Origin of the sequence: Corynebacterium appendicis CIP 107643 (assembly GCF_030408415.1) — a bacterium.
GTDB lineage: Bacteria > Actinomycetota > Actinomycetes > Mycobacteriales > Mycobacteriaceae > Corynebacterium > Corynebacterium appendicis.
The window spans coordinates 167,714-224,004 of the sequence record NZ_CP046976.1; the positions used below are offsets into that span (position 1 = coordinate 167,714).

The window sequence follows — 56,291 nt, forward strand, 5'->3', positions numbered from 1 at the left end:
ATCGTCGGCCGGACGGGGCGGGCCAGTTGCGTCATCTTGTTGCGGCCGCGCAGCTCGATCGACTTCATCACGGTCCAGCGGGCCTGCTCGATCTCGTTGGCACCCTTGAGCGTCGACAGATTGGTGAGGACGCGGCCGGGGGAGTCCTTTGCCAGCTCAGTCAGGCGCGCGGCGGTGTTCACGGCGTCGCCGATGACGGTGTATTCGAACCGGTCTTGGCCGCCGATGTGCCCGGCGACGACGTGGCCGGAGGCGACACCGATGCCGGCTTCGAGCTCCAAGCCATCAAGCTCCTGGCGCAACTCGCGCGCGGCCGCGAGCGCGTGCGAGGAGGAGTCGTTGACGGCCAGCGGCGCGCCGAACACGGCGAGCGCGGCGTCGCCCTCGAATTTATTGATCACGCCCTTGTTGCGGTGCACGACATCCACGACGATCTCGAAGAACTCGTTGAGTGCGTCGACGACCTCCTCCGGCGTGTGGTTCACCGCGAAATTGGTCGACCCGATGACGTCGACGAACACGACAGCCACCTTGCGGTCCTCGCCGCCGAGTTCGGGTTTCTCCTCGAGCGCTTTCTGGGCGACTTCGCTGCCGACGTACTGGCCGAAGATGTCTCGGACGCGCTGGCGCTCATTGAGGCCGCGAATCATTTCGTTGAAACCGGCTTGGAGGACACCGATTTCAGAAGCGTCGTAAATATCCACCTGGGTGTCGGTCTCGCCGCGGCGGACCCGGTTGATGGCCTCTTGAAGTTCCTTGATGGGGTCGACGACGCTCATCGTGGCAAAGGCGGTACCGGCCATTCCGGTGACGACCGCTGTGACGGCGAGAGCGGACACCGACGGCATGAGCTCGCCGGGGGTGTCGCCGAAGAAGCCGTTGCTCTGCGCGGCCAGCAGAAACAGAATGCCGATGAGCGGCACGCCCGAGGTCATGAACCACGTCATGTACAAACGCTGCTTGATGGGCGGCTCGAGAGTGGTGTCCGCGAAGCGCCGCGCCAGGGTGTTCGCGGCGATGGGACGCACGAGGCGCTCGGCCTGCACGTAGGTGAGAACGCAGGTGACAAGGCCCGCCATCAGCGTAGACACGGCCACCACGAGCGCGAGGCTCCCGGTCGTCTGTGACGCCGCGGCGGTGGCGATGATGATGCCGATGAACCAGATGATGCCCACCACAAGCGTCTGCAGCACTGGGATGCGCAGCACGAGATTGCGGACGACGTACGGGTCGAAGTCGTCGGGGCGCCGCTGGTACAACAGCACCGGCCGGAAGAGCCAGTAGGACACGAGCCCGCCGACGATCACCGCGAAGATGAGGTACAGGATGCCCACGGGCGCGAACCCCGCGGCCACCTCGCCGAGCTGCCGGGCCTCCGGCATCGGGATGAGGTAGCGAACGAAGGCCATGATCGCTATCGCGGCGGCGACGTTTGTGAAGAGCAGGACAGACGCGTACAGCGGCCATGGGGTGCCCATGAGCCAGCGGAAACCACGCCAAAACTTGTTCACGTCCACACACTTTACGTGGCACTGTGTCGCCGTAGTCCTAATACCGCCAAGCATCGCCGCAGAAGCCGCCGAAGTAGGCTAGTGTGCGTGACTGCCTCGACGACTTCGACTTCTCTGCCGGCGCCGCGCAGCGTGTCCGAGCGGCTCGCCGATATCCCGACGGTCCGCGACACCATCATGTCCGCGGCCGCTGCCGCACGCGGTGTGGACGGGTCGGATGCGCACGCGATGACGCACTCGTGGCTGTTCACTGGGCCGCCGGGTGCAGGACGCTCGACGTCGGCGCTTGCCTTCGCCGCGGCGCTCATGTGCACCGACCCTGACGAGATCGGATGCGGGCGCTGCGAGGCATGCCGCGATGCGCTGTCGGGTTCCCACACCGACGTCGTCCACATCGTTCCGCAGGAGCTGGGCATCAAGGTAGACACGGTGCGCGGGATCATTCAGCAAGCTGCGCGGTTGCCGTCGGTGGGCAAGTGGCGGGTCGTGGTCATCGACGACGCAGACCGCTTCTCGACGGCTGCCGCCGACGCCTTCCTCAAGACCGTCGAAGAGCCCCCCGAGTCTACCGTGATCATCATGTGCGCCCCGTCCACGGATCCGGAGGATTTCTCGACCACGCTGAGGTCGAGGTGCAGGCATGTGTATGTGCCGGCGCCGTCGACAAGCGAAATTGTGCGCCTTTTGATGAGCGAGGAAGGTGCCTCCGAAGCTGATGCGCGTCTAGCGGCCGCGACGTCGCTGCACCATGTCGGGCGTGCGCGGCGGCTGGTGCGCAGCGAGGCAGCGCAGCGCAGGCGCGCGAGCGCGATCAACCTCGCCGAGCTCGTCTTCCACGGCGATCAGGCATTTCAGGCTGTCGCCGCGCTGGTGAAATCCGCCGACGCCGAAGCGAAAGACGCCCACGCCGAAGCCGACGAAGCGGAGCGAGAGAAACTCGAGAACGCTCTCGGCATGGGCGCGAAAGGCAAAGGCGCGGCGCGTGCTCTGAAGGGTGCGTCCGGGTCGCTGAAGGAGCTCGAAGCCAAACAGAAAGCCCGCGGCACGCGCAGGCTCCGCGACGTCCTCGACCTCACTCTTGTTGACCTCGCCGGCATCTACCGCGACGCCATGGTCCTCGGCGCCGAGAGCGGACTTGAACTCGTTCACCCTGACTACGAAGGGCTGTCCAGCGAGATCGCCGGCCGCGTCGACCTGGCGGGGCTCACCGAATGCCTCGACGCCATCGCGCAGTGCCGCGAGCGCCTCGACCAGTCCGTGCTGCCCGTCATCGCGTTCAACGGCATGCTCGGCCGCATCCGCAAGGCCTGCCGCGCGAGCTGACCGTAACCGTACTCCTAGCAGCGGTTTTTGTGGCGGCGCGCTCGTCGATTAAGCTATCCCCTCGGAACAAGTCGCGGATGCGCGCGCCCTGATCCGCGCCGCCTTAGCTCAGTCGGTAGAGCATCTCACTCGTAATGAGAAGGTCGCGAGTTCGATTCTCGCAGGCGGCTCCATCAAATCCCCAGCTAGAACAGTGTTTTAGCTGGGGATCATTTCTTTTGGTTCCGGCGATAGTACACTTGGCGGCGCACGTGCGCAACGGCGTCGCCTTCCTCGTCGACAATGTCCACGTCGAACCAGTGGAGGTACTTGTCGCCGTTGGCTGTCTTTTCTTTGATCAGCTCGTAGGTCTCATCCGGGATGCGCATGTCGGCGGTGAGTGTGCCGCGGCCGGGCTTCACAAACTGGATTTCGCCGGCGGTGTCCCAGATCTTGTAGTCCTTGCCCAACCGGTGCATGGAGGCGAGCATGAAGAACGGGTCGGTCATGGCGGACATGGTGCCGCCGAAGGCGACGCCCATGGCGTTCTTGGTCAGCATGTTCGGCTTGTGGGTGACCACGACGCGGGTGCCGTCGTCGGTGAATTCCTTGATTTTCACGCCGGCTCCGAGAAGTGGGGGCCAGAACTGCATGAAATTCTTCAGCTGTCGTGCGGAGAAGTGGGCCACGGTTGGGTGCTCCTATGCGTATCGGGGAAGTGTGGTCTAGTTCACGAACTTCCCAGACTATACGCTGACCGTGGCACGAGTTTGCATGAAATCTAGTCGTCGCGGCGGGACTCGGGCAGGAACCGCGGCATCACCTTGCCGGTGGGGTTGCGGGGCAGGAAGTCGACGAAGTTGACGTCGCGGGGGATGGAGTGGTGTGCGAGTTTGTCGCGGACCCAGTCGCGGATGGCGTCGGCGGTGAGGCTGCGGCCGGCCTCGTCGTCGGAGCGGACGACCCAGACGGCGATGCGCTTGAAGGTCTCGTCGTCGTCCACGCCGCCGGAATAGACGTCGGCGACACCGGGCATCGGTTCGAGGGTCTCGGTGACGGACTGGGGGTGGACGTTCTCGCCGCCGATGATGATCATGTCGTCGTTGCGGCCGAGAACGTGGAGGCGCCCGAGTTCGTCGAAGTAGCCGCGGTCGCCCATTTCGATCAGGCCGTCGATCATGACCAGGGGAGTATCCGGGTTGGAGTAGCCTTTCAGGGCGGTCTCGTTGTTGAGGAAGATGCGGCCGGGTTGGCCTTGGGGGACTTCGTTGCCGGAGTCGTCATAAAGCTTGATTGTGCTGCCGGGCACGACACGGCCCGCGGCGGTGGGGTGCGCGACGATATCGTCGGCAGTGGCCACGGTGGCGAGCGAGAGTTCGGTGGAGCCGTAAATATTCGCCAGGATGGGGCCGAAGCGTTCGTGGACGCGCGCGACGACATCGGGGGTCAGTGCGTTGCCGGACGAGGCGATCCACTTGAGCGTCGAGGTGTCCCACTGCTCGTTGTCGGGCAGATCGAGCATCTGCTTGTAGAAGATCGGGGAGGAAATCAGCCCGTCGACGCGGAAATCCTGGATCTGCTTCATCGCGGTCGCGGGGTCGAATTCGCGTTGCGTGACGATCGTGGAGCGCGAGCCCAGCCCCACGAGCAGCGTCGCCCAGCCCCACGTGTGGAACATCGACGCAGATTGCAGCACCGTCTGGTTCGCGTACCACGGCACGGCGGATAGCAGCCCGGTCAGCACGAACGGCATCTTCGGCTCGGTGCGCAGAATGCCCTTCGGCACGCCGGTCGTGCCCGACGACATCAGCACGATGTCGCCTTGGGTCGGCAGGAGCGGAAGTTTCGGGAGGGCGGCATCAGAAGCAAGCAGCTTATCGACGCTACCCTCACCTTCCCCTCCATACCCCCACACCACAGCCACACCGTCCATGGCCGGGTGCTCGGCCGGGATGCGGTCGGCGAATTTGGCGTCGACGAACAGGACGTTGATGCCGTTTTCCTCGATGCAGCCCGCGAGCTGCTCCGGGGAGGACCCAATATTGAGCAGGAATGCCGCGCCGCCGGCGTAGCTCTTCGCCGCGAACGGGATGACGAAGTGGCGGCCGTTGCGCGCCATGATGCCGATGCGCAGCTCCTGCAGGCCGGCGTCGCGCTTGTGCTTGAGCAGCCACTGCGCCATTTTGCGGGAGGCGTCGCGAAGCTGCTGGTAGGTGAGGAGGCCGGAGTCGTCGATGAGCGCGGTGCGTTCCGGGCAGGAACGTGCGCCTTGCTCAACCTCGCGGGCGGCGGTGATGCCCCAGCGCGGCAGGTCGCCGAAGCCGCGGAAGAAGACACCCGGGCCGCCCTCAGAGCTGACGATGCGGCGCCGCACGATTAGCGACATTAGCTCTGCGAAAGCGCCGACGCGCTGGATGGGGGAGTAGCTGCTTTGGTTCACCATGGTTGCGTGTGTCCTTCGCTGTCGGGGGGAGTGTTCGAGTGGTGGTCGCGGCTGCGTTTGCCGTTTCTGTTCGCTGCGGCGGCCCCAGCTGGCATCCGTTGAATTCCAGTTGATATGGGTATCACATGGTTATCGTTTTGACGGGGATATTTTGTTAGATCAAATCGGCAAACTAGTGAACAGAGTTAACAATGAGATTATTGTGGCCTATGTGGTAGTTGGTTGTGTAACATCCGCTTCGGAAAATCCGACCACTTAACTGTGAGGCCATTTGCGCCGCCTGTGAAAAATACGTTCCCCCAGCCATTCCGACCAACAGAAAGTAGATGGATGATGCTCACCCGCACCCGCCGCCGCGTCACCGCCTTCGTTGTCGCCGCCTTGATGGGCGCCGGCATCGTCGCCGGGCCGGCCACCCCGAATGCTCACGCCGACAACGGCAACATGGTTATCTTCGGCGACTCCGTCATCGCGGACTCCCCGGCCCCCGAATACCTCAGCGCCCGCGTCGGCCTGCATCCGAACGGTAAGTCCGATCCAGCGCGCTGGTGCCCGACGAGCGGCAACAACTTCGGCAAGCAGGCCGCCCGCCGCCTGGGGCTGCAGCCACGCGACTACTCCTGCCCGGGTGCTGTGAGCATCTCCCCCGGCCCGAATATTTCCGCGCAGATCGACCGCGCGGTGCGCGAGCGCGGAGGGCTGGACAACGGCACCAAGCGGGTCGTCCTGCAGACCGGTTTCAACGACACCTACAACCACCGCGGCGTGCACCCGAACACGGTGCGCCGCGACTACGTGAACTTCATGCGCCCGCAGATCGACAAGATCCGCCGCGCCGCGCCGAACGCGCGCATCCAGATCGTCGGCTACCCGACGATCACCGGCGGCGACCGTGTCTGTCTCTTCCACATCGGCCCGAATATGTACGACGCCACCCCAATTCCGGAGGTCGCCTACTGGGAGGACCTCGCGCAGTGGATGAACCAGGACCTGGCGCGCGCGACGGGCACCCAGTTCGTGGATATGAAGCCGGGCACCGCCAAGCACGGCATGTGCGCGCGCGACGAGGACCGCGAATTCGCCGGTCTCATCGACTTCTACGCCGGCCCCGGCAACATGCCGATCCACGTGACGCAGCGCGGCCACGCCCGCCTGGCGGGCATCCTCGCAGCGTCCTAGAGAATATTTCCCTACGCTCGGGGGCATGACGAATAACGAGCAGCAGACCGAGCAAACAGTCAAGGGCGTCATCGCGCGAGAGAAGGGCGCGGACGTGGAGATCGCGGACATCGTGATCCCCGCTCCGGGCCCGAACGATGTCGTGGTCAAGGTACAGGCCACCGGCGTGTGCCACACGGACCTCGCGTACCGCGACGGTGATATCGAGGACGCATACCCGTTCCTCCTCGGCCACGAGACGGCCGGTGTCGTCGAGACCGTCGGCGCAGACGTCACCCACGTCGAGCCGGGCGACTTCGTCGTGCTCAACTGGCGCGCAGTGTGCGGCGAATGCCGCGCGTGCCGCAAGGGCGACACGAAGAATTGCTTCAACACCCACAACGCATCGAAGGGCATGACGCTTACCGACGGCACCGAGCTCACCCCCGCCCTCGGCATCGGATCATTCGCCGAGAAGACCCTCGTGCACGAAATGCAGTGCACCAAAGTGAACCCGGATGAGGACCCGGCTGCCGCAGGTCTTCTCGGCTGTGGGATCATGGCCGGCCTCGGTGCCGCGGTGAACACCGGTGAGGTGCAGCGCGGAGAAACCGTCGCTGTCTTCGGCTTGGGCGGAGTCGGCCTGGCAGCCGTCGCAGGAGCGGCGTTGGCGGGGGCGGTGAAGGTGATCGCGGTGGACGTCGATAAGCGAAAGTGCGATGCCGCCGCGAAATTCGGCGCGACCGACGCTATCTGCAGCAAAGACATGAGCGAAGGTGAGGTCATCGACCGCGTCCGCGAGCTCACCGGCGGCTTCGGCCCCGACGTGACCATCGATGCCGTCGGCATCCAGCCCACCTGGCGCCAGGCGTTCTACTCCCGCGACCTCGCCGGACGCATGGTCATGGTCGGCGTGCCCAACCAGACCGACCACGTGGACATCCCCGCCATCGACCTCTACGCCCGCGGCGGCTCCATCAAACCCGCCTGGTACGGCGACTGCCTGCCGGAACGCGATTTCCCCACCTACGTCGACCTTCACCTGGACGGGCGGTTCCCGCTCGGCGAATTCGTCTCTGAGCGCATCGGCCTCGGCGATATCGAAGGCGCATTCACCAAGATGAAGCAGGGCGACGTGCTGCGCTCTGTCGTGGAATTTTAAGGAGCACCCATGAAGATTGAAAACGTGGTCACATCCGGCCTGTTCAAGCTCGACGGCGGCGAATGGGAGGTGGACAACAACGTCTGGATCGTCGGCGACGACTCTGAGGTGCTCATCATCGACGCTGCGCACGACGCCGAAGCCATCGCAAAGGTGGTGGGGGACCGAAAGGTCTCGGGCATCATAGCGACCCACGGCCACAACGACCACGTCGACGCCGCGCCACTTTTAAGCAAGCTTGTCGACGCCCCCGTCTACCTCCACCCCGGCGACGACATGCTCTGGGGCGAAGCCAACCCTTCCGAGCCCTTCGAGCCGCTTTCCGACGGCCAGGTCTTCCACATCGCCGGCACCGAGCTCAAGGTGCTGTCCACTCCCGGACACTCGCCCGGCTCCGTCGTCCTCTACGCCGAGGAAGCCGGCGAGCTCTTCTCCGGCGACACCCTCTTCCAGGGCGGGCCGGGGGCGACAGGACGCAGCTTCTCGTCCTTCGACACCATCATCGAGTCCCTGCAGAAGTCGGTGCTGGACCTTCCGGCTGAGACCGTTGTGCGCACCGGCCACGGCGACAACACCACCGTCGGCGACGAGGCCCCGCACCTCGAGGAATGGATCCGCCGCGGCTACTAGCCCCGAAACCGCCAGCCGGTGCCGCCGCGGCTACCAGTTCGCCGCCCCCCCTCTCCTCCAGCGAGAGGAGAGGGGGGCGGCAGGGGGATCGTCGATAAGCGGGCTAGCTCGTCGTTTTCTGCAACTCTGCGTTGATGACCTTGCGGAAATCCTCGACGGGCAGCGCCCCGCCGATGAACTCGTCGTTGACGATGAAACCCGGCGTGCCCGTAATGCCCAGGCCCTGCGCGTAATCGAGGGCCTCCGCGATCGCGTCGTCGTACTTGTCGCTTTCCGCGTCCTCGCGAAACTTATCGATGTCCGGCACCCCCGCGGCCTCCGCGAAACGCACGAAATCCTCGATGCCGTACCCCGGGTGGCCCTCCACCTGGACGGCCTCCTCGAAATACGCCTTCTTGTAATCCGCGAACTTGCCTTGCTCCGCCGCCGCGCGGCCCGCACGCGCCGCAGCCTGCGCCGCGTCGCCGTTGATCGGCATGTCGTTCCACTCAATGCGCACGTAGCCGGTGTCCACGTACTCCTTGATCAACTCCGGCTCAGTCTCATTCGCGTGGCGGATGCAGAACGGGCATTCCCAGTCCGTGAACTCCGCGATCACCACTGGCGCATCCACGGCACCCACTGCGAACGGGTCGTTCGGATCGCGGCGCGCCGAATTCGAAATGTCCTGCCGCGATGTGATCTCCGAGCCCGGCCCGTGAATCAGCGCCGCTTCCTCGCTCGCTTCCGGCTCCGCGAAATCCGTGCCCGGCTTCGCATCCTTAGGGATCTCCGTCACGGGAACCGAATTCTCCTTCTCCGGCAGCTCGCCTGCGGCCAGCGCATCCACCGCGCGGTCGTAACCGTAGTTCTCGCCCACGATGAAGCCGCCGACGCCCGTGCCCAGCGCCAGCACTGCGGCAAACGCCCACATCAAAGGCGGGACCTTCGCCCCGCCGCGATTCGTGTCGGTGTCGTTGGTGGAATCGGCAGACTTCGCGCTCACGGGCACCGAGTTTAGTCCGCCGTAGCCTTAGCGCTCGTCTCGGGCCTGCGTGCTCGGACCCTCGTGCGTGGTGCCTGTCCGCGGTGCCGGCGGAACCGCATTCTGAAGCGCCACCGCCCGCGCGAGACGTGCGTACCGCAGCTCCTGCTCGCGGAACCGCACCCACGTGGACATGGTGGTAAAGAAGAAGGCGATGATGAGCGTGTACAGCATCAAGTCGGTGCCGCGGTCGACGCCGAGCCAGTTCGCCACGACGGTGACGTCGTCGGGGCGCAGGATCGCCCACACCGCCGCGATGACCAGCACGACGAAGCCGATCTTCACCCACGCCTTCGCGTTGGCTTTCTTGCGGTTGGTGAAAAAGTACAGCACGAGCGCGAACGCGGCGAGCAGCAGCAGGATCTGGATCATGGGAGCCTCCTGGCGACGAGTCCGTCGGCGAGAATATTCACGCCGTTGACCAGCGACTGGCCCTTCGACATGGAGTAGTCGGTGTACAGAATGTCGACAGGCTCCTCCGCGACGCGCCAGTTCAGCTTGTCCATCATCGCGACGATCTCGGAGGCGTGTGACATCCCGTTCATACGGATATTCATCTCTGCGGCGACTTTGGCGTTGAAAGCGCGCAGGCCGTTGTGGGCATCGGTGAGGCCGAGCTTGCGGTTGCGCGGGGACAAAAACACGACGGTCTTGAGCACGACGCGCTTGATCCACGGGACGTTGTCGGTTCCGGCGCCGTCGGCAAAGCGCGTGCCGACGACAATATCCACCGGCTCCGTCCTCAGCCTCTCCACCATGCGCACGACATCAGCCACCTGGTGCTGCCCGTCAGCGTCGAAGGTGACGAAATAGCGCGCCCCCGGCTGCGCCCGCGCATACTCCACGCCCGTCTGGATCGCCGCGCCCTGGCCCAGGTTGACAGGGTGGTTGACCAGGTGTGCGCCGGCCGCATGGATCTCGGCGGCGGAGTTGTCGGCGGAGCCATCGTTGACCGCGACGATATTCGGAAATGTTTGCAGGGCGTTGCGCAGCACATCACCGATGACGGGGCCTTCGTTGTAGCAGGGAACGACGAGCCACGTGTCGTCGAAGGCGCGCTGCGAAGTCATGAACGCGACTCTAGTCCCCGCGGTGGAACAGCCGCGAGTACACGCGCCGCATCACACCCAAGGGAAGCGCGCGGTACAGATTGCGCGCCACATAATTCGCCGCAGCACGCGGGCGCGAGACCAGCCCGTAGCTTACGAGCGCGCGCTGCATGGCGCGCTCCGCACGCCGGGTTTCGGGCGTTGTGCGGCGTTTCATCTGGGCGTCGCCCACACGGAAGTAGGTCAGTGGTTCCGGCAGGTTGTGCAGCTTCTTCCCGCCGGCGATGAGGCGCGCCCACAGGTCGTAGTCCTCCATGTTGTGCATGGGGCGGTAGCCGCCGACCTTGCGCACGTCGGCTGTGCGCATGAGCACGGACGGGTGGTTCAGCGGTGAGTTGATTGTCGCGTACCGCGCGATCGCGTCGTGGGTTTCGGGCAGCCGCCGGACGCTACCGAGGGTGTCGCCGTCGAATTCCTGCATGGCGGTGCCCACCACCGCGATCTCGGGGTGCGCGGCCATGAACGCGAGCTGTTTTTCCAGGCGCTCGGGATACGCGGCGTCGTCGGAGTCGAGGCGCGCCACGAATTCGGTGTCCACTTCCGCCAAGCCTTCGCGCAACGCGGTGCCGAGCCCCCGGTTTTCAGGCAACGTCACGGTGTCCACAGAAGCAAGAAGCTTATCGACGTCCCCTCCCACCGGCCCGTCCCTTACCACCAGCACCCGCTCCGGCGGACGTGTTTGGGCCTCGATGCTGTCCAAGGCGTGCTTGAGTTGTTCTGCCGTGGTGTTGCGGTAGACCGACATGAGGACGGTGACCGCGCCGGGACGCAGATCGGGTTGCGGCTCGGGTCTCTGGCCGGGGCCCTGGGCGGGGCGAAAGTCGGGTGTGCTGGTCATGGGCGCTCCCGGGCGGCGTCGAGAAGGTACCGGCCGTAGCCGGATTTCAGCATCGGCTCGGCGAGTTTTTCCAGAGCAGCAGCGCCGATGAAGCCCTCGCGGAACGCTGCGACCTCGGGGGAGCCGATGACGGTGCCGGTGCGCTTCTGGATCACCTCGACATACGCGCTGGCCTCGCTCATCGAGTCGATGGTGCCGGTGTCCAACCACACGTCGCCGTGGTGCAGACGGTGAACTTTGAGGTCGCCGCGCTGCAGGTAGGCCTCGTTGACACTAGTGATCTCGAGTTCGCCGCGTGCGCTCGGGGTGATCGTCTTCGCGATCTCCACCACGTCGTTGTCGTAGAAGTACAGTCCCACCACCGCGAAATTGGACTGCGGGTCAGCCGGCTTTTCCTCGATGGCGGTGGCGGTGCCGTGCTCGTCGAAGCTGACCACGCCGTAGCGTTCCGGGTCGGAGACTTCGTAGGCGAAGATGGCGCCGCCCGTTGGGTCGTACGCCTCGCTCATCAGTCGGGAGAGTTCTGCGCCGTCGAAGATGTTGTCACCCAGGACGAGCGCTACGGAGTCGTCGCCGATGAAGTCTTCCCCGATGATGAATGCCTGGGCGAGCCCGTCGGGGGAGGGCTGGACGGCGTATTCGATCATGAGGCCGAGGGCGGAGCCGTCGCCAAGCAGGCGCTTGAATGCGTCCTGGTCCTCGGGCGTGGTGATGATCAAGATCTCGCGGATCCCCGCGCTGATCAGCGTGGACAGCGGGTAGTAGATCATCGGCTTGTCGTAAATCGGCATCAGCTGCTTGGAGATGCCTTTTGTGATCGGGTACAGCCGCGTGCCCGATCCACCGGCGAGAATGATGCCTTTCATGGTTGGGATTCTAGCTAGCCGATGTACAGGGCGAGTGCCACGCGCCAGTTCGTCGGGGTGAATCCGGTGGCTTCGATTTTGTCCAGCGTGAGCGTCGATTCGGCGGGCCGTGGCGCCTCGGGGCCGAATTCGGCCTGGTAGTCCGCGGAGCTCACCGGGTGTACATCGGCGGGGTCGGCGCCGGCGGCGACGAAGACAGCCATGGCGATCTCGTCGCGCGTCGCCGCATCGCCGCTGGAGGTGATGTTGTAAATCCCGTAGTCCGCGCCCGTATCCAGCAGATGCACGATGCCTTTCGCGAGGTCCTCCGCCCACGTCGGACGCCCGCGCTGATCGTTGACCACCTTCGGCGACACACCCTTGTGCGCGAGGCGCCCCATCGTGGCCATGAAGTTGCCGCCGTCGCCGAAGACCCAGCTCGTGCGCACAACATAGTGCCTCGCCGCCGCGGCAGCCGCAGCTTCACCCGCGCTTTTCGACGCCCCGTACACCCCCAACGGACTCGGCACCTCCCCTTCGGTGTGCTCCGCCACCGTCCCGTCGAAGACGTAGTCGGTGGAGACATTCACGAGTGTCAGGTCGAACCGGTTGGCAATCTGCGCCAACTTTGCGGGGCCGAGGGCGTTGACTTCCCACGCAGCAGTCCTACCTCCCGGCGTTTGCGCTCCATTGACATCGTTGAATGCCGCCGCATTGATAATCGCCGAATACTGCGACCAGTCCCGGCTCTCCAGCATTGTCTCCACTGGCCAAGTCAGATCGAACTCTTCGTGTCCGCAGAAATCCGCGTCCGGCAAGATGCCCCGCAGAGCACGGCCCAACTGACCATTTGCCCCGAGGATGAGGGGGCGGCGGGGAGGGACGGGGGAAGCGTCGATAAACGGTGGATGGGCGTTGTCTTTCGCGGAAACTTCTGTGGGCTCGAGCGGCCAGTCGATCTCCTTGTACGAGCAGAATGCGTATTGCGCGTGCGGCGACCAGCGCGCATTGCACAAGTAGATGTACGTCGTGGCGTCCTCGAGCGCCTGGAAACCATTCGCCACCCCGCGTGGCACGAACACCGCCGTATCGGGGCCGATCTCGCAGCCGAATGTCTCGCCGTACGTCGCGGACCCTTCGCGCATGTCCACCCACGCGCCGTACACGCGCCCCGTGGCCACCGAGACGTACTTGTCCCACGGCTCCGCGTGCATCCCGCGCGTCGCGCCTTTTGCGGTGTTGAAGCTGACGTTGTTCTGCTCCACGCGCAGCGGCGGCGTACCCGCCCAATTCTCCTTGAACCACCCGCGGTTATCCCCGTGAACCGTGAGCTTATGGACCGTCAGCCCCTCGATGCGCGTTGCCGTCATGCCCGCCACCTTACTGGCCGCGCGCCGTGTAGCCCTGCTCAACTGCGTCCTTCGCGCCGCGCCACCACGCCGCGTTGTCGCGGTACCACGCGATCGTCTGTTCCAGGCCCTCGCGCATCGAGCGCTTCTGCGGCCTCCAGCCGAGCTCACGTGCGAGTTTCGACGCGTCCATCGCGTACCGCTGATCGTGCCCCGGACGGTCCGCGACATGCTCATACTCGCCGCCCATCAACTCGCAGATCAGCTCGATGATCTCCTTATTCGAATGCTCGCCGTCGGCGCCGATGTTGTATGTCTCGCCTTTTCGGCCGCGCTCCAGGATCGCGAGCACCGCGTCGTTGTGGTCGTCCACGTGAATCCAGTCGCGCACCTGCTCGCCCGTGCCGTAGAGCTTCGCCGGGCGGCCCGTCAGCAGATTCGTGATCTGCCGCGGAATGAATTTCTCCACATGTTGGTACGGGCCGTAATTATTCGAGCAATTCGATATCGTCGCGTCGATCCCGAACGACCGCACCCACGCGCGAACCAGGTGGTCCGAGCCGGCCTTCGTCGCGGAATACGGCGACGACGGGCGGTACGGGGTCTCCTCCGTGAACCGCTTCGCCTCGTCGATGGCGAGGTCGCCGAAGACCTCGTCCGTCGAGATGTGATGGAACCGGTTGCCGTACTTGCGCACCGACTCCAACAGCGTGAAGGTGCCCACCAGATTCGTCTGCACAAAAGGCGACGGGTCGCGCAGCGAGTTGTCGTTGTGCGACTCCGCCGCGAAATGCACCACCGTGCCCGCATCCGCGCACAGCTTATCGACGAGTGATTGATCCTCCACCCTGCCTTCGACCAGCTCGACCCTGTCCTCGTCGAGACCCGCCAGATTCTCCGCGTTGCCCGCGTACGTCAAGGCCTCCAACACCACGATCTTTGTTTCCGGCTGGCGGTGCGCCACCATGCGCACGAAATTCGCGCCGATGAAACCGGCGCCGCCGGTGACTAGCATCCTGTCCGCAGAGGGAGTTGTCATGCGGCCATCTTATCGTGGCTCGCGGATAAGCCGATGACGTGCACCAATGCTCCTGTGAGAGGTCCGGCCATCAATGCCACGATCACTGTTGCGGCCACATCGGTGCCGGCGAGCGTGGGCAACACAAAGAGGAGTGCGAACGTTGAAGCAGAGCCGATGAGCCAGCCCGCGACGTACCAGCCGTGCAATTCGAGTGCTAGGACCGCGGTGCCGGTGATGATGAGCGCCCCCATCACCGCTGAGGCGAACGTAAGCAGACCGAGAGGAATGCCGGGAACGAAGAGTTCGGACGGGAAGAATGCCCGCAAAATCGCCGGTCCCATCAACCATGCCGCAACGAATCCGAGCGCACCGACAGCCAGCATGGCGACAATTGGCCGGATAAGCGAAGAGTAGATACGTTCCCGGTTGGTCACAAACCGCACGACCAAGGCCGACTGGAAGCGTTGGAGGGGAACGAGGACGGGTGCGCGCGTGAGCAAGACCGCTTGGTTGATAGCTGCGACCACTGCACCGGCACCGGGATCCACGGCGGGGAAAGCGAGCTTGACCACCATAGGGAAACCGGTGATGAGAGTTGCCGAGGCCCCTGTAGCCACAACAGCTGCGAGAACGCGATGGGTGAACTTTGAGCGGTCCGCGTCTAGGGCAACTCGGATCTGACCCCGGGCCCGCGGGGATGCCGCCAGAATGAGTGTCCACGTGAGGGCGCCGATCACGGTGATGAGCAGGAACGCGTGCAGCCCGAAACCCGCCGCCCATGCGATACCAGCGAGTACAAGACGGATTCCGGAATCGAAAGCAACGAGTGCCGCGTACTGGTTCCACAATTGAACGCCGCTCAATATGCCCGACAAGACAGCTTGAAAGACATAACTGCACAGGCCGAAGATCAACAGCCCGGTGGCCACCCCCGGCGACAATGGCACGAGCTGGCCCATGAAAAGCACACCCAACACCAAGGCCAACACTGTAACGACGGCCGCGATGACACCACCTAACCGCCACGGGTTCGCAGTACCTGCGACCCCACTCGTGCGGGCGGAGGAGACTGCCCGGGTAGTCTCCTGGGTGATGCCGTCGATAAAGCCTGCGGACGCGAAGAAGAGGCTCCAATAAGCCTGGAAGTAGAGCATCTGGGTCCCGGCATCAAGAGTCCAGGACGCGACCCAGAGGACCACGAACCCGGAGAGCGCCGCGAACACCGTCGCGAATGACAGAGCCTTCATCGTGGGCTGATCTTAGCCCTCAAGCAGCTCCTGGCCCCAGTACTCCCCGTCACGGGTCCCGCGCGGGATAGCGAACACTGCGGATCCAATGTGGGAGATCCACTCGTTCAGGCGGTCGGACTCGTCGAGACGCTTCTGGATCGGGTCGAACTGCTTCAGCGGGTTCTTCTGGAAGCAAATGAACATCTGCCCCGCGTTTGACGTCCCACGCGTATCTGGCCCGGGTGGCATGTCGTAATTGTAGGGGCGGCGGAAAATACGCTCCGCAGGGTCATGTGAAAAAGCCCTAGCCATGTGGGAGCTCGGGTCAATGACGGGCAGCCCGTATTCATCACGGGCCTCGAAGTCGGGCTCGTCGAATTCATCCTCACCGGTTAGGGGCGCACCGGTGTCCAATGTCCGGCCGACCGAGACTTCTCGGGAAGGGCGGTCGAGGATGTCCCATTCGTCGAGAAGCATTGCGATGCGCCGCACCACCATCGCGGTGCCGCCTTGAATCCACGAGGGGCCGTCGGTAATCCAGACCACGTCGCCGAAATCCTCAACGGGCGGGGTTACCTGAACCGTCGAGTTGGCCGAAAAGGTTGCGCGGAGTCTCACCCTGTTCGATGGAGCCACGGGCGTGCAGGAAGCCGTCTTGGATCCATGCGACATCGAGGTAGCTGCGCGCAGTCTTGGTCATGAAGCGGGATGCGTGCGAGACCGTGAACCGATCGTCGGCGCAGATTTGCAGGCAGAGGTCGCCGCCAGACCATTCGTCGCGGAGCTCATCGAGGGAGTACTTGGGGAGGTCCTCCAGCCAGTCCGGCGCCTCGAGGCCGAGTTTATCCAGAAAGCTGTGGCCGAACCCGACCGTGATGGTCAGGTTTGCCGTGGCGACCATGTTTTCCGGCTCGAGGTCGGCGAGGCCCGCCAGGCCTGAGCACATCCGCCGTGCGTCATCGGTCCACAGGCGCAGGAGACGACGCGCGTCTTCGACAGTCTCTCTGCCATCCCTCAGGTTGAACGCGATGAGCTTGTTGAATGCCTGCTCAGGCGCGGCAATGCCGGCTTGGTGTGCGCCGTCAAAGTCAACCCGCGAGTCAGCCAGGTACGCGTCGGCCTCTTCGTTCATGCCTTGCCCGGGCCACGCATCCTTTTGTTTGTCGACGTTCGCACCACGGTCCTTCTCAACCCCCTCATTCGCGCATGCCGACGCCCCCGCAGCCACCACTCCAGCAGCGCCGGCAATTCCTGCGCCGTGCAAAAACTGGCGGCGGGTCGGTTGGGAGGTGCGGGGGCGGGGGTTGTCCGTCATGGTTCCTTCGTGGTTAGTGGCTGCTAGTGGTTGTGGCCTCCGCGGTCTCCACCGTAATTCTCCTCGCCGGAGGGTTGCTCGCGCACGGGGATCTGGAGGCTCAGGACGGAACCGTCGTCGGTGGTGATCTCAACCTCGAAGATTTCACCGGCGGGGATGGCGTCGGCGTAGTTCATGATCATCAGGTGGTCGTCGCCGGGGACGAGCTCGTACGTGTCGCCCGCAGCAATGGTGAAGCCGTCCGGTTTTCCCGCATAATGCCGTCGACGACTTCGTGCAGCTCAGTGCTTGCACCCTCGAGAGACGGAACTGCGAAGGATCTGACGGCGATCTCCTTGTCGGAGGTGTTCTTCAGGGTGCCGAAGCACGCCGTCATGTCAGAGTGTTTCTCGTCCAGCTCGGTGGCGTGCTCCAAAGCTGCTTCGCCGTCGGCGGCGGGCTTGGCGCGGCAGTAGCCGTCGACGAGCTCAAGGGCGGAGTTCGCGGAGGCAGCGGCGGCTTCAGACGCAGTGGAGTCGGCGGGGTCAGCCGAGTCTGCCGCTGTGGTGTTGTCCGCCGCAGTTTCTGTCTCGGTGCTGTCGCCGCACGCTGCCAAGGCAAGAGAGCCAGCGCAGAGCACTGCCGCGCGAGCAATCGTCTTCCTCATGGTGGAGTCTTTCCCGTGGAGTAACTGGAGACTTGAGACATCAGTCGGAAGCTTGATGCGGAGAGTTCCCGATTTGTTTTTCAAGCCATGTGTAGATGAGCGATTCCACCCGCGCCACCTGCTGGTTGTCGGCTGCTCCAGCGTGACCACCGGCGGTGTTCTCGAAGTAATCGACCGGTTGCCCGGCCTTCGCAATGGCGAGAGCGAACGCGCGGGCATGGGCTGGGTGGACGCGGTCGTCGCGGGTGGATGTGGTCACCAACGCCGGCGGATACGCAGGCGAGGAAGTGACATTGTGGAGTGGCGACCACGTCTCAATCGCCGCACGTTCCCCCGGCGTGTCTGGGTCCCCGTACTCTGCTATCCAGGACGCTCCAGCCAATAGCGTGTGATAGCGCAGCATGTCGGTCAACGGCACCTGAATCACGGCCGCGCCGAACAGGTGCGGATACTGCACCAGCGCTCCCGAGGTCAGAAGGCCGCCATTGGAGCCGCCTCGGATCGCTAGCCGCTCCGGCGTGGAATAACCGCGGGCGACAACGTCTTCGAGCACCGCCCGGTGGTCCTCCCACACCTTGTGCCGGTTGGTCTTGACCACCTGCGAGTGCCACTCCGGGCCGAACTCTCCGCCACCGCGCAGGTTGGGCTGGACAAAGTAGTAGCCATTCTCCAACCAGGAGATTCCGCGAACGGCGGAGTATCCTGGGGTGAGCGACACCTCGAAGCCGCCGTATCCGCCGACCAACGTCGGTTGCGGGCCACGGGAGAAATCGCCCGTGATGAAGTAGGGGATCTTTGTTCCGTCGGAGGAGACGGCCCAGTGTTGGCGGGTTTGAAGGCCGGGAGCATCGAAAAGCGCGGGTGCTTGGCGCACCACCTCACCGTCACGAAGCAGGGTCGAAGGGGTGGTGAACGACGACACGTTAATCCAAGTCTCGTCGCCGTCGAGTGGGCTTGTGGCCACGACTGACGCCGTCGCGGCGTCTGGGAGTTCAACTTCGGAACGATCCCAGGTACCCAACTCGAAGCGGACTATGCGCGTGACCACGTCGTCCAGCACAGTCAACAAGAGGGTTGTCGCAGTGATGGAGAGGTCTTCAATGGGGAGGTCGTCGATAAGCGTGCGCATGTTGCGCTCACCCGCGAGGAAGCGCTCCAGCTCGATCACTGCGAGCGCACCCGCGGGCACTCCTGCGAACTCGGTGCGGGGGAGCAGGAACAGCCATTGCTTGTGGGGGACGACGATGCAATCCTCGGGGACGTCCACAGGGGTGTCGCCGATGAACGTCTTCGCGGTGTAGAAGTCCAGGGCGCGCTCGAATATCACGCGCTCGTAGCCCGGGGTGTGGTCCACGCGGGCGCCGACGGCGACATCGCTGCGCTTGCCGCGGAACACCACCGGGGCATCCTCGATGGCGGTTCCGCGGGACCATTCGCGTACTTCAACGGGGTAGCCGGACTGCGTCACTGACCCGGCGCCAAGATCGGTGCCTACCAGCAGTGTGTCGCGGTCCAGCCAGCTCACGTCGGATTTCGCTTCTGGGAGCGTGAAACTTTCGTTGCGGGCTTCGTTGAGGAATGTTCGTGAGTCGATGTCGAATTCACGCACCACTACTGCGTCCGCGCCGCCGCGGGAGAGCCGGATCAGCGCCCGGTCGTTCGCAATGGGCCTGACCACAGCGCCTTTCCACACCCAGTCCTCGTCTTCGTCGCGGGCGAGCTTATCGACGTCTACCAGTACCTCCCACTCATCATGGCCCTCCTCATAACTCTCGGGGGTGGTGCGGCGCCATATTCCCCGCGGGTGCTCGCGGTCGCGCCAAACGTTGTAGAGGAAACCGCCGCGCCGGGTGACGTACGGGATCTTGTCATCAGTGTCCAAAGCATCCCGGATCCTCGCTGCGAGCTGCTTGTCCTGAAAGTTTGCCTCCGTCCGATCCGACCACGCACCCGCCCACGCCAACGCTTTCTCGCCTGTGATGTGGTCCAGTTCTGTTGGGTCGATAGACAGATCGGGGGCGTTAGAGGTCATACAGACAACACTAACGACCCCGGGGGTACGAGCCGAATGGCAGGCTACTTGTCGAATGCCGGCTTGATGGTCTTGAACCAGGAGTTCTCCAAATCCTTGCGCCAGTCCGGCCAGGAGTGGGTACCCACGTTGCGGAACTCGTAGTGGGCCGGGATGTTCAGGCTGTTCAGCTTCGCCCTCAGGTCGTGGTTGCAGGTGTTGATGGCGGCCTCAATCACACCGCCCTCGACCTGGAGTACCATCGCGCCGGCATAAGCTTCCGGGACCGAGGCGCCTTTACCGACCAAGGTGGAAACCATGTCATTCTCCGACGCCAGGCCCGTGGCGGTGGAGACGTACAGTTCGGTGCCGCGCAGCTTCTCGGCGTTCACCAGTGCGTCGTTCGCGCGGTTGTACTGGCCGCCCATCGGGCCCCACATCTGCTCCGGGGTGACCGTCTGGTAGTTTGCCTGGGCGCCGGCGCCGCGGTTCACGGTCAGGCGGGCGAAGTTGTACCCAGCCGGGCTAGAAGTGGCAGCGCAGCCGGAGAAGGATGCGGCGGCATCGTAGAAGCCGGGCACCTTGGTCGGCAGGACCAGCGCGGAGGTGCCGGACATGGAGAACCCGACGACGGCACGGCGGCTGTCCGCCTCCAGACGCTTCTCGATCGGCCCCGGCAGCTCCTTCGTCAGGAAGGTCTCCCACTTCTGCGGGCCGCGGAAGTACGCGGCATCCGGGGTGTCCAGCCAGTCTGTGTAGTAGGAAAACGCGCCCTCCATCGGGATGACCACGTTCACGCCCTTGTCGGCGTAGAACTTCTGGGTCTCGGCGTAGGTCAGCCAGTCATTGTTCTGCTCCGCACCGCCGGCACCGTTCAGCAGGTAGATCGTCGGGGCGTCTTTGACCGGCTGGCCCTGCGCGTCGCGCGCCGGGATGACGGCGACCGGGATGTCGCGGCCCATGGACGGGGAGTGAACCCAGAAAGCCCAGACCTTGTCGTGGTCTACCTCGTGAACCCACTTTGCGGTTTCGCCGGTGCTGATCGCCTTCGGGGCCTGGTTGGCGTCCCAGTTCTTGACCTCGACCACCGGAGCTTGGCCGTCCGCTTCAGCTGCCGAAACCTGAGCGGCTTGAGCGATGGACGGGGTGGCGCCGAGCGCGAGCGACGTCGCGGCCGCAACTGCGAGGGCTGAGCGGAGGAGCTTCATGGGCGTTTCCTTACTAATGGTCCGTTAGCTTCAACCTTGTTATTCGCTTGAAGCGTTATGGGTGTTACTGGGGGATTACACTTAGAACGCTTTGACTTTAACTGTGCGACACTCGGTCCACAAGCGGAAAACGTTACCGTTGTGGCAAAAGATAATCATGTTAAAGTACGTTTCGACGTAACAACACCAGCTAAATCCCCGACAAAATTCTCAGAATCGCACGCTCAGCCCGAAAGGACGCATTACCATGAACCTCAATCCCATCGAGCAAGCCCAGCTAGCTATTAACGAGTTTCTGGGTGGCCTGATCCACGCAGGCTCCTCGACCTCTTCGCAGATTGCCCTCACCTTGGGAATGTTCTAAAACGCGAACGCCTCGTTGCACGTTCAGTGGGGCGACCTCGACGAGGGGGGAGGTACCTGCAGGTACCTCCCTTTTTTGGTGTTTGTCGCTTTGTTCTAGGAGCACGACGAACGAGTTAAAGAGCCTGGGGTGTGACAGGCGCGTTCTGGTTCGAGCCGTTCGCATTCCACGAGTTCATTGGCGTCAGGTCCTCGTCCCCGGCAAAATCGTCGCCGAGCAGGGCCGGGCCGATGACGGTGTTCCAGGAACGCTGCATGTCATCCTTCCAGACCGGCCAAGAGTGCGTTCCAGCGTGCTTGAACCCGGAGGGGCGGGATGCCCATGGTGACGGAGCCAGTGGCGATAGCGATCGAGGCAAGGGAATCGAGAGCTGGACGGGAAACCTTCAAGAGTGATTACCATGCCAAACCCGCCGAGAACTTTGAAATGGCAATCGAATCCCCGTCTAAGCACGATCGTGAAAACGGACGTATCCTTGGCACCGTGGCTAATGAACATTATGACGTTGTTGTACTCGGCGCCGGCCCCGGTGGCTACGTCGCCGCAATTCGCGCAGCCCAGTTGGGCAAGAAGGTCGCGGTTGTAGAGAAGCAGTATTGGGGCGGTGTGTGCCTGAACGTGGGCTGCATTCCGTCGAAGTCGTTGATCAAGAACGCTGAAGTGGCGCACATTTTCAACCACGAGGCGAAGACGTTCGGCATCAAGGGCGATGTCTCCTTCGAGTACGGGGATGCGCACAAGCGTTCCCGCAAGGTCTCGGAGAAGATCGTCGGCGGCGTTCACTACCTGATGAAGAAGAACAAGATCACGGAGATCAACGGTCTCGGTTCTTTCAAGGACGCGAAGACGCTGGAGATCACCGAGGGCGATGACAAGGGCAAGACGGTCACGTTCAATGACTGCATCATCGCTACGGGTTCCGTGGTGAAGACTCTGCCGGGCATTGAGCTGTCGGAGAACGTGGTGTCTTACGAGGAGCAGATCCTCAACCCGGAGGCGCCGGAGAAGATGGTCATCGTCGGTGCGGGCGCGATCGGCATGGAGTTCGCGTACGTGCTGTCCAACTACGGTGTGGATGTCACGGTCGTAGAGTTCATGGACCGCGTTCTGCCGAACGAGGATAAGGACGTCTCGAAGGAGATTACCAAGGCGTACAAGAAGTTGGGCGTGAAGCTCCTGACGGGCCACGCGACGACGGCGGTGCGCGACAATGGCTCTTCTGTCGAGGTGGACATCCAGAAGAAGGGTTCCGACGACACCGAGACCCTGACGGTGGACCACGTGATGGTCGCTGTCGGCTTCCAGCCGCGCACGGAGGGCTTCGGCCTCGAGAACACCGGCGTGGAGCTCACCGACCGCGGCGCGATCGACGTCGACGAGCGCATGCGCACCAACGTTGACGGCATCTACGCAATCGGCGACGTGACGGCGAAGCTCCAGCTGGCGCACGTGGCTGAGGCACAGGGCATCGTCGCGGCCGAGACCATCGCGGACGCTGAGACGATGGAGCTCGGCGACTACCAGATGATGCCGCGCGCGACGTTCTGCAACCCTCAGGTCGCTTCGATGGGTTACACCGAGGAGCAAGCGCGCGAGAAGTTCGCGGACAAGGACATCAAGGTCGCTACCTTCCCGTTCTCCGCGAACGGCAAGGCGCTGGGTCTGGCGGAGTCGCAAGGCTTCGGCAAGCTCGTCGTGGACGGCGAGTACGGCGAGATCCTCGGCGCCCACCTGGTCGGAGCGAATGTCTCCGAGCTGCTGCCGGAGATCAACCTGGCGCAGCGCTTCGACCTGACCGCCGGCGAGATCGCGCGCAACGTGCACATTCACCCGACTCTGTCGGAGGTGCTCAAGGAGATCGCGCACGGCGTCGAGGGCCACATGATCAACCTTTAGGCTTTTCGCTTATCGACGTCGGTAAACGCTCCGAGCCCAGCTCGGGGCGTTTTTCTATGGCCTCGTGGACAGTGTTTTAGGAAGAGATTTAGCCGGTTAGCACGACGAAACGGTATTTCGCCGATAGAGCAAGGCGCAGCCAGTCTTAAAAGGCGCTTAGAACTGATCCGCCGCTCTGTTGATCGAGGTGGGGCCAATAGCAAGGAAACGTCATGTCTAGCAGCATCAACCCCGATCAGGACCCGTTCTCTGGGTCGGAGCCGGGGCAGCAGGGCCAGTACGGCTACGACGGATACGGCCAGCAGGGCTATGACCAGGGTTATGGCCAGCAGGGCTACGACCAGCAGATGGGTGCCGCACCGTACGGCCACAACGCGCCGCAGGGTGGCAACGGCAACATCGTCTTCCCGATCCCGGAGAGCGACGGCGACGAGGGCACGTTGTCCATCCAGCGGGACTTCAAGGACGAGAAGAAGTTCTTCAAGCTGAAGTAGCTTCCAACGCGAAAAGCGCTCCGCCGCAGCTTATCGACGAGCTGTGGCGGAGCGCTTCCTGCTCTGCGCTACATCCTGGGCGCTAGATCGGGGGGGAAGTGCTTAGCCCTTCTGGGTGGGGTTGTCGGTGCCGTCGAGGGCGGAAGCCAATGCGGCGAGGGACTCTTCCATGGCCGAGTCGTCGAAACTCTCGGACATCTTCCGCACCTCGTCCGACTCGATCTCACCGCGGTCGTAGGTCAGGGTGACAGAGGTGCTGTTGGAACCCTCGGAGGCGAGCTCGTACAGCCACTTTGCGCCGACCTCGACGTCGGCGGTGAGGTTCGCCAGGTTTTGCCAGCCGATGACCTTGTTCTCCTGGAAGGCGAAGACCTCGTTGCGGGTTTGGTAGTCGCCGTCCTCCTTGGTCATGTTCATGACGAAGATGTCGCCGACTTTCTCCAGCTTCGCGTCGGTGTCGGCAGAGACAACCATGCCGGAGTTATCAGTCTCGGCGTGGCGGGACGGGTCGGCCAACAGCGCAAAGATATCGGCTGCCGGCGCGTCGATTACTCGGGTTGCGGAATTCGTGTTGTTCGTCGATTCAGTCATGAGCCCCACTGTAACGGAATCTGGCGGTCCGCCTCGGGGTGCTAGGGCTGTGGGGGAGGGGATTAAGTGGATTAAGGGTGATCTAACAAACCAAAGTTCGACACCCTTCGGGGTTGTGAATGTGCGCAAGAATGCCCGGGGTGGGTGCAGGTGGGCTAATTCACAATTCGGGGGAAAGGGCGGGCGTCGAAAAGCTGGTGCTGATGTGAACTGGGGTGTTAGACGCGCGTCGTGGCCGTCGTCGAGAACGCGCTGCGTTGGGCGGGGGGGTGGCGCCGCATGCCAACTAGTGGGGAACCTTCGGTTAATCGTAAAGTTGAATCGACACTGGAGGTGCCATGACTGTTCAACATGCAGATCGTGACGCAATTCGTCACGGCAAAATCACTGAGGAGCCGCTGCGCGAGCGGCCCGGAGTGCCGACCTGGGCGCTCAAACTCACAATGGCCGTCACCGGCCTGATTTTCTTCTTGTTCGTCATCGGCCACATGGTCGGTAACCTCAAGATCTTCATGCCGGACCACGGCGCAACCGCGGCTATCGACGAGTACGGCACATTCCTGCGCGAGATGGGCCAGCCGCTGTTCCCGGGCAGCTCGCTGCTGTGGATCATCCGCATCGTCCTGCTCGCCTGCCTCGTGCTGCACGTCTGGGGGGCACTCGCCCTGAAGGCGCGCTCGAGCAAGTCGCGCGGCAAGTTCCGCCGCACCAACCTGATGGGCGGCCTGCAGTCCACCGCCGCACGCTGGATGATCGTCACCGGCATCATCCTGCTGCTGTTCATCATCTTCCATCTGCTCGACATGACCATCGGCGAAGTCGTCGCCTCCGACGCTTTCGTTCACGGTGCCGTGAAGAACAATCTGCTGGCCACCTTCGCGCCTGCTCGTTGGCCGGTGACGCTGTTCTATGTCATCGCCATGATCGCCCTGTTCCTGCACCTGACCCATGGTGTGTACCTGGCGGTCTCCGACCTGGGCTGGCTGGGCAAGCGTGGCAGCGCGATCATGGTCGTGCTCGCGTACTGGATCCCCGCCATCGTGGTGATCGGCAACATTGTGATGCCTTTGGCCATCGCATTCGGAATGGTGTCTTAGGAACGGCTGGAGGAACCCAAATGACTACTGCACACAACTCGGGCAACACTAAGCCGAAGAACGGCGCCGCGAAAGCTCCGTCTAACGGAGTCGACGCCAAGGCTGAGGAGAACAAGGACTTCACCAACCCGAAGTCCAAGGCCGCCGGCGTCACCCCGGGCAGCATCCTTGAGAGCAACGAGCCCAAGGGCATCCCGATGCGCGACATGTGGACCTACCAGAAAGACCACATGGAGCTCGTTTCCCCGTTGAACCGCCGCAAGTTCACCGTCATCGTCGTCGGCACCGGCCTGTCCGGCGGCGCTGCCGCCGCCGCGCTCGGCGAGCTCGGCTACAACGTGAAGAACTTCACCTACCACGACGCTCCGCGCCGCGCGCACTCCATTGCTGCACAGGGTGGCGTGAACTCTGCCCGCGGCAAGAAGATGGACAACGACGGCGCGTACCGCCACACCAAGGACACCGTCAAGGGTGGCGACTACCGCTGCCGCGAGTCGGACTGCTGGCGCCTCGCTGTCGAGTCGGTCCGCGTGATCGACCACATGAACGCCATCGGCGCTCCGTTTGCCCGCGAGTACGGCGGTACCCTGGCGACCCGCTCCTTCGGCGGCGTCCAGGTCTCGCGCACCTACTACACCCGCGGCCAAACAGGTCAGCAGCTCCAGCTGTCCACGGCTTCTGCGTTGCAACGCCAGATCCACCTGGGCAACGTGGAGATCTTCACGCACAACGACTTGGTCGACTTCATCATCACTGAAGAAGACGGCAAGAAGCGTTGCGAGGGCATTGTCACCCGTAACCTCATCACCGGCGAGCTGGTGCCGTTCACAGGCCACGCAGTCGTGCTGGCCACCGGCGGTTACGGCAACGTGTACCACAAGACCACGCTGGCGAAGAACTCCAACGCTTCCGCCATCATGCGCGCGTACGAGCACGGCGCATACCTGGCGTCCCCGGCGTTCGTGCAGTTCCACCCGACGGGTCTGCCGGTCAACGCCAAGTGGCAGGCGAAGACGACGCTGATGTCGGAGTCCCTGCGTAACGACGGCCGTATCTGGGTCCCTAAAGAACAGGGCGACGACCGCAACCCGGCCGACATTCCGGAGGAGGAGCGCGACTACTTCCTGGAACGCCGTTACCCCGCTTTCGGCAACCTGGTGCCGCGTGACGTGGCATCCCGCGCGATCTCCAAGGAGATCAACGCCGGCCGCGGCATCGGCCCGCTGAACAACGCCGCATACCTGGACTTCTCCGACGCCATCGAGCGCCTGGGCAAGGACACCATCCGCGAGCGCTACTCGAACCTGTTCGAGATGTACGAGGACTCCATCGGTGAGGACCCGTACGAGGTGCCGATGCGCATCGCCCCGACCGTCCACTTCACCATGGGCGGCCTGTGGACCGACTTCAACGAGATGACCTCCATCGACGGCCTGTTCGCCGCCGGCGAGTGCTCGTGGACCTACCACGGCGCCAACCGCCTCGGCGCGAACTCCCTGCTGTCGGCGTCCGTCGACGGCTGGTTCACCCTGCCGTTCACCGTCCCGAACTTCCTGGCTGGCCACCTCAACGAAGAGGTGCTAAGTCTGGAGGCCGAGGAGGTCTCCGCAGCTGTGGCCCGCTCCCAGGAGCTCATCGACCGACTGATGAACATCCACGGCGCCGAGCCGCACGGCCCGGACTACTACCACGAGAAGCTCGGCGCGATTCTCTACGAATCCTGCGGTGTCTCCCGCAACGTCGAGCTGATGGAGAAGGGCCTGAAGGCCGTGCGCGAGCTGCGCCGCGACTTCTGGGCGAACGTGAACATCCCGGGCGAAGCGATGGACATGAACCAGACCTTGGAGAACGCGATTCGCGTCGCGGACTACATCAACCTGGGCGAGCTCATGATCATCGACGCTCTCGACCGCGACGAGTCCTGCGGCGCCCACTACCGCGAGGACCACCTCTCCGAGGACGGCGAGGCAGAGCGCGACGACGAGAACTGGTGCTTCGTCTCCGCATGGGAGCCGGGCGGCGATGAGAAGTTCATCCGCCACGCCGAACCCCTGTACTTCGATTCGATCCCGCTGATGACAAGGAACTACAAGTAATGAAACTGACACTTGAGATCTGGCGTCAGGCCGGACCCGACACCGAGGGCAACTTCGAGACCGTTCAGGTCGACGACGCTGTCGAGCAGATGTCGATCCTGGAGTTGCTGGACCATGTGAACAACGCCCGCGTCGAGGCAGGCGAGGAGCCGTTCACCTTCGCCTCAGACTGCCGCGAAGGTATCTGCGGCACATGCGGCCTGTCCGTCAACGGCCGCCCGCACGGCGCCGGCCAGAACACGACTGCCTGCCTGCAGCGCCTGTTCAACTACAAGGACGGCGACACGCTGCGCATCGAGCCGTTCCGCTCCGCAGCCTTCCCGGTGATCAAGGACCTCACCGTGGACCGCTCGGCGCTGGACCGAGTGATGCAGCAGGGCGGCTACGTCTCCATCCAAGCCGGCACTGCCCCGGATGCGGACACCCTGCACGTCAACCACCAGACCGCGGAGAAGGCTCTCGACTTCGCCGCCTGCATCGGCTGCGGCGCTTGCGTCGCTGCCTGCCCGAACGGTGCAGCGCACCTGTTCACCGGCGCGAAGCTCAACCACCTGAAGCTCCTGCCGCTGGGCCAGGAGGAGCGCGGCAAGCGCGCGCGCCAGATGGTCGACGAGCTGGAGACCAACTTCGGCCACTGCACCCTCTACGGCGAGTGTGCCGACGTCTGCCCGGCGGGCATCCCGCTGGAGGCGGTCGGCGCGATCAACAAGGAGCGCGCACGCGCAGCCTTCCGCGGTAAGGACGATTAGGTCACCACAGCGCCCCCGCCCCCAGCCGTGAATCGGGGAGGGGTTGGAGTGGCCGCGACGATCTATAATCGAGTAGTGGTCGCGCACGGCGCGCACGGCACACCCCCCTTAGGTTTCAGGAAAGAGAGACAGTTCCATGAGTGGACACGCAGGACCCGCACCTGTTGCGGATATTTCGGTCGAGAGCTTCCCGGAGTACGGCACCGCCATCCATGACGGCTACATTGACGGCTACGACCCGGTGTCGCTGGGCGCTCCGCATTCCTCGCTGATCAAGCACATCACGTGGGTCGGCATGGCGCTGCTCCTGGCGTCGCTGGCTGGCTTCGGCACGCTGATCTACGGTGCAGCCACCACGATCTGGGGCCACGGCGCAAGCAGCGACATTTCGGAGACCGTGCTGATCGCCGGCGGCATCATCACCGCTGTGACGCTCATCGGCGGCATCGTCGCCATCCGCGCGGGCCGCTCCGGGTACCGCAAGTACCGCAAGGATACGGGCCGCATCAACTAGCTCATAAGGGGCGCGCCGACGCATAGAACCTCCTTCTCGCGCACGGAGTGTGAGGGGGAGGTTCTTTTGCGCTTTAATACGGTGCATGGGAAAGCATGAGATGGAGTCGTCGATAAGCGGAAAGCTCGCTGTGCCCAGCCCTTCGCCGGAGGTGGAGGCGGAGCGTCGGCGCTCGCTGCGGATCCATAAGGCGTGGGTGACGGGGCTGCTCGTGCTCGCAGCGGTGGTGTACATCGCGTGCGAGTGGTGGATCACGCGCGGCGCGGCGCCCGCGTGGGTGCCGTACGTGCGCGCGGCGTCGGAGGCGGGCATGGTCGGCGGTCTCGCGGACTGGTTCGCGGTCACCGCGCTGTTCCGCTACCCGATGGGCATCCCGATCCCGCACACGGCGCTCGTGCCGAAAAAGAAGGACCAGATCGGCGGCGCGCTCAGCGAATTTGTCGGCGAGAATTTCCTCAACGCGGAGCTGATCACGGAAAAGGTCGCGGAAGCGAACCTACCGGAGCGCGCGGGGGAGTGGCTGTCGCGGCGTGAGAACGCGGAGAAGGTCTCGGAGCAGGTCGGCCGCTTCACGGGCAACGCGATCGCGGCGATCGACCCGAAGGACGCGGAAGCGCTGATCAACCACCAGGTGCTCGACCGTGTAGCGGAGCCCGCGTGGGGGCCGCCGCTGGGCCGTATGCTCGACGGGCTCATCGCGGACGGCAAGGTCGAGCCCGTCGTGCAGGACATCATCTCGTGGGGGCGCGCGAAGGTGGGCACGATGGAGGAAGCCGTGGTCACGATGATCGACGAGCGCATGCCGAGCTGGGCCCCGCGATTCGCGAAGGACCTCGTCGGGGAGCGCGTCTACCGCGAGCTCGCGGATTTCATGCGCGAGATCGACACCGATCCCGACCACGACGCGCGCAACGCGATCCGCCGCACCATCGCGCAGTTCGCGTCTGACCTGCAGTTCGACGCGGACATGATCACCCGCGTCGAAGGCATCAAAGCTGACATCATGGGGTCCACGGCAGCGAAGTCCGTCGCGGGGGAGATGTGGGGCACCGTCTCGCAATCGCTTATCGACGCCTCCTTCGACCCCTCATCCCCCCTCCGCCGCCGCGTCGCCGCACTCGCGCAAGAATGGGGCGGGCGCATCAGCACAGATCCTGAACTCCGGGCCTCCCTGGACGAGCGGATCCAGGGAGCATCCCGGTTCATCGCCGACAACTACGCCGCCGACGTCACCGCGATCATCTCCGACACCATCGAGCGTTGGGACGGACGCGAAGCCGCCGACAAGATCGAGCTCATGGTGGGCAAGGACCTGCAGTACATCCGCGTCAACGGAACGATTGTCGGTGCACTGGCAGGCCTGGTTATTTACACTGTGACGCAGATACTGTTCTAGACCGTTCGACCGAAACTAGGCTTTCCCGCCTGCGCACAAGGAGACCGTCATGACCGACAATTCCGCTTCCAACAACCCGTACAGCTCCGGCAACACCGGCGATTCCGGTGCGTGCAACGACGACGGCATCATGAACACCTTGAAGGGCGCCGGCGAAGCCTCCCTCAACGCGTGGTCCCGCCTGGGTGACCTCGCTGGCGAGTTCGGCCGCAATTTCCGTGCCGACCGTGACGCCGCTGCTTCCGGTGGCGCCCACGCGGCCGACAGCGAGGACCTCACCGACGACCACTCGGGCTTCGGCGACCAGTTCAAAGCCGCCATCGCCAACGCCCGCCAGGCGTACGAGGGCGCGGAGAACGACCGCGATTTCCGCGCCGCCACCGCCTCGCTGGCCGGCGACGCCGAGTCGATCTTCCGTGATTTCGCCGGTTCCGTCACCCGCGCCGCCGACACTGCCCGCGAGTCCGACCAGGCCGGCGAGATGAAGACCGCTTTCCGCGATGCCGTCGACGAGGTCCGCGAGACCTTCAACGTCGCCGTCAATCAGGTCCGCAACCGCGGCGCAGAGAAGGACGGCGCAGACGGTGCCGCAGCGGAAGGCGCAACCACTGGCACTGCCACCGACAACGCCACCGAGGACACCATCGCCGATATGCGCACGCGCCTCGACGACATGATCAACCGCCTCGGCTCGGTCTTCGACCGATCTGATTCCGGCGATGCTGCGGGTGCCACCGGCGCCACAGACGCGACTCCGGGCACAGATGCCGGCTCCGATATCATCGACGGCGAGGTTGTCGAGGACCGCGGCTTCAACACCGACGGCCCCGACCCGAAGAACAACTAATCTTTCCTAGAAGGTAGGCACGATTTCCCGATGACGCTGTTTCAGCTTCCCGAGCTCACCCTGGAGAACTGGATCATCATCGCCCCGTCGCTGCTACGGATGATGCTGATGACTCTCGTCGGCATCGCCGGGTTCGTCGGGGCTGTCATGGCGGGCCTGACGCGCGCGGACGCCTTCGACGCCGGCGACCGTATGCCGAAGGTCGCGTGGGTGGCCATTCTGCTGCTCAGCGGCTTCGCCTGCATCAGCAGCTTCATGTTCTTGGGCCTCATCGGCTGCGTCTTCATCGGCCTGTACTTCTTCGATGTCCGACCTCAGCTGAACAACATTCTGCGCGGCAACTACGGTTGGTAGAACTCCCCAGGGCCTTGCCATTCACGCGATGTTGTGGAGTAGCCATGTCTGAGAACACGGATTTTGCTTGGCTCGCCGACCGCATCGGCCGCGCCGAATACGCGCAGTTCGCCTTGGCTGCGGCCCCGGAAACGAGGGGGGAACACGAGGAGCAGGCGGCGTTTGCGGATCTCGTCGGCACCGCCGGCGCGGGCATCGTGTGCGAACCCACCCAGGTGACCCACGTGAAGCGCGCTCGCGGCGGCCCCCTGATCGCGCTGATCGGATGGCCGACGGGGCGGCATCACAGTCTCATCAAAGCCGCTGAGGCGCGTCTCGCGGTCGACGACGGCGCAGACGAAGTGTGGGTGGCCGTGGACGCCGCGGCGCTGCGGGACGGGGCAGCCGGTGTGAACGCGGTGCAGGCCGACATCATCGCGGTGCGCCAAGTGATCGAGGAGCCCACGCGGTTCGGGATCACCTGCTCGGCGTCAGCGGGGAAAGAAGCGCTCCAGGCGCTGGCTGATGCCGTGGGAAAGGTGGGGGTCGATGTGGTGGCGGTGGACGTCGATAAGCCGGGTGAGCGCGAGCTGCCGAGTGTGGCGTGCGAGCTGGCGGTGCACGGCGTAATCGACTCCCTGGACGCTGCCGCGGACCTGCTGCTGGCGGGCGCGGACCGGGTGTTTCCCGTGCGCTAGACGGGCAGCTCGCTGAGCTGCACGTTCTCGCCTGCGACCGTGATGCGGAAGCCGTTGTCGATGACCTGGAACTGCTGAATCTTCATCGGCCCCACGACATCCTCGTTCAGGCCCTTCTGCAAGGCGTTGCTGACTGCCTCAGAGAAGAAGTCGGGCAGGTTGCGCCCGAGGATCTGGGTGGATTCAGCGGTGAAGGCGATCTGGCCGTTCTCGCTGACATCGGGGCGCAGCTCCACGCCGAAGGCACCGTTGGAGAACGTCACGGTGAACGTGCCCGCGGCGGGGTCGGTGCCCACGTCGGAGACGGTGAGGATCTCGTCGTACTCGGCGAAGCGGCCGTCCTGAGCCTCGTTGAGGGAGTGGCGGAGCTCCTGTTGCAACATGTCGCGGAGCAGCGCCTGCGGAATCTCCGTGTGGAGGATCAGCTCGTCGGCGGTGGGGTTGTCTTGGTCGAGGACGAAACCGGTGGCGTCGATGGTGGCGGGCGGGTTGCCGATGATCTCGTCGCTGTCCGGTACCAGCGTCGACGGCACCTCGATGTTGATGTGCTGGAGTTTCCCGCGGGCGAGGCCGAGAAGGACCGGGGAAGCGCCAAAACCAACGGATGCGTCCTCACGCATGTCGGAGCTCTCCGGTGCGGAGTCGCTTATGCCGGCCCGGATCTGCTGAGCGATGAGCGCGCGGACAGCGATCTCCCCGATGAACAGCAAGATGAGGAGGCCGGCGATGATGCCCAGGACGATTTTCCAGCCCCGGCCAGTGGAAGTGCGGGTCATAAATGCCCATTGTGCGTGACAGTTCTTATATTTGACAAGCTTGTCATCGTTTACAGGCGCAGTAAATTAGCTGTTCGGCGCCACCGCGGACCAATCCACAGTCAACGTGTTGTCGCGTATGCGGCGGCGCACAGGTTCAAGGGGCCATCCAGCGTCGACGAGCAGCTGGTGGGCGTGGCGCCAGCGGACGCGCGGGCCGTGGGGCGCCCAGCCGGAGGAGCGTTCCCAGGCGTCGTCGGCGGCGGCGAGAAGTTCGTGCACTGGTTCGCCGGGGATGTTGCGGTGGATCAATGCCTTGGGGAGACGCTCGGCGACGTCACTGGGTTGGTCGACGTCGTCGGGGGCCCAGGCGAGGGTGAGGGTGCGGGGGCGGGCGGTGGCGTCGATAAGCAGCCATGCGGCGCGTCGGCCGAGCTCGTCGCAGGTGCCTTCGATGAAGAGGCCGCCGGGAGCGAGGTGTGAGGCGACGGTCTCCCAGGCGCTGACGACGTCGTCGACATCGTATTGGCGCAGGACGTTGAAGGCGCGCACGAGGTGGGGCCGGTAGCCGGCGAGTTCGAAGCCACCGAGTTCAAAGGTGACGCCGTCGCGAGGCGGCAGGACGCGGTCCGGGTGGATTTCAAGTCCGACGACGCGGGTGGCCGGATTGATCTGGCGCAGCCAGCCAGCCCATTCGACGGTGGTGGTGTGGGATGCGCCGTACCCGACATCGACGGCCAGCGGTTCAGCGGCCCCGCGCAGCAGCGACTGCACGTCAGGGTTGTAGCGCGTCCACCGGTCGGAGCGGCGCAGCCGGTTGTAGCCGGTCGTACCTCGGGTAATGACGCCAAAAGGCCGGCCATTTCCGCCCTGCGCGCGCAGGTTGTGGGCATGGTCGGCCATGGAAAAGAGCTACCTGAAAATTACAGGTTTTCAGTGATCCACTTGTCGGTGAGCTCGCCTTCCTGGGTGAAGAGATCCTCGAGCGCCTCGGCGACCTTTGGCTCGATGGCGGGGCCCATGAACGGGATGTTCACGGAGGTCTCCGTCTCGTAGTTGAGCTTGGTGGTCTCGCCCTCGCCGGCAAGCTTGATGGAGCCGCCGAAGTCGACCGGGGTTCCCTTGACGTCGGCGGTGAACGAGATATCGGCGGCATCGCCCTCGAGCGCACCGATGTTGACCACGCGCTTGACCTTCAGCGCCTGCGAGACCATCGCCTGCACGGCTTCCGGGAGGAGGGTCTGCGGCAGAACTTCGAAAAGGGTGACGGAGTTGTCGGTGAATTCGTTGACCTCGCCCGGCTCGGGGGAGAGGTTCGCGGCGATGTACTCCCAGTATTCGCGGGTGGAGTACGCCTTGTGCACCTTGTCCGCGGGCTGGTTGATGGTAACGGTGTTGTCGCTATGAGTAGCCATGCCCCACAGACTACCGTTGTTGTCGTGGCTGAAACATCTGCGACTCATCTTGATTTGGAGCCTTTGGACGGCGTGCGCCTGAAGGATTTGACGACGTTGCGCGTAGGCGGAGCACCCCGCGCGGTGTGGCTCGCACGTACCGCGTCGGAGCTCGCGCACGCAGTTTCGCTTCTCGACGCCTCCCGTGAGCCCCTCCTCATCCTCGGCGGCGGGTCGAATCTCGTGGTGGCCGACGGTGACCTGGACCTGACTGTGGTGGTCGCGGGCAACGACGATATCGAGGTGCGCCCTGACGGTGTCGTGCGCGCCGGTGCGGGCGCTGTGTGGGACGACGTCGTCGCGGCCGCTGTGGATGCGGGGCTGTCGGGGATTGAGACCCTGTCCGGTATTCCGGGCTCCGCCGGTGCGACGCCGGTGCAGAATGTCGGCGCGTACGGCGCGGAGGTCGGAGACGTGCTCACCCGCGTCCACCTCTACAACCGCGAAACGGGCGCGACCGAGTGGGTGCCGGCCAGCGACCTGGAATTGGCGTACCGCTACTCCAACCTGAAATTCACCGGCCGCGCCGTCGTGCTGGACATCGAGCTGCAGTTGGCACCGTCGGAGCTGTCGATTCCGCTGCGCCATGTGGGTGGAAAACAGCTGCCGCTGGCGGAAGCGCGCGAGGAGATCTTGCGCGTCCGCGCCGCCAAGGGCATGGTGCTCGACCCGGACGACCACGACACCTGGTCGGCGGGGTCGTTCTTCACCAACCCGGTCGTCGCGCCGGAGCTCGCCGACGAGATCGCGCGCGCCGTCGAGGCGGAGCGCCCCGGCGAGGGAGAGAGCATGCCCCGGTACCCGCAGGACGGCGGCCGGGTGAAGCTGTCCGCGGCCTGGCTCATTGAGCGCGCCGGGTTCCACCGCGGTTTCCCCAATGAGAACGCCCCTGCCCGGTTGTCCACCAAACACACGTTGGCGTTGACGAATAGGGGAGGGGCGGTGGCAGACGACGTCGTCAAGCTGGCGCGCACCGTGCGCGACGGTGTGCGCGAGCGCTTCGGCGTCGAGCTGGTGCCCGAACCTGTGTGGATCGGGCTGTCGATGGACTAGTTGTCCTCTTCGAGGCGGTGGCGGCCGGCTTCGTCGCCGTCCGCGTCAGCTTCCGGCGCATCCTGGGCGGCGCCCTCCGGGGCCTTATCCAGCGACCAGCCGCTCTCCTTCGCGCCCTTCTCGACGTCCTCCTGCGACGGCTCCTCCGGCGTGCCCTCGGCATTCTCGCCGTCGGCGGCCGTGCCGGCGTTGAGGCGGTCAATGAGCGACTGCTGCACCTCGCGGCGGCGGATCTTGCCCGTCATGTCGCGGTTGAGCTCCTCGAAGTGGTAGAAGGTACGCGGCACCTTGTACGGGGTGAGGCGCTCACGGGCGTAATCCTGCAGGCCCTGCGGGTCGAGCGCGGCGCCCTCCTCGAGCGTGACACACGCGACGACATCCTCGGAACCGTCCTCGCGCGGACGGCCGACGACGGCGATGTCCGCGATATCGCGGTGCGCGCGCATCACGTTTTCGACCTCGTCCGGGTAGACGTTGAAGCCGCCCGTGATGATCATCTCCTTGATGCGGGAGACCAGGCGGAGCCAGCCGTCTTCTTCCATGACACCCATGTCGCCGGTGCGGAAGTACCCGTCGACGAAGGCCTTCTCGTTGGCCTCCGGCTTGTTCAGGTAGCCCTTCATCACCTGCGGACCTTTGACGATGAGCTCGCCCGGCTCGCCGTCCGGCATCAGCTCCGTCGGGTTGTCCGGGTCGACGATGCGCACCAAGGTGTTCGGGAACGGCACGCCGATGTAGCCCGGGCGGCGGCTGCCGTCCATCGGGTTCGCGGTGACGATCGGCGCGGTCTCCGTCAGGCCGTAGCCCTCCACGAGCTTGCCGCCGGTGATCTTCTCCCAGCTCTCGATCGTGGAGACCGGCAGGGTGGAAGCGCCGGAGAAGGAATTGCGGATCGACGACAGCTTCTGCCCCTTCTCCTCCGCGCCGGCCGCGATGCGCTGGTACAGGGTGGGCACGCCCGGCACGAATGTCGGCGGGTTGCGCTTCAGCGCGTCCTGGATCAGGTCCGGCTCCGGCGCCGGCAGCAGGGTGATCTCCGCACCGACCAGGAGGCCAAGGCCCAGGTTCAGCGCCAGGCCGTAGACGTGGAACAATGGCAGGACCGCCAGGACTTTCTCGTCTTCCTTGCCCAGGTCCTTCATCCAGGTGCTGCCGGCCTTCATCTGGTGATTGAAGTTGCCGTGGGTGATTTGTGCGCCCTTCGGCTCGCCGGTGGTGCCGGAGGTGTACAGGATCACCGCGGTGGTGTCCTGGGTGATCTCCGGGGTCTCCAGGTTGTGGCCCTCGCCGCCGATCGCGGCGGACAACAGCGTCTCGAACGGAATGGTGTCCGGGGCCGGGCCGGAGAGCTTCTTGCGGGATTCGCGCAGCTTCTTCAGCGGCACGTACTTCAGGGCCAGCTCCATGTACTTCGGCATGGCCTTGGTCATGTCGACGGAGACAATGGTCTCCAGCGGGGTGTCGCGGCGCAAGACTGCGAGCCCCTCGACGGCCTTGTCCCAGATGATGGCGACGCGGGCGCCGTGGTCGTTGAACTGGCCGCGCAGCTCGTGCGCGGTGTACAGCGGGTTGTGCGCGACGACGGATGCGCCGAGGCGCAGCACCGCCAGGAAGGAGATGACGAACTGGGGGCAGTTCGGCATGACCAGCGCGACGCGGTCGCCCGGGCGCACGCCGAAAGCCTTTAGGCCGGCGGCGCAGCTGCGGACCTGCTTATCCAGCTCGGAGTAGGTGATCGTGCGCCCGAAGAACCACATGGCGTTCTTGTAAGACCGCTTGGACAGGGTCTCTTCATACAGGTCCAGAAGAGTGTCGTCGCCGAGGTCGACCTCCGCGGGGGTCCATTCTGCGTAGCTCGACAGCCAGGCTTTTTCTTCGAATGCCGACAATGTTCTGCCCTCCGTAAGTATGTTTCGTCAGTTGGGTGTGCGGCGATTAGTAAATTCCCGGTTCATTTACTCCAGCAAAGTATATAAGTGATTTTAAAGGCTTGTCAGATAATTTATGATCTCGGTCACGAAACGGGGGGATGTGAGGGGTGCTACTCACATCTAGTGTGCGCCGTTGCGCACTGAAGTAGACATTCCTGACCCCACAGGTCGCGCGGACCCACGTAATGTCGCTGTCAGAAGTCACTTCAGCAGCAAGTTGCCTTTGGGGGGTAGAGCACGTGACTGACATGACGACCGAGATTCAACACCGCCGCTACGCCAACACCGGACTAGGGGAGTGGGTGCCGGAAATGGGGGTGGGGCTCCACCGCGCGCCGGAGGGGCAGCCAGAATCGGCGCCACCTCAGCCGGAGCTGCACCAGCCGGCGGCGCACGTTGCCGCGGCAGCGCCGGTGCCGCGCGAGGAACCGCAGCAGCCTCGGCATCTGCAGCCGCCTGCCCCAGCGCAGGCCCGGTCGCAGCCGCTCGACCACATCGACATCGTCCGCCCGGTGAAGGCTCCGCCGCGGCAAGGGTGGCGCAAGCTCGTGCACGGCGCGACGGGCGGGAAGGTGAACCCGGGGCAGTCGCGCCGGGAGGCGCAGCGGGCGCGGGTGACGGACGCGATTAGGACGCCGCTGCGCGGGGACTACCGCATCGCGGTGATGTCGCTGAAGGGTGGAGTGGGCAAGACCACGACGACGGTGGCGTTGGGATCGGTGCTGGCGCAAACACGCGGGGACCGGGTGATCGCGATTGACGCGAACCCGGACTTCGGCACCCTTTCCCAGCGGGTGGCGGCGCCGGGGCCGGCGACGATCAGGGACCTGCTGCAGGCCGACGACACGTCGCGGTACGCGCAGATTAAGGCATTCACCACGCAGGGGGCGTCGCGGCTGGAGGTGATCGGCAGCGAGCGCGACCCGGCGGTCTCGGAGGCGTTCAGCGAGAACGACTACCGCCGTGCGGTGGATATTCTCCAGCACCACTACAACCTCATCCTCACCGATTGCGGGACGGGGTTGATGCACTCGGCAATGGCGGGGGTGCTCGATCTGGCGCACACACTGGTGCTGGTCAGCTCGCCGGCCCTGGACGGAGCGCAGTCGGCGGCGGCCACGTTGGACTGGTTGGAGCTGCACGGCTACGGCAGGTTGGCGGCGAATGCGGTCGTGGTGGTCTCGGCGCCGGCATCGGGAAAGGCGGCCATCGACATGGAGGCGGTGCTCGCGCACTTCGCCGCGCGCACCCGCGCAGTCCACGTGGTGCCCTACGACCCGCACTTGGCGGAAGGTGCGGTGGTGGATATCGATCGGTTGCGGCCGAACACGCTGCGCGCCTACCGGAATTTGGCGGCGACGATCGCGGTGGACTTCGGGGAGTGGCACAAGCACGCGCGCTAGGCGCGGGACTTTCTAGACTTGTGTGCATGCGCGCCGCGATGATCTCCATGCACACCTCCCCGCTCGAGCAGCCGGGCTCGGGTGATGCGGGCGGAATGAATGTCTATGTCCTCAACATTGCCCGCGAGCTCGCGGCGGCGGGCGTGCAGGTGGACGTGTACACCCGCGCGACCAGGCCGAGCCAGGGCCAGGTCGTCAATGTCGCCGACGGCTTGCGGGTGATCAACGTCGTGGCGGGCCCGTACGAGGGGCTGGTCAAGGAGGAGTTGCCGACGCAGCTGGCGGCGTTCGCTGGAGGCATCGTTCAGTTCGCACGCGAGCAGGGTTGCGATTACGACCTGATCCACTCGCACTACTGGCTGTCAGGCCAGGTGGGGTGGCTGCTGCGCGATCTGGCGCGGGTGCCGCTCATCCACACCGGGCACACGTGGGCGGCGGTGAAGAATGCGGCGCAGAAGACCACGGGCGGGGAGCATTCGGAGACGGAGGCGCGGCGGATCTGCGAGCAGCAGCTGGTGGATAACGCGGACGTGCTGGTGGTCAACACCGAGGACGAGATCGACCAGCTAAGCAGGCATTACGACGTAGACCCGTCCCTCATCCGCGTCGTCACTCCGGGGGCGGACACGCGCTTGTTCACGCCGGGCACGAACCGCAACACGGAACGGGCGCGGCGCCATTTGGGCATCCCGGTGGACAGCCAGGTGGTGGCGTTCGTGGGCCGGCTGCAGGAGTTCAAGGGCCCGCAGGTGCTGCTGCGGGCGGTCGCGGAGATCGTGGAGCGGGATCCGGGGCGGAATATCAGGGTGATTGTGTGCGGCGGGGCGTCGGGAAGCGATGCGTCGGTGGATTATTACCGCGCGCTCGCGCACAAGCTGGGGTTGAGTCGCACTGTGCGTTTTCTGGGGCCGCGCCCGCCAGAGGAGCTGGTGGCGATCTACCAGGCCGCCGACATCGTGGCGGTGCCGAGCTACAACGAGTCGTTCGGCCTGGTCGCGGTGGAGGCTCAGGCCACGGGCACGCCGGTGGTCGCCGCACGCGTGGGAGGGTTGCCGCTCGCCGTCGCAGACGGGGAGACGGGAGTTCTTGTCGACCGCCACGATCCCGCCGCGTGGGCGGATGCGCTCGAAGCCTTGCTTGACGACGATGCCCGCCGCATCTCCATGGCCGAAGCCGCCGTCGGACGCGCCGCGGAATTCAGCTGGAAGGCCTCGGCCGAGACGCTCAAGCAGGTGTACGAGGAAGCGCGGTCGGGGTTCACGCCCACGACGGAGCGCCGCCACGCCACCGGCGATTAACAGTGGGCGATTGACCGCGGAGGCTAGTTGTAGCCCAGCTCGTCGAGTGCCCAGTTCAGGCCGGCCGCGGCGATATTGTCCGCGTGGGCGGAGGCGTACGCGCCGGCGATGGTGCCGAAGCGGTTCGCCGCCTCGCCGACCTCGGCTGGGGTGGCGTTGCCGGCGGCGAGCGCAACACCCGCGGAGACGGCGAGGGTCTGCGCGTCGCCGGCGATGATGCCTGCGTCGCGCCCAGCTGCGTGGACTGCACCGTCGAACTGCTCCTTCGCGGTCGGCGGGGTGAACGCCTCCTCGGGGACATCCGGGTTGTTGTCCACCAGGTACTGCTCGATCTCGGCTTTCTCTTCTTCACCGGTGACGAAGTCGGCGCGGGATTCGGCGGGCGGTGCCGGAGTGAATTTATCGTTCACCTGGCCGTCGGGGATGCCATACCCCTCCTCGATGGCGCGGTCGGCGCGCTGCGCCGCCCCAAGCGGGCCGATGCCCATGGAGGTCATGCCGACGATCTGGCCGGTCGACGGGTCGAAGTTCACGCCGCCGGAATCGCCCGGCTTATAGTCGAGAGCCCAGCTCCACACCGTGTCCGAGTTGTAGGCCAGCTGGTAGCCGCACTTACGGGCGCCCATCGAGCCGTCCTTGCACAGCGGCTGGCCGAAATTGTCCAGGCGGATCTGGCCGGGCGCGACCGTCGGGTAATCGCGCACGCCCGTCAGGGGAACCGGTGCGCTGGGGTTGGCGCCGAATTTATCGCGCGAAGCGGCGGCGCCGTCGGCAGGAGTGGACGGATCCAGCACCACGATTCCCCAGTCGGTGGAGTTGCGGGCTTTGCGGGCGGTCGTCGCTAAGCTGTCGTAGCCTCCTGGGACATTGACCGTGCGCACGAGGCCGGTGCCCCCGATGCGCTGGTAGCCGCCGCGGACTGGGGCGTAAACGTCCTGGCCCATGAGGATGCCTTGGTCGGAGATGCCCGTCACGCAGTGGCCGGCTGTGAGCATGACGCGCTGGGTGCCGCCGCTCTCCAGAGCGACATCGCCGACAGGGCCCTGCGTGCATGTCTTCGTGAACATCTCCGGGTGGGGGTGGATGCCCGTCATCTCGTAGACCTCGCCGGCTTCAGGGCCGTACGGGTAGTCCACGTCGAACGGGCGCACGCGCATGGGGGCGCCCGGTGCCGCTTCCGCGTTAACCTGCTGCTCAGTACTTGAATCCGGGGCCGCCTGGGCGATCGGGGACACACTCAGCGCAAGGCCGAGAAGGGCAACTTGAGAAACAATTCGACGCGCAATCACATCAGTGAATGTAGACCACTTGAGCCCCTTCCGTGGCGCCTAGGGCCTGTGAATTGTGTTGCTCCTGTTCGCGCGCCACCCACGGCCATTCACCCCCGGAACCCCCTGTTCGAACCGCAGCAGAACAAGCGCGAAGGTGGCATGCTGGAGATCATGAGCAACGGAAAGCTAATCCTCGTCCGTCACGGGCAGAGCCAGTGGAACGAATCCAACCAATTCACCGGTTGGGTCGATGTCGACCTGACCGAAAAAGGCGAAGCTGAGGCAGTGAACGCCGGCACGTTGATGAAGGACAAGGGGATCCTCCCCGACATCGTCTTCACATCCTTGCTGCGCCGCGCGATCCGTACCGCGAATATCGCGCTCAACGCCGCTGACCGCCACTGGATCCCGGTGGAGCGCAACTGGCGCCTGAACGAGCGCCACTATGGCAAACTCCAAGGCCTGAACAAGGCTGAGATCCGCGAAGAATTCGGCGAGGAGCAGTTCATGGAGTGGCGCCGCTCCTACGACACTCCGCCGCCGGAGATCGACCCGGACAACGAGTACGCGCAGACGGATGACGCCCGCTACGCCTTCCTGCCGGAGGTGCCGCGCACTGAGTGCCTGAAGGATGTCGTGGAGCGCTTCACCCCGTACTACATCGACTCCGTGCTGCCGGAGGTGCTCGCCGGCAAGAACGTCATGATCGCCGCTCACGGCAACTCCCTGCGCGCCCTGGTGAAGTACCTGGACAATATCTCCGACGAGGACATCGCAGGCCTGAATATCCCGACCGGCATGCCGCTGGTCTACGAGTTCGACGCCGACGGCAACGTGACCAACCCGGGCGGCACCTACCTCGATCCCGAAGCTGCGGCTGCGGGGGCTGCCGCAGTGGCCAACCAGGGGAATAAGTAGCTACAACCCCGTGAGCACTACTTTCGCTTTTTTCGCGGGAGTGGCTGTAACTGCCCTCGTCGCCGCCGGAACTCTTCGGTACCGGAAGTGGCGGGGGCGTAGCCGTGCGCAGGCCAAATCTGAAGAGACGAAGGTCCGCACGGTCAGCCAAATCCTGCATTTGGTCATCCAGGGGTCGCCGACGGGCATCACCGTCGTCGGTCAGAAGGGTGAAGTGATTCTGTCGAATGCGGCGGCACACCACATGTCGATCGTGCACGACCGCACCTTGAACCCCGAGGTGTGGAATGTGGGCAAGAAGGTCTTCTCCGACGGCGACGCCCGCGAGCTGGAGATGAACCTGAAGAACCGCTCCACCGGAAGCCGCGTCAACAACGTGAGCGCTGTGGTGCAGCCGCTGACGCTGACGGAGACGGAGCACATCATCGTCTACTCCATGGACGAGTCGGAGAATGTGCGGATGGAATCCGCGCGGCGCGATTTTGTCGCGAATGTCTCCCACGAGCTGAAAACCCCCGTCGGCGGAATGTCCTTGCTGGCCGAAGCTCTTCTAGAGGACCCGGACGACCCAGTGCTGGTGAATTACTTCGGCGAAAAGCTGCTGGGGGAGGCGCATCGAATGGGCACGATGATCGCGGACTTGATCAACCTGTCCAAGCTCCAGGGTGCGGAAGCGCTGCCAGAGATGGCGCCGGTGCGCGTCGACGACGTCATCGATGAGGCAGTCGAGCGCAACCAGCTCGCCGCCGACAGCCACGAGATCGAGCTGACCCGCGGCGAGCGGCTCGACACCCACGTCATGGGTGACAAATTACTGCTGGTCACTGCCTTGTCTAATCTGCTCTCCAACGCGATCAACTACTCGCCGAAGGGCAAGCCGGTCAGCGTCACCCAGAAGGTCGTGCGTGACTCGGTGGTGCTCATCCGCGTCACCGACCGCGGCATCGGCATCGCCCCGGACGACCAGAAGCGCGTCTTCGAGCGCTTCTTCCGCGTCGACAAGGCGCGTTCGCGGCAAACAGGGGGCACAGGTCTGGGATTGGCCATTGTTAAGCACGTGGTGGCAAACCATGGCGGTAATATCAAATTATGGTCCCGGCTCGGAACTGGGTCGACGTTCACGATCGAACTGCCGGTCTTCGCCCCGGAGAAGCTCGCTTCCGCGGTGGTTCCGGAGGAGATCGCGAAACTGAACGCCCTCGAAGCCGGCGACGGGTCCGGGCCGAAGACGGCCAAGACCTCTCCGGTCGCGCGTGTTGTGGCGCGCCGGAAAGACAAGGGCCAGAAGGACCAGGACAAAGAAGGCTAGAGAAGGTTAAGGACACGCAATGACAACGACCATCCTGATCGTCGAGGATGAGGAATCGCTGGCAGATCCGCTTGCTTACCTCCTGCAGAAAGAAGGCTTCGAAGCCCTCGTCGCCGCTGACGGGCAGACCGCTCTTTCCGACTTTGCCGCGAACGACATCGACCTCGTCCTGCTGGACCTGATGCTGCCGGGCATGTCGGGCACCGACGTGTGCAAAAAGCTGCGCGCGACGTCCGACGTGCCGATCATCATGGTGACGGCGCGCGATTCCGAGATCGACAAGGTCGTCGGTCTGGAGCTTGGCGCGGACGACTACGTGACCAAGCCGTACTCGACGCGCGAGCTGATCGCCCGGATCCGCGCGGTGTTGCGCCGCCGTTCCGATGTGTCCGAGCCGGCGGCCGAGGCCCCGTCCGAGAACGTGCTGGAAGGCGGCCGCGTCCGCCTCGATGTCGAGCGCCACACGGTTTTTGTCGACGAGACGGCAGTGCCGATGCCGCTGAAGGAATTCGACCTGCTCGAGTACCTCATGCGCAATGCCGGCCGCGTCCTCACTCGCGGCCAGCTCATCGACCGAATTTGGGGTTCCGACTACGTCGGCGACACCAAGACCCTCGACGTGCACGTCAAGCGCCTGCGAACGAAGATCGAGAAGGAGCCGTCGCGGCCGGAGCAGCTCATCACCGTCCGCGGTTTGGGCTACAAATTCGAGGCGTGATGCCGTAACGGCATCACGAATGAGCGGAACGCGTCGCCGGGTGCACGGAATTCGCGTCCGCGGGCATCGCCGCGCGCGCTGTGCAGTGCTTTTCGACGACCGCGTACGGCTTCTCTCCGATCAACTGCACCAACTCGTCCCGCATCGACTGCCACACCGGTGTGCTGTTGCCGGAATGGCAGACGGGGTCGTTGGTGCACCACCAGTCGAAGTCCTCGCCGCCGTCGCCCCACTGGCGCCGGTCGTATTCACCGATGGTCGTGCGCAGGATTTCCTGGCCGTCGGAACGCTCCTGCCATTCGTCCTCGCGGGAGAACGGCACCTGCCAGCACACCTCCGGCTTCGAGCCGATGATATTGCGCCCTTCCGCCATCGCCCACTGGTGCAGCGCGCAACCGGGGCCGGTGGGGTGGCCGTGGCGGTTGGCGAAGATGCACGCGCCGTCGACAAGCGTTGTTTTCAGCGACGGTTCTTCTTCGTCGTCGTCCCACTCCAGCCACGGCTCGAGTTCGACCGGGTCTCCGGCGGCGAGGTAGCTGTCCACGTCGTCGGGGCGCAGCTGCCAGTACTTCGCGGGCATTTCCGCGACGGCGTTGTAGAGGTCGTCCCGGTCTGTCTCGTCGGACAGGTACGCGCCGTGGATGCAGCAGCCGACGACGGGCAGCTCCTCGGAGATCCCCCGGCATTGGGGGGTACCGAAACGGCACGACCACGTGGATTCAAGCCATGTCAGATCGATGCTGAAGTAATGGTGCGGGTCGTCCGGGTGGGTGAATTCGAACCATTCGCGCGGAAAATCCGGCGGCAATTCATGGCCGGCGCGGATCGATTTGCCGGCGGGGGAATTCTTCGGAAATCCAAGAAACACAGGTTGATTCACACTGCACCACGGTAGACGGTCTAGTGTTGACCCTGTGCGACTAGGTGTATTGGACGTGGGCAGCAATACTGTCCACCTCGTGGCAGTAGATGCCCGCAGTGGTGGACGTCCGACCCCCATGAGCGACTGGAAGCAGCCGCTCCGGCTCGTGGAGATGTTGGATGACGACGGCGCTATCGACGATAAAGGCGTCAAGAAGTTGACGGAGGCGGTGCAGGAGGCGGCTGATCTGGCTGACAACCTCAAGTGCGAGGAATTCCTCGCCTTCGCCACCTCGGCGGTCCGTTCTGCGGCGAATTCCGAGGACGTGCTCGACCACGTCGAGAAGAAGACCGGCGTGCGCCTCAAGGTGCTCTCCGGCAAGGACGAAGCGCATCTGACCTTCCTGGCGGCGCGCCGCTGGTACGGCTGGTCCGCCGGCCGCATCACCAACTTGGACATCGGCGGTGGCTCGCTGGAGATCTCCACCGGCACCGACGAGGTCCCCGATGTGGCAGCCTCCCTCGACCTAGGCGCCGGCCGCCTCACCTACGAGTGGTTCGAGACCGACCCGCCGGAAAAGAAGATGGTCAACACCCTGCGCGACTACATCGACGCGGAGTTGTCCACCGTCGCCGGCGATTTCCTCGCCCAGGGCGAAGCCGGCCTGGCTGTGGGCACCTCGAAGACCTTCCGAACGCTTGCCCGCCTGACCGGTTCCGCCCCGTCGTCGGCTGGCCCCTACGTCAAGCGCACGCTCACCGCGCCGGGCCTGCGCCAGCTGATCGCCTTCATCACCCGTATGACCGCCTCGGACCGTGCGGAGCTGGAGGGCGTGAGTTCGGACCGCTCCCACCAGATCGTGGCGGGGGCCCTCGTTGCGGAAGCAACGATGCGTGCACTTAATCTTGATAAGTTAGAAATCTGTCCGTGGGCTTTGCGCGAAGGTGTGATTCTCCGGCAGATCGACAAAGGTCAGAGTTAAGGAGACAACGAGATGGCTGATAAGCAACTGACCGTTGCCGAGTTGATGGCCCGGGCCCAGAAGGAGAACCCGGATTCCCAGCCTCGGCGACGTCGTCGTCGCAGCCTCGACGAGGGCGGTGTCTCCGTTGCCGAGCTGACGGGCTCCCTGAAGAAGGTCGAGGCCCGCCCGGCTGAGGTCAAGCACTCCTCTGTCCCGATCGACGCCGAGGCCGAGAAGCCGAAGACCGAGAAGCCAGCACCGAAGACCGAAGCGCCGAAGCCTGCGCCGAAGGCAGAGAAGCTGGCGCCGAAGACTGAAAAGGTCGAGCAGCCCAAGCCTGCGGAGAAACCCGCAGAGAAGGCCTCGGCCTCGGTCAAGGTCGAGCCCGCGAAGCCTGCCTCGCCGGCAAAGCCCGCGCAGCCGAAGCCGCAGGCGACCAGCGCCAAGGTTGAGCCGAAGCCGGCGCCCAAGCCCACGCCGGCACCGACGAAGCGCGCCGCAGATGACCAGCCGAAGTCGGCGCCCAAACCTGAACCGAAAAAGCCGCAGCCGAAAGACGAACCCACCTCCCGCGGCAGCTTCGCGGCGGTCGCGCCGCAGCCGTCGAAGACGGAGCAGACCGGACCGATCACCCGGGTGGTGACGTTGGATGAGAAGGGCGAGGGGGACGTCGATAAGCGTGCTTCTGTCGAAGAGATCTCCGACGCCGCAGTCACGCAGGAAAGCCCCGTCGTGCGCGACGAGGATCTGCGGGAGGAGCCCACGCGCGTCCCGGACGGCCAGGAGCTCGTCGAGGAGGACAACAGCGTCAACCCGATCCTGCTGGTGCTGCTCGTGTTCGCGGGGCTGGTCGTCGGTGTGCTGATGTTCCTCGGCTTCCAGTACCTGTGGGAGTCCTTCACCCCGATTCTCGTGGGTGTGCTGGCCGCCGCGGTCACGGCCGGCGTGGTGCTGCTCGTGCGCGCGATGAAGACGGGCCGCGACGCGCTGACGATGACGCTCGCCGCGATCGCCGGTGCCGCGATGACATTCGGCCCGGCTGCTGTGACGGTGCTCTAAGCCGGTCGGCGCTTCATGCCGCGGTGGCCTGCTGTGGGGCTGCTGTGGCACCCTTGGGTGCATGAGCACCACTATCGCAGTCATCGGTGCCGGAAATATCGGGGAAGCCCTGATTTCCGGCCTTGTCAATTCCGGTGTCAACCCGGAGACCATCACGGCGACGAACCGCACGGAAGCGCGCCGCGCGGAGCTCGCGCAGCGTTACGGTGTGATCACCACCGACGACAATATTGAGGCGGTGACCGATGCGGACGTGTGCTTCCTGTGTGTGAAGCCGTATGCGATCGCGGACATGATCGAGGAGCTCTCCGACGCGGTCGCGGCGAACGACACGTCGACGGTCCTCGTGTCCATGGCGGCGGGCGTGACCCTCGATGCGATGTCGGAGGCTGTCTCGAGCGCGGGCACGCCGCTGGCGCGCGTCATGCCGAATACCCCGATGCAGGTGGGCAAGGGCGTGTGCGTGGTGTCCTTCGGCCGTTTCGTGGAGGAGGACCAGCAGGAGCTCGTCACGGATCTGCTGGGGGCGACCGGCCAGGTGGTCGTCGTGCCCGAGAAGCTTATCGACGCCGCTTCTGCCATCTCCGGCTCCGGCCCGGCCTACTTCTTCATGATCGCGGAGGCGCTCGTCGATTCCGGCGTGAGCTTGGGGCTGCCCCGCGACACTGCGACGGCGTTGGCCACCGCCACGGCTGAGGGCGCCGGTGCGATGCTGGCGCACTCCGGCAAGACGCCCGTGGAGCTGCGCGCGGGCGTGAGTTCCCCGGCGGGCACCACCGTGGCGGCGATTCGAGAGCTGGAGGAGTCTGGTGTCCGCGGTGCGTTCTACCGCGCGACCGAGGCGGCCGCGTCCCGCGCGGCCGAGATGGGCACGTAGCCCCCTTCCCGGCAAATTTTCGGCGCGGTGCCTGGGAGGCCGTTTGGGCTGGCAGTGTAATTAGCGACACCAGTGAGCCGAGAAAGAACTGTGAAAAAAGTTAAAGTTTTCCTGCCTGTGAGTCGCATGTGGCACGGGTTTCACGCTAGGCTGTTCTCGGCACGTGCGTGTACGTCCTGTGGGAGGGGAAGCCTACAGCGCGCCACAGTGCTGGAGGTTGATTAACATATGGCAAATGAAGATAAAGGCAAGTTCCTGACCGTGGCCGAAGTTGCGGAAATCATGCGTGTTTCCAAGATGACGGTCTACCGCCTCGTCCACTCCGGTGAGCTGCCGGCAGTGCGCGTGGGCCGTTCGTTTCGCGTGAACGAGACGGCTGTCAGCGAATACCTGGAGTCCTCCGTCTACGACGTGGGATAAGCCCTTCTTTTAGGGTTCATTTGCGGCGGTCCGCGCCGACATCCTGAAAAATCGACCAGCCCTCGTGACGCCCCTTTTTGAAAGTGCAGGTCACGAGGTTTTTCCAGGTTCAGGCCCGGGAAAAGTGGTCGCTTTTCTCACGGCGTCTGGCGCGAGCCGCCGTTTTTGCCTGCCCGTAGGGTCCGGTTTTTGGTTTCGTCCTGCCACGGCGGTAGAATTTTCGCAGTATTCGTGCCGTGCATCGAGACTTTCCTCGATTCTGGCCCGGGAGTGCACCCTGGGGCGCGCTGCTGGAACGGAAGTTCCCTGCGGCGGAAGCGGCAGGAACCGTACGTACGACGAAAGAAAAGTGAGGAAACCTGATGGGTTCTGTGATCAAGAAGCGCCGCAAGCGTATGTCCAAGAAGAAGCACCGCAAGATGCTACGCCGCACCCGCGTTCAGCGTCGTAAGCTCGGTAAGTAAAACGGGCCTTCAGGGCTTCAAACAGCGCCTCCGGCCTCCCTTTCAATTCGGGAGCCGGGGGCGCTGTTGTGCTGTCTAGCTTGTTGAGCGGCGCTTGCGTCGACGGCGCCACAGCAGCGCGCCAGTAGTGCCGGCGGCGATGCCGGCGGGCAGCATCCAGCTAAGCAGCAGCCGGCGGACGGGACGGTAGTCGCGGATGAGCCAGCCATGCTCCTCGGCGTGCTTGCGTAGCTTGCTATCCGGGTTGATGGCCACGGGCGTGCCCACCATGGAAAGCATGGGGATGTCGTTGGCGGAATCGGAGTAGGCGGTGCACTCGGAAAGGTCGAGGCCCTGGATGGCTGCCAACGCCGCGACGGCGTGGGCCTTGCCGGGGCCGTGGAGGATATCGCCGACGAGACGGCCGGTGAACTTCCCGTCTTCTTCTTCGGCGACGGTGCCCAGCGCGCCGGTGAATCCCATGCGGGCGGCGAGGAACTGACCGATCTGCACCGGCGTGGCGGAGACCAGCCACACCTGTTCGCCGGCGGCGACGTGCATGCCGGCGAGTTCCCGGGTGCCGGCGTAGGTGCGGTCGATCAAGCGGTCGTCGACGATATCGCTGCAGATCTCCTTGAGTGCGTCGACTTCTTGTCCCCTGACGAAGTCGAGGGCCATCTCGCGGCCGGACCCCATGGCGTCGGGCAGCTCGGTACCGAAGAGGCGGTACCGGACCTGCGCGACGATGTACGGGAAGATCTCGCCGAGGGTCAGGAATTTGCGGCGGAACAGCTCGACACCGAGCAGAATCAGCGAAGATCCCTGAATCAGGGTGTTGTCCACGTCGAAGAACGCGGCGGCGGTGCCGTGCTGGGGGATGTCGGGGTCCGGTTGGGTCACCCGCATACCCCCGGCGTTGGCGGCGGCGCCGGAGACCGAATCGACACCCGTAGCGAACTGCTCAATCCCGATGCCGAAGGTCTCTTCGATCGCTGCCTCGGCGGCGGCTTCACCGGCGGTGCGCTGGTGGTCGTCGTCGATAGGCGGAAGCGCGGTCTCCTCGATGAAGCGGCGCAGATTGCCCCGTGAAATGGACCATTGTGCGAGGTAATCGCGGCCGGGGAGGGATCCGTTTTCGGGGCTCACGGCTGGAAGGTCTCCTTCGTGGGTGGGGGCGGGCGGTGGGCGAGTAGCCTAAGTAAACATCGTAAGCCTTCGCTGGCGCGCATCGACGAGAAGGAGCCCCATTCATGCCGCAGGACGTCCATAGCCCCACGGTGGTGGAAGTGATGGTCCGAAGGACCTGCGGTTCGTGCGCGAGGGTGACGGAGCAGATCACTCCCGTGGTAGCTGCCGCCGGTGCGCGGCTTCAAACGGTGGACGTGGACACCGACCCGGAACTTATGGCCGAGTACGGCGACCGGGTGCCCGTGATCGTCATTGACGGCGAGGAATTCGCCTGCTGGGAAGTGGATAACGACGAACTCGCCGCGGAGCTGGGGGCACACGGCGGGTGACCCCGGCATGGCAGGGTGTTTGCGGCACTCCATCACCTCGGGGGTAGTCTTTGGGATGACTTGTGGCGCGGCCTTCGGGCCGGATGCCCAGTGAGCTGGTCTGGAGGAAATTTTCGTGAGTGTTCTCGTGGTGGGTATGTCCCACCGCTCGGCGCCTGTCGCGCTTCTTGAGCGGCTCAGCATGGACGACGCCGTGCAGAACGAGGCCGCCGAAGCCTTCACGCAGCAACCGAGCCTGTCCGAGGCGATGATCATTTCCACGTGTAACCGGCTCGAGGTCTACGCGGTCACGAACGCGTTCCACACCGGTGTCAACGACGTACTGCGCGTGCTGGAGCTGTTCTCCGGCGTCGATGTCGCGGAGCTGCGCGGCTACCTCTACGTCCGCTACGCCGACGCGGCTGCCGAGCACCTCATGCGCGTGGCCTCCGGCCTGGATTCCATGGTGGTGGGGGAGCAGCAGATCATCGGCCAGGTGCGCGCGGCTTACCAGGACGCGGCGGAGCGCGGCACGATCGGTCCAGCGCTGCACGCGCTGGCGCAGTCGGCGCTGCACACCAGCAAGCGGATCCACACCGAGACCGCGATCGACGACGCTGGCGCGTCCATGGTGACCTTCGCGCTCGACGAGGCGATGAAGGAGATGGGGGCCGACACCCTCGAAGCGAAGACTGCGCTGGTGCTCGGCGCCGGCGCGATGTCGTCACTGGCGGCGACGAACTTGGGCAAGCGTGGCGTGGACCGGCTCATCCTGGCCAACCGCACCCGTTCGCGGGCGGAGCACCTCGCCGAGCACGCGCGAGAGGCGGGAGTTGCCGCGGAGGTGGTCGATTTCTCGGCGCGGGCAGGCGCACTGTCGCGCGTGGACATTGCGGTTTCAGCCACCGCGAGCGACGGCTTCACACTCACGTCCGAGGACATTTCGGGCCCCGCGACGCTGGTGGACCTGTCGCTGCCGCGCGATATCGACGATGCGGTGGGCGAGATCAGCGGTGTCACCTTGATCAATATTGAGGCCCTGCACGCGAAGCTCGACGAAGACGACGTCAACCCGGGCTCGACCAGGGAGGGCAGCGCCGCGCGCCGCCGCGCGGAGGAGATCGTCGCCGAGGAGATCGAGAATTTCAGCAGCGAGCAGCGCGTGCGCGATGTCGCGCCGATGGTCAAGCAGCTACGCGTCAACGCGTCCGCGACGGCGAAGGCCGAGCTGGAGCGCCTGCGCTCCCGGCTGCCGCAGCTCGACGAGGACGAATTCGAGGAAGTCTCTCGCACCGTCAAGCGCGTAGTGGACAAGCTCCTCCATCAGCCGACAGTGAAGATCAAGGAGCTCGCGGCGTCGCCCGACGAGGTCAGCTACGAGATCGCCATCGAGGAATTATTCGGCCTCACCGGCGGAAAAGACACGACGACAGGCTTGGCCGGGGGAGATGCGGCCGGCATCAAGTCCGCGGGCAGCTTCGAGAAGAATTCGCTGTCCGGGTTCTGCGAGAAAGGAAACGAGCAGTGACGAACTCGACCGAGACCACCACGAACGCCAGCAGCGACGGCCAGCGGACTTTGCGCGTGGCCACGCGCGGGTCCAAGCTCGCCCAGACGCAGGCGGGGCACATGCGCGATGCGCTTATCGACGCCGGGTACCCCGCCGAGCTCACCATCGTCACCACCGCAGGCGACTTGAGCCAGGCGCCGGTGGAGCGCATCGGCGTCGGCGTGTTCACCACCGCGATCCGCCAGTCGGTCTTCGACGGTGAGGCGGATGTGGCCGTCCACTCGTTCAAGGACCTGCCCACGGCCGCTGAGCCACGCACGCACCTAGTCATCCCGGCGCGCGAAGACCGCCGCGAGGCGCTCATCGCCCGCGACGGAATGACTCTGGCCGAGCTACCGGAGGGCGCGAAGGTGGGCACGTCCGCCCCGCGCCGCATCTCCCAGCTCAAGGCGCTGCGCCCCGATCTAGACATCCGCCCGCTGCGCGGCAATATCGATTCGCGCATGGGCCGGGTCACCAGCGGCGAGCTCGACGCGGTCGTGCTGGCCTTCGCGGGGCTCACGCGCGTGGGCCTGGGCGCCAATGCCACGCAGGTCTTCGACCCGGCAGAGTTCATGCCGGCGCCGGCCCAGGGCGCGTTGGCTGTCGAGTGCAGGGCAGAGGACGAGTACGCGAGGGAAGCCGTCGATAAGCTGGTCAGCGTTGACGACACGACATGCGCGACGGCCGAGCGGACCGTGCTCGCCGTCCTCGAGGCGGGCTGCACCGCGCCTGTCGCGGCGACCGCGACGATCGACGGGGGGCAGATCACGCTGCGCGGCGGCGTGTTCGCGCTGGACGGCTACGCGCAGCTCGTCGAAGAAGCGGTGGGAACCGACCCAGTCGAGCTCGGCCACGTGGTGGCGCAAAAGCTTTTCGACGGCGGCGCCGCCCGCTTCCTCTAAGCGCCCCGCCGGCGCTATTCTCGCGGCAATTTCTTGAAATCGCGCCACTAAATTAAGGTGTAGTTACCATACGCCGTCAGCGCCGCTTCCCATCTGGTCCCCCTTGAGTGTTTCCGGGGCCTCAAGCAGGCGCGATGCGCACATTTAGTAAGAGTTGTCGCAATCTGCCTAGAAAAGATTTGAGTCAATGACGAGTGCCACCATGCCGCTTCCCGCGGATGAAAACACGTCTGCAACCTCTCCGGAGTTTACAGCTGCGAAGGGGAAAGTGATTTTCGTCGGTGCAGGTCCGGGCAACCCGGACTTGCTCACCATCCGTGCCCGTGAAGTTCTCGAGCGGAATGCTGTAGCTGTTGTCGACCCGGATGTTTCCGCCGGTGTCCGCGACGTCGTCGGGGCCGGCCTGCCGGTGCCGGAGGAGAAGCTGAAGGCCGCGGACGAGGCCTACGAGGAGATGTGTGCGAAGGCGAAGGAAGCCGGCGCACGCCGCAAGCCGCCGCGTCCGGCGGGTCCGACCGCCGCCGAGCTGTCCGAGGCCGCACCGCAGGGTGAGGGCATCGTCGCGCCGCTGGAGACCGCGCTGGATGAGGTGGCTGCCGCGATCGACCGCGGGGAAGCAGGCGACGGCGATGTGATCCGTCTTGTGGCGGGCAACCCGCTGACGCGCAACGCGATCATGGAGGAGATCTCCGCCGTGGCCGCTGCCGGTATGGAGTTCCAGGTCGTGCCGGGCATGTCCCTGCCGTCGACGGTGCCGTCTTTCGCCGGCATCGGACTCGGTTCCACTTACACCGAGGCGGACCTGGGCAATGAGCCGGTGGACTGGGACGGCTTGGCCGCCGCGCCGCAGCCGCTGGTGCTGCAGGGCGAATCCCGCCACCTGCCGGTCATCGCCGAGGAGCTCACCGCCCGCGGTTACAGCCCGTCGACCCCGCTGACCGTCACGGTCAACGGCACCACGCGCCTGCAGCGCACCTTCGATGCGACGCTGGGCACGGTCGGCAAGCTGGACGCGGATCTGGACGGCACCCTCGTGGTCACCATCGGTACGGCTGTCGACGACCGCTCGAAGTACTCCTGGTGGGAGAACCGCCCGCTCTACGGCTGGCGCGTGCTCGTCCCGCGCGCCAAAGAGCAGGCAGGCCCGATGAACGCCCGCTTGACGTCCTATGGCGCGATCCCGCAGTCCGTGCCGACGATTTCGATGGAGCCGCCGCGCAATCCGGCGCAGATGGATCGCGCGATCAAGGGGATCGTCGAGGGCCGCTACCAGTGGATCGTGTTCACCTCCGTTAACGGGGTGAATGCCGTGTGGGACAAATTCGAGGAGCTCGGCTTGGACGCGCGCTCGTTCGCGGGCGTGCATCTCGCCGCCGTGGGCGGCAAGACCGCCGAAGCGATCCGCGCACGCGGCATGTTCCCGGAGCTGCTCCCGCACCGCACGAAGCAGAACGCGCAGGGTCTCGTGGACGTCTTCCCGGAGTACGTCGAGGAGATCGACCCGGTGGGCCGCGTGCTGCTGCCGCGCGCCGATATCGGCACCGATGTGCTGGTTGACGGCCTGGTGGAGAAGGGCTGGGAGGTCGACGACGTCGTCGCCTACCGCACCGTCCGCGCCGCGCCGCCCGCGCCGGAGGTCCGCGACATGATCAAGACCGGCGGCTTCGACGCCGTCTGCTTCACCTCGGCCTCCACGGTGAAGAACCTCGTCGGTATCGCCGGCAAACCGCACGCGCGCACCATCATCGCCTGCATCGGGCCGATGGCCGCCGCGGAAGCGAAGGAGCAGGGTTTGCGTGTCGACGTCGTGCCCGAGGTCGCCGACGTGCCGTCGCTTGTCGACGCTTTGGCTGAGCACGTCGCCGGACTCCGCGCCGCCGGCCAGCTGCCGCCCCCGCGCAAGAAGCGCCGCTCGCGCCGTTCCTAAGCCATTCCTGATTCAGCGCCGTGGCAGCCATTTTCGCCTACAGGGCGGAGTTCCTAAGATGGGGTGCGTGTCTGATTCAGCTTTGAACCCTGTACATGCTGGTCCGGTGCGACGCCCGCGCCGCCTGCGCCGCAACCCCGTGATGCGCGCGATGGTCGCCGAGACGCAGCTGCACCCGACCGACTTCATCCTGCCCCTGTTCATCGCAGACGATTTGGGGGAGAGCGGCGAGCGCCGCGAGATCCCCTCGATGCCGGGCGTGTACCAGCACAGCATGGACTCCCTGGTGGAGATCTGCCGCGAAGCAGTCGAACTCGGCGTCCCATGCGTCGACCTCTTCGGCGTTCCGCGCGACGAAGACAAGGACGCGGAAGGCTCCCAGGCGTGGGCCGAGAACGGCATCTTGAACCGTGCCCTTTCCCGTCTTCGCTCAGAATTCGGCGAGGACCTGCTGATCATGGCCGACACCTGCCTGGACGAGTTCACCGACCACGGCCACTGCGGCGTGGTGGTCACCGATGCCCACGGCAACGACGTGGTGGACAACGACGCGACGCTGCCGCTCTACGCCAAGATGGCGGTCTCGCAGGCGGAGGCCGGCGCGCACATTGTCAGCCCGTCGGGAATGATGGACGGCCAGATCGAGGTCATCCGTGAAGCCCTCGACAACGCCGGCTTCCAGGACGTGGCCATCATGGCCTATTCCGCGAAATACGCCTCGGCGTTCTTCGGCCCGTTCCGCGATGCTGTCGGCTCGTCGCTCACCGGCGACCGCCGCACCTACCAGCAGAACCCGGCGAATATCCGCGAATCCCTCCTTGAGGCGGAGCTGGACATCGCCGAAGGTGCCGACTTCGTCATGGTCAAGCCCGCTCTGCCGTACCTGGACGTGCTGTCCAAGATCACTGAAATGTCCCCGGTGCCCGTCGCGGCCTACCAGGTCTCCGGCGAGTACGCGATGATCCAGGCATCCGGCGCCAACGGCTGGACCGACCGCGACGCCACCATGATGGAGTCGCTCATGTCCATCAAACGCGCCGGCGCCGATCAGATCTTCACCTATTTCGCCCTCGACGCCGCACGCATTCTCGCGGCTGAGGCCGGGAAAGACGGGCAGCGATGACCGTGCCTAATCCGGGAATGTTCCCGGGGAATGTGGGGGATAGGGGCGAGCAGGGATCGTCGATAAGCGGAAAGCGTGGTGCGCACGACCCGCACACGCCCCCGGAGGCCGTGCGCTACCTGCTGTTCGCGTGGGCGGTCATGATCGGCGCCGAACTGGTGCACCAGCTGTTCGGGCTGGCCATGGCGGTGATCGACCCGTCGGCGCTGATGGAATCCGCGCGCGAGGCGAATAAGACCGTCGGCGGCGGTGAAGCTGTCGGCGACGACCAGGTCAAGCTGATCGTCTACGTCGCGATCGCGCTGATGGGGTTGTTCGCACTGGGCGTCGTGCTGGTGCTCGCGCTCGCGCTGAAAGCGGTCGCGCGGCAGAAGAAATGGTCGACGAACGCCGCCATGCTGCTGACGGTGTTCTCCTGCTATTTCCTGCTGCGCATGATCACCGTCTTCCTCGTCGTCGGCGCGAACAGCGACGGCATTCCCACCGCGGTCGTGGCGCTCGACGGCATCATCCAGATCATTGCCGGCGTCGCGGGAGTCTGCGCCCTCATCTTCGCCCGGCAGGACGACGCGAAGAAGTGGACCGCCAAGGATGATGCCAAAGGCGGGCGCGGCCACCATAATGATTCCAGTCCTGTTTAAACCCTGATTGGAAGTCACTCACGACCATGGCCGGAATGT

At 64.8% G+C, this 56,291-nt stretch carries 56 protein-coding genes, 1 tRNA gene and 1 pseudogene (2 of these 58 running past the window's edge); 33 read left to right on the top strand and 25 right to left on the bottom strand.

Features of this window, described 5'->3' with window-relative positions; translation table 11 throughout:
- Positions 1–1,511, bottom strand: the 5' portion of a protein-coding gene (locus CAPP_RS00875) for an adenylate/guanylate cyclase domain-containing protein (protein ID WP_076598120.1). It extends 16 nt beyond the left edge of the window; the window shows 1,511 of its 1,527 coding nt (coding positions 1–1,511); it begins with the start codon at positions 1,509–1,511; its stop codon lies off the left edge, out of view.
- An 87-nt stretch (positions 1,512–1,598) separates the two neighbouring features.
- On the opposite strand from CAPP_RS00875, the gene CAPP_RS00880 reads away from it, so the two are divergent.
- Positions 1,599–2,834, top strand: a complete 1,236-nt coding sequence (locus tag CAPP_RS00880; protein WP_268753085.1) for a DNA polymerase III subunit delta' — start codon at positions 1,599–1,601, stop codon at positions 2,832–2,834.
- Positions 2,835–2,931: 97 nt separating this feature from the next.
- A tRNA-Thr gene (locus tag CAPP_RS00885) sits at positions 2,932–3,007 on the top strand.
- A 36-nt stretch (positions 3,008–3,043) separates the two neighbouring features.
- Here CAPP_RS00885 and CAPP_RS00890 read toward each other — a convergent pair.
- Together CAPP_RS00890 and CAPP_RS00895 are read right to left on the bottom strand one after the other, a co-directional pair.
- Entirely contained in the window at positions 3,044–3,502 is a 459-nt protein-coding gene (locus tag CAPP_RS00890; protein WP_076598119.1) for a DUF4442 domain-containing protein, read from the bottom strand.
- A 92-nt stretch (positions 3,503–3,594) separates the two neighbouring features.
- Entirely contained in the window at positions 3,595–5,256 is a 1,662-nt protein-coding gene (locus tag CAPP_RS00895; RefSeq protein WP_076598118.1) for an AMP-binding protein, read from the bottom strand.
- Between the two features lie 333 nt (positions 5,257–5,589).
- Between CAPP_RS00895 and CAPP_RS00900 the strand changes: the two genes are divergently transcribed.
- The 3 genes from CAPP_RS00900 to CAPP_RS00910 are packed head-to-tail and all read left to right on the top strand — an operon-like array spanning position 5,590 to position 8,206.
- Positions 5,590–6,435 carry a GDSL-type esterase/lipase family protein gene (locus CAPP_RS00900; protein WP_084560461.1) on the top strand — a complete coding sequence of 282 codons (846 nt, stop codon included), beginning with the start codon at positions 5,590–5,592 and terminating at the stop codon, positions 6,433–6,435.
- Between the two features lie 25 nt (positions 6,436–6,460).
- A complete protein-coding gene (locus tag CAPP_RS00905; protein WP_076598116.1) occupies positions 6,461–7,576 on the top strand; it encodes an S-(hydroxymethyl)mycothiol dehydrogenase in 1,116 nt (371 codons plus the stop codon).
- Positions 7,577–7,585: 9 nt separating this feature from the next.
- A complete protein-coding gene (locus CAPP_RS00910) occupies positions 7,586–8,206 on the top strand; it encodes an MBL fold metallo-hydrolase (RefSeq protein WP_076598115.1) in 621 nt (206 codons plus the stop codon).
- A 103-nt stretch (positions 8,207–8,309) separates the two neighbouring features.
- On the opposite strand, the gene CAPP_RS00915 is transcribed toward CAPP_RS00910, so the two are convergent.
- The 14 genes and pseudogenes from CAPP_RS00915 to CAPP_RS00980 all read right to left on the bottom strand — a co-directional run bounded on the left by CAPP_RS00915 (position 8,310) and on the right by CAPP_RS00980 (position 21,421).
- Complete coding sequence (locus tag CAPP_RS00915) at positions 8,310–9,191, bottom strand: DsbA family protein (RefSeq protein ID WP_234958668.1); 882 nt, start codon at positions 9,189–9,191, stop codon at positions 8,310–8,312.
- 27 nt (positions 9,192–9,218) lie between these two features.
- Positions 9,219–9,602 (bottom strand): DUF2304 domain-containing protein, encoded by a 384-nt coding sequence (locus CAPP_RS00920; protein WP_076598114.1) that lies wholly within the window; start codon positions 9,600–9,602, stop codon positions 9,219–9,221.
- Positions 9,599–10,300 (bottom strand): polyprenyl-phospho-N-acetylgalactosaminyl synthase PpgS, encoded by a 702-nt coding sequence (ppgS, locus tag CAPP_RS00925; protein WP_076598113.1) that lies wholly within the window; start codon positions 10,298–10,300, stop codon positions 9,599–9,601. The genes CAPP_RS00920 and ppgS overlap by 4 nt, the downstream gene beginning before the upstream one ends.
- Positions 10,301–10,310: 10 nt before the next feature.
- Positions 10,311–11,177 carry a glycosyltransferase gene (locus CAPP_RS00930; protein WP_327077535.1) on the bottom strand — a complete coding sequence of 289 codons (867 nt, stop codon included), beginning with the start codon at positions 11,175–11,177 and terminating at the stop codon, positions 10,311–10,313.
- The gene (rfbA, locus tag CAPP_RS00935; protein WP_076598112.1) at positions 11,174–12,043 is read right to left on the bottom strand and encodes a glucose-1-phosphate thymidylyltransferase RfbA; all 870 of its coding nucleotides are present in this window, start codon (positions 12,041–12,043) and stop codon (positions 11,174–11,176) included. The genes CAPP_RS00930 and rfbA overlap by 4 nt, the downstream gene beginning before the upstream one ends.
- 14 nt (positions 12,044–12,057) lie before the next feature.
- Positions 12,058–13,392 carry a sugar nucleotide-binding protein gene (locus tag CAPP_RS00940; RefSeq protein ID WP_076598111.1) on the bottom strand — a complete coding sequence of 445 codons (1,335 nt, stop codon included), beginning with the start codon at positions 13,390–13,392 and terminating at the stop codon, positions 12,058–12,060.
- Positions 13,393–13,402: 10 nt separating this feature from the next.
- Positions 13,403–14,410, bottom strand: a complete 1,008-nt coding sequence (gene rfbB, locus CAPP_RS00945; RefSeq protein WP_076598110.1) for a dTDP-glucose 4,6-dehydratase — start codon at positions 14,408–14,410, stop codon at positions 13,403–13,405.
- Positions 14,407–15,639, bottom strand: a complete 1,233-nt coding sequence (locus CAPP_RS00950) for a hypothetical protein (RefSeq protein ID WP_076598109.1) — start codon at positions 15,637–15,639, stop codon at positions 14,407–14,409. Before CAPP_RS00950 ends, rfbB begins: the two co-directional genes overlap by 4 nt.
- Positions 15,640–15,651: 12 nt before the next feature.
- Positions 15,652–16,936, bottom strand: a pseudogene (locus CAPP_RS11260) (Dyp-type peroxidase).
- 23 nt (positions 16,937–16,959) lie between these two features.
- Complete coding sequence (locus CAPP_RS00960) at positions 16,960–17,166, bottom strand: copper chaperone PCu(A)C domain-containing protein (RefSeq protein WP_084560435.1); 207 nt, start codon at positions 17,164–17,166, stop codon at positions 16,960–16,962.
- Positions 17,118–17,582 (bottom strand): copper chaperone PCu(A)C, encoded by a 465-nt coding sequence (locus CAPP_RS00965; RefSeq protein WP_143313804.1) that lies wholly within the window; start codon positions 17,580–17,582, stop codon positions 17,118–17,120. The genes CAPP_RS00960 and CAPP_RS00965 overlap by 49 nt, the downstream gene beginning before the upstream one ends.
- Before the next feature lie 40 nt (positions 17,583–17,622).
- Positions 17,623–19,614: a prolyl oligopeptidase family serine peptidase gene (locus CAPP_RS00970; RefSeq protein WP_076598107.1), complete on the bottom strand. Its 1,992-nt coding sequence runs from the start codon at positions 19,612–19,614 to the stop codon at positions 17,623–17,625.
- 44 nt (positions 19,615–19,658) lie between these two features.
- Positions 19,659–20,801 (bottom strand): alpha/beta hydrolase, encoded by a 1,143-nt coding sequence (locus CAPP_RS00975; protein WP_076598106.1) that lies wholly within the window; start codon positions 20,799–20,801, stop codon positions 19,659–19,661.
- Between the two features lie 479 nt (positions 20,802–21,280).
- Complete coding sequence (locus CAPP_RS00980) at positions 21,281–21,421, bottom strand: hypothetical protein (protein WP_159437719.1); 141 nt, start codon at positions 21,419–21,421, stop codon at positions 21,281–21,283.
- A gap of 227 nt (positions 21,422–21,648) precedes the next feature.
- On the opposite strand from CAPP_RS00980, the gene lpdA reads away from it, so the two are divergent.
- Together lpdA and CAPP_RS00990 are read left to right on the top strand one after the other, a co-directional pair.
- On the top strand, positions 21,649–23,061 hold the full coding sequence (gene lpdA, locus CAPP_RS00985) for a dihydrolipoyl dehydrogenase (protein ID WP_200803241.1): 1,413 nt from the start codon (positions 21,649–21,651) through the stop codon (positions 23,059–23,061).
- Positions 23,062–23,273: 212 nt separating this feature from the next.
- Positions 23,274–23,555, top strand: coding sequence for a hypothetical protein (locus CAPP_RS00990; RefSeq protein WP_076598104.1), 282 nt, complete (start codon positions 23,274–23,276; stop codon positions 23,553–23,555).
- Positions 23,556–23,657: 102 nt separating this feature from the next.
- On the opposite strand, the gene CAPP_RS00995 is transcribed toward CAPP_RS00990, so the two are convergent.
- On the bottom strand, positions 23,658–24,146 hold the full coding sequence (locus CAPP_RS00995; RefSeq protein WP_076598103.1) for an SRPBCC family protein: 489 nt from the start codon (positions 24,144–24,146) through the stop codon (positions 23,658–23,660).
- Between the two features lie 338 nt (positions 24,147–24,484).
- On the opposite strand from CAPP_RS00995, the gene CAPP_RS01000 reads away from it, so the two are divergent.
- The 8 genes from CAPP_RS01000 (at position 24,485) to CAPP_RS01035 (ending at position 31,876) form a co-directional block, all read left to right on the top strand.
- On the top strand, positions 24,485–25,243 hold the full coding sequence (locus CAPP_RS01000; protein WP_076598102.1) for a succinate dehydrogenase cytochrome b subunit: 759 nt from the start codon (positions 24,485–24,487) through the stop codon (positions 25,241–25,243).
- Between the two features lie 20 nt (positions 25,244–25,263).
- Positions 25,264–27,339 carry a fumarate reductase/succinate dehydrogenase flavoprotein subunit gene (locus CAPP_RS01005; RefSeq protein WP_076598101.1) on the top strand — a complete coding sequence of 692 codons (2,076 nt, stop codon included), beginning with the start codon at positions 25,264–25,266 and terminating at the stop codon, positions 27,337–27,339.
- Positions 27,339–28,088: a succinate dehydrogenase/fumarate reductase iron-sulfur subunit gene (locus CAPP_RS01010; RefSeq protein WP_076598100.1), complete on the top strand. Its 750-nt coding sequence runs from the start codon at positions 27,339–27,341 to the stop codon at positions 28,086–28,088. Before CAPP_RS01005 ends, CAPP_RS01010 begins: the two co-directional genes overlap by 1 nt.
- 136 nt (positions 28,089–28,224) lie before the next feature.
- Positions 28,225–28,602 carry a hypothetical protein gene (locus CAPP_RS01015; protein ID WP_076598099.1) on the top strand — a complete coding sequence of 126 codons (378 nt, stop codon included), beginning with the start codon at positions 28,225–28,227 and terminating at the stop codon, positions 28,600–28,602.
- An 85-nt stretch (positions 28,603–28,687) separates the two neighbouring features.
- Entirely contained in the window at positions 28,688–29,998 is a 1,311-nt protein-coding gene (locus CAPP_RS01020; protein ID WP_076598098.1) for a DUF445 domain-containing protein, read from the top strand.
- Between the two features lie 49 nt (positions 29,999–30,047).
- Positions 30,048–30,845 carry a CGLAU_01105 family protein gene (locus tag CAPP_RS01025; protein WP_076598097.1) on the top strand — a complete coding sequence of 266 codons (798 nt, stop codon included), beginning with the start codon at positions 30,048–30,050 and terminating at the stop codon, positions 30,843–30,845.
- A gap of 99 nt (positions 30,846–30,944) precedes the next feature.
- On the top strand, positions 30,945–31,199 hold the full coding sequence (locus tag CAPP_RS01030; RefSeq protein WP_412459482.1) for a DUF2516 family protein: 255 nt from the start codon (positions 30,945–30,947) through the stop codon (positions 31,197–31,199).
- Between the two features lie 44 nt (positions 31,200–31,243).
- Positions 31,244–31,876: a hypothetical protein gene (locus CAPP_RS01035; RefSeq protein WP_076598096.1), complete on the top strand. Its 633-nt coding sequence runs from the start codon at positions 31,244–31,246 to the stop codon at positions 31,874–31,876.
- Here the strand turns inward: CAPP_RS01035 and CAPP_RS01040 are convergent.
- From CAPP_RS01040 to CAPP_RS01050, 3 genes are all read right to left on the bottom strand, one after another.
- Positions 31,873–32,652: an LmeA family phospholipid-binding protein gene (locus CAPP_RS01040; RefSeq protein WP_076598095.1), complete on the bottom strand. Its 780-nt coding sequence runs from the start codon at positions 32,650–32,652 to the stop codon at positions 31,873–31,875. The genes CAPP_RS01035 and CAPP_RS01040 overlap by 4 nt on opposite strands.
- A 66-nt stretch (positions 32,653–32,718) precedes the next feature.
- A complete protein-coding gene (locus CAPP_RS01045) occupies positions 32,719–33,534 on the bottom strand; it encodes a class I SAM-dependent methyltransferase (RefSeq protein WP_076598094.1) in 816 nt (271 codons plus the stop codon).
- 20 nt (positions 33,535–33,554) lie between these two features.
- Positions 33,555–34,046 (bottom strand): DUF2505 domain-containing protein, encoded by a 492-nt coding sequence (locus tag CAPP_RS01050; protein WP_076598093.1) that lies wholly within the window; start codon positions 34,044–34,046, stop codon positions 33,555–33,557.
- On the opposite strand from CAPP_RS01050, the gene CAPP_RS01055 reads away from it, so the two are divergent.
- On the top strand, positions 34,035–35,138 hold the full coding sequence (locus CAPP_RS01055; RefSeq protein ID WP_076598092.1) for a UDP-N-acetylmuramate dehydrogenase: 1,104 nt from the start codon (positions 34,035–34,037) through the stop codon (positions 35,136–35,138). The genes CAPP_RS01050 and CAPP_RS01055 overlap by 12 nt on opposite strands.
- On the opposite strand, the gene CAPP_RS01060 is transcribed toward CAPP_RS01055, so the two are convergent.
- Positions 35,135–37,027, bottom strand: coding sequence for a long-chain-fatty-acid--CoA ligase (locus CAPP_RS01060; RefSeq protein WP_084560434.1), 1,893 nt, complete (start codon positions 37,025–37,027; stop codon positions 35,135–35,137). The two genes, CAPP_RS01055 and CAPP_RS01060, sit on opposite strands and share 4 nt — an antisense overlap.
- A 281-nt stretch (positions 37,028–37,308) precedes the next feature.
- Between CAPP_RS01060 and CAPP_RS01065 the strand changes: the two genes are divergently transcribed.
- Both CAPP_RS01065 and mshA read left to right on the top strand, forming a co-directional pair.
- Entirely contained in the window at positions 37,309–38,472 is a 1,164-nt protein-coding gene (locus tag CAPP_RS01065; RefSeq protein WP_412459480.1) for a MinD/ParA family ATP-binding protein, read from the top strand.
- A 26-nt stretch (positions 38,473–38,498) separates the two neighbouring features.
- A complete protein-coding gene (gene mshA / locus CAPP_RS01070; protein ID WP_076598091.1) occupies positions 38,499–39,770 on the top strand; it encodes a D-inositol-3-phosphate glycosyltransferase in 1,272 nt (423 codons plus the stop codon).
- A gap of 23 nt (positions 39,771–39,793) precedes the next feature.
- On the opposite strand, the gene CAPP_RS01075 is transcribed toward mshA, so the two are convergent.
- Positions 39,794–41,059 (bottom strand): chymotrypsin family serine protease, encoded by a 1,266-nt coding sequence (locus CAPP_RS01075; protein ID WP_143313803.1) that lies wholly within the window; start codon positions 41,057–41,059, stop codon positions 39,794–39,796.
- Positions 41,060–41,212: 153 nt separating this feature from the next.
- Here CAPP_RS01075 and CAPP_RS01080 point away from each other — a divergent pair, with 153 nt between their 5' ends.
- From CAPP_RS01080 to CAPP_RS01090, 3 genes are read left to right on the top strand one after another with little or no spacing between them, the layout of a single operon-like run.
- Complete coding sequence (locus CAPP_RS01080; protein WP_076598332.1) at positions 41,213–41,959, top strand: phosphoglyceromutase; 747 nt, start codon at positions 41,213–41,215, stop codon at positions 41,957–41,959.
- Between the two features lie 10 nt (positions 41,960–41,969).
- On the top strand, positions 41,970–43,268 hold the full coding sequence (locus CAPP_RS01085; protein WP_076598089.1) for a sensor histidine kinase: 1,299 nt from the start codon (positions 41,970–41,972) through the stop codon (positions 43,266–43,268).
- Positions 43,269–43,287: 19 nt separating this feature from the next.
- Complete coding sequence (locus CAPP_RS01090) at positions 43,288–43,986, top strand: response regulator (RefSeq protein WP_076598088.1); 699 nt, start codon at positions 43,288–43,290, stop codon at positions 43,984–43,986.
- Between the two features lie 13 nt (positions 43,987–43,999).
- Here the strand turns inward: CAPP_RS01090 and CAPP_RS01095 are convergent, their stop codons facing one another.
- Positions 44,000–44,854 carry a DUF3109 family protein gene (locus CAPP_RS01095; RefSeq protein WP_412459479.1) on the bottom strand — a complete coding sequence of 285 codons (855 nt, stop codon included), beginning with the start codon at positions 44,852–44,854 and terminating at the stop codon, positions 44,000–44,002.
- Between the two features lie 46 nt (positions 44,855–44,900).
- Here CAPP_RS01095 and CAPP_RS01100 point away from each other — a divergent pair, with 46 nt between their 5' ends.
- From CAPP_RS01100 to CAPP_RS01120, 5 genes are all read left to right on the top strand, one after another.
- On the top strand, positions 44,901–45,830 hold the full coding sequence (locus tag CAPP_RS01100; RefSeq protein WP_076598086.1) for a Ppx/GppA family phosphatase: 930 nt from the start codon (positions 44,901–44,903) through the stop codon (positions 45,828–45,830).
- Between the two features lie 12 nt (positions 45,831–45,842).
- On the top strand, positions 45,843–46,871 hold the full coding sequence (locus CAPP_RS01105) for an Rv0497 family membrane protein (protein ID WP_076598085.1): 1,029 nt from the start codon (positions 45,843–45,845) through the stop codon (positions 46,869–46,871).
- A 61-nt stretch (positions 46,872–46,932) separates the two neighbouring features.
- Positions 46,933–47,748 (top strand): pyrroline-5-carboxylate reductase, encoded by an 816-nt coding sequence (proC, locus tag CAPP_RS01110; protein WP_076598084.1) that lies wholly within the window; start codon positions 46,933–46,935, stop codon positions 47,746–47,748.
- 228 nt (positions 47,749–47,976) lie between these two features.
- On the top strand, positions 47,977–48,168 hold the full coding sequence (locus tag CAPP_RS01115; protein WP_076598083.1) for a helix-turn-helix domain-containing protein: 192 nt from the start codon (positions 47,977–47,979) through the stop codon (positions 48,166–48,168).
- Positions 48,169–48,530: 362 nt separating this feature from the next.
- Positions 48,531–48,632, top strand: coding sequence for a 30S ribosomal protein bS22 (locus CAPP_RS01120; RefSeq protein WP_003855542.1), 102 nt, complete (start codon positions 48,531–48,533; stop codon positions 48,630–48,632).
- A 75-nt stretch (positions 48,633–48,707) separates the two neighbouring features.
- On the opposite strand, the gene CAPP_RS01125 is transcribed toward CAPP_RS01120, so the two are convergent.
- Positions 48,708–49,757 carry an HAD-IB family hydrolase gene (locus CAPP_RS01125; protein ID WP_076598082.1) on the bottom strand — a complete coding sequence of 350 codons (1,050 nt, stop codon included), beginning with the start codon at positions 49,755–49,757 and terminating at the stop codon, positions 48,708–48,710.
- Positions 49,758–49,861: 104 nt separating this feature from the next.
- Between CAPP_RS01125 and CAPP_RS01130 the strand changes: the two genes are divergently transcribed.
- The 7 genes from CAPP_RS01130 to CAPP_RS01160 form a co-directional block, all read left to right on the top strand.
- Positions 49,862–50,128: a glutaredoxin family protein gene (locus CAPP_RS01130; protein ID WP_076598081.1), complete on the top strand. Its 267-nt coding sequence runs from the start codon at positions 49,862–49,864 to the stop codon at positions 50,126–50,128.
- A 115-nt stretch (positions 50,129–50,243) separates the two neighbouring features.
- On the top strand, positions 50,244–51,635 hold the full coding sequence (locus CAPP_RS01135) for a glutamyl-tRNA reductase (protein WP_076598080.1): 1,392 nt from the start codon (positions 50,244–50,246) through the stop codon (positions 51,633–51,635).
- Complete coding sequence (gene hemC, locus CAPP_RS01140) at positions 51,632–52,561, top strand: hydroxymethylbilane synthase (protein ID WP_076598079.1); 930 nt, start codon at positions 51,632–51,634, stop codon at positions 52,559–52,561. Before CAPP_RS01135 ends, hemC begins: the two co-directional genes overlap by 4 nt.
- Before the next feature lie 202 nt (positions 52,562–52,763).
- On the top strand, positions 52,764–54,488 hold the full coding sequence (locus CAPP_RS01145) for a bifunctional uroporphyrinogen-III C-methyltransferase/uroporphyrinogen-III synthase (RefSeq protein ID WP_076598331.1): 1,725 nt from the start codon (positions 52,764–52,766) through the stop codon (positions 54,486–54,488).
- Between the two features lie 67 nt (positions 54,489–54,555).
- A complete protein-coding gene (gene hemB / locus CAPP_RS01150) occupies positions 54,556–55,611 on the top strand; it encodes a porphobilinogen synthase (protein ID WP_494337252.1) in 1,056 nt (351 codons plus the stop codon).
- Positions 55,608–56,252 (top strand): hypothetical protein, encoded by a 645-nt coding sequence (locus CAPP_RS01155; RefSeq protein ID WP_143313802.1) that lies wholly within the window; start codon positions 55,608–55,610, stop codon positions 56,250–56,252. Before hemB ends, CAPP_RS01155 begins: the two co-directional genes overlap by 4 nt.
- A 26-nt stretch (positions 56,253–56,278) precedes the next feature.
- On the top strand, positions 56,279–56,291 hold the start of the coding sequence (locus CAPP_RS01160) for a hypothetical protein (RefSeq protein WP_076598076.1). It continues 470 nt past the right edge of the window; the window shows 13 of its 483 coding nt (coding positions 1–13); the start codon lies at positions 56,279–56,281; the stop codon falls past the right edge of the window.

Excerpts from the sequence above, each read along its gene's own strand:
- CAPP_RS00895 (WP_076598118.1), bottom strand. The coding sequence starts at position 5,256 with ATGGTGAACCAAAGCAGCTACTCCCCCATCCAGCGCGTCGGCGCTTTC.
- CAPP_RS00900 (WP_084560461.1), top strand. The coding sequence starts at position 5,590 with ATGCTCACCCGCACCCGCCGCCGCGTCACCGCCTTCGTTGTCGCCGCC.
- CAPP_RS00905 (WP_076598116.1), top strand. The coding sequence starts at position 6,461 with ATGACGAATAACGAGCAGCAGACCGAGCAAACAGTCAAGGGCGTCATC.
- CAPP_RS00910 (WP_076598115.1), top strand. The coding sequence starts at position 7,586 with ATGAAGATTGAAAACGTGGTCACATCCGGCCTGTTCAAGCTCGACGGC.
- CAPP_RS00920 (WP_076598114.1), bottom strand. The coding sequence starts at position 9,602 with ATGATCCAGATCCTGCTGCTGCTCGCCGCGTTCGCGCTCGTGCTGTAC.
- ppgS (WP_076598113.1), bottom strand. The coding sequence starts at position 10,300 with ATGACTTCGCAGCGCGCCTTCGACGACACGTGGCTCGTCGTTCCCTGC.
- CAPP_RS00930 (WP_327077535.1), bottom strand. The coding sequence starts at position 11,177 with ATGACCAGCACACCCGACTTTCGCCCCGCCCAGGGCCCCGGCCAGAGA.
- rfbA (WP_076598112.1), bottom strand. The coding sequence starts at position 12,043 with ATGAAAGGCATCATTCTCGCCGGTGGATCGGGCACGCGGCTGTACCCG.
- CAPP_RS00940 (WP_076598111.1), bottom strand. The coding sequence starts at position 13,392 with ATGACGGCAACGCGCATCGAGGGGCTGACGGTCCATAAGCTCACGGTT.
- rfbB (WP_076598110.1), bottom strand. The coding sequence starts at position 14,410 with ATGACAACTCCCTCTGCGGACAGGATGCTAGTCACCGGCGGCGCCGGT.
- CAPP_RS00950 (WP_076598109.1), bottom strand. The coding sequence starts at position 15,639 with ATGAAGGCTCTGTCATTCGCGACGGTGTTCGCGGCGCTCTCCGGGTTC.
- CAPP_RS00965 (WP_143313804.1), bottom strand. The coding sequence starts at position 17,582 with ATGAGGAAGACGATTGCTCGCGCGGCAGTGCTCTGCGCTGGCTCTCTT.
- CAPP_RS00970 (WP_076598107.1), bottom strand. The coding sequence starts at position 19,614 with ATGACCTCTAACGCCCCCGATCTGTCTATCGACCCAACAGAACTGGAC.
- CAPP_RS00975 (WP_076598106.1), bottom strand. The coding sequence starts at position 20,801 with ATGAAGCTCCTCCGCTCAGCCCTCGCAGTTGCGGCCGCGACGTCGCTC.
- CAPP_RS00980 (WP_159437719.1), bottom strand. The coding sequence starts at position 21,421 with ATGCAGCGTTCCTGGAACACCGTCATCGGCCCGGCCCTGCTCGGCGAC.
- CAPP_RS00990 (WP_076598104.1), top strand. The coding sequence starts at position 23,274 with ATGTCTAGCAGCATCAACCCCGATCAGGACCCGTTCTCTGGGTCGGAG.
- CAPP_RS00995 (WP_076598103.1), bottom strand. The coding sequence starts at position 24,146 with ATGACTGAATCGACGAACAACACGAATTCCGCAACCCGAGTAATCGAC.
- CAPP_RS01000 (WP_076598102.1), top strand. The coding sequence starts at position 24,485 with ATGACTGTTCAACATGCAGATCGTGACGCAATTCGTCACGGCAAAATC.
- CAPP_RS01005 (WP_076598101.1), top strand. The coding sequence starts at position 25,264 with ATGACTACTGCACACAACTCGGGCAACACTAAGCCGAAGAACGGCGCC.
- CAPP_RS01010 (WP_076598100.1), top strand. The coding sequence starts at position 27,339 with ATGAAACTGACACTTGAGATCTGGCGTCAGGCCGGACCCGACACCGAG.
- CAPP_RS01015 (WP_076598099.1), top strand. The coding sequence starts at position 28,225 with ATGAGTGGACACGCAGGACCCGCACCTGTTGCGGATATTTCGGTCGAG.
- CAPP_RS01020 (WP_076598098.1), top strand. The coding sequence starts at position 28,688 with ATGGGAAAGCATGAGATGGAGTCGTCGATAAGCGGAAAGCTCGCTGTG.
- CAPP_RS01025 (WP_076598097.1), top strand. The coding sequence starts at position 30,048 with ATGACCGACAATTCCGCTTCCAACAACCCGTACAGCTCCGGCAACACC.
- CAPP_RS01030 (WP_412459482.1), top strand. The coding sequence starts at position 30,945 with ATGATGCTGATGACTCTCGTCGGCATCGCCGGGTTCGTCGGGGCTGTC.
- CAPP_RS01035 (WP_076598096.1), top strand. The coding sequence starts at position 31,244 with ATGTCTGAGAACACGGATTTTGCTTGGCTCGCCGACCGCATCGGCCGC.
- CAPP_RS01040 (WP_076598095.1), bottom strand. The coding sequence starts at position 32,652 with ATGACCCGCACTTCCACTGGCCGGGGCTGGAAAATCGTCCTGGGCATC.
- CAPP_RS01045 (WP_076598094.1), bottom strand. The coding sequence starts at position 33,534 with ATGGCCGACCATGCCCACAACCTGCGCGCGCAGGGCGGAAATGGCCGG.
- CAPP_RS01055 (WP_076598092.1), top strand. The coding sequence starts at position 34,035 with ATGAGTAGCCATGCCCCACAGACTACCGTTGTTGTCGTGGCTGAAACA.
- CAPP_RS01050 (WP_076598093.1), bottom strand. The coding sequence starts at position 34,046 with ATGGCTACTCATAGCGACAACACCGTTACCATCAACCAGCCCGCGGAC.
- mshA (WP_076598091.1), top strand. The coding sequence starts at position 38,499 with ATGCGCGCCGCGATGATCTCCATGCACACCTCCCCGCTCGAGCAGCCG.
- CAPP_RS01080 (WP_076598332.1), top strand. The coding sequence starts at position 41,213 with ATGAGCAACGGAAAGCTAATCCTCGTCCGTCACGGGCAGAGCCAGTGG.
- CAPP_RS01090 (WP_076598088.1), top strand. The coding sequence starts at position 43,288 with ATGACAACGACCATCCTGATCGTCGAGGATGAGGAATCGCTGGCAGAT.
- CAPP_RS01105 (WP_076598085.1), top strand. The coding sequence starts at position 45,843 with ATGGCTGATAAGCAACTGACCGTTGCCGAGTTGATGGCCCGGGCCCAG.
- proC (WP_076598084.1), top strand. The coding sequence starts at position 46,933 with ATGAGCACCACTATCGCAGTCATCGGTGCCGGAAATATCGGGGAAGCC.
- CAPP_RS01115 (WP_076598083.1), top strand. The coding sequence starts at position 47,977 with ATGGCAAATGAAGATAAAGGCAAGTTCCTGACCGTGGCCGAAGTTGCG.
- CAPP_RS01120 (WP_003855542.1), top strand. The coding sequence starts at position 48,531 with ATGGGTTCTGTGATCAAGAAGCGCCGCAAGCGTATGTCCAAGAAGAAG.
- CAPP_RS01130 (WP_076598081.1), top strand. The coding sequence starts at position 49,862 with ATGCCGCAGGACGTCCATAGCCCCACGGTGGTGGAAGTGATGGTCCGA.
- CAPP_RS01145 (WP_076598331.1), top strand. The coding sequence starts at position 52,764 with ATGCCGCTTCCCGCGGATGAAAACACGTCTGCAACCTCTCCGGAGTTT.
- CAPP_RS01155 (WP_143313802.1), top strand. The coding sequence starts at position 55,608 with ATGACCGTGCCTAATCCGGGAATGTTCCCGGGGAATGTGGGGGATAGG.